The organism is Xanthomonas sp. NCPPB 1638, assembly GCF_041475635.2.
Taxonomy (GTDB): Bacteria; Pseudomonadota; Gammaproteobacteria; order Xanthomonadales; family Xanthomonadaceae; genus Xanthomonas; species Xanthomonas cucurbitae.
In genome coordinates, this window is sequence record NZ_CM192984.1 from 2860611 (window position 1) to 2917563 (window position 56953).

Sequence of the window (56953 nt, forward strand, 5' to 3'; positions counted from 1 at the left end):
GCTGGATCTCGCCCAGACGGCGCAGCGCATCCAGCGGGTCGGAGTCACCCCCGCTCGGCAGCCCCTGCACCGACCACACGCCATCGTTGCTGCGTTGCAGGGTCAGCGCCAGCCCGCGCAGGCGCACTTCGGTCAGCGAATGCCCGGGCAACAGCCCGGCATACATCGCCAGCAGGATTTCCGCCTGCCCCACCTGCACCTCGCCATGCGGGCCGATCCGCAGGCCATCCAGCCGCAGCAGCGGCCCCCGCCGTGTCCACTCGGTCTCCAGCCGATCGAAGCTAATCGCCTGCCCCGCGCGCTGGCTCAACCAGGCGGCGATCTGCTGCGGATGCTCTTCCGCCAGCGGCAACGCCTGGCTGGCCGCACCGACCAGCAACGCGATCGCCACCACCGCCAGTGCGGCGGCAGTGATCGCATAGCGGCGGAACAGCCGCAGACGGCGGCGCAGCGGGGTGGGCATTAACGGCGGGGAATGGGGAATGGGGAATGGGGAATCGTAAGAGCACCAGCGCTGGCGTGTGGACGCTTAGCCGTCTGATGGCGCAACGACGTTGAAGGGCTGACAGACGCGACGTGGAGCGGCTGTTGCTCCACCCCGATTCCCCACTCCCGATTCCCGATTCCCGGCCTCACAGCAGCACCACATCGAACTGTTCCTGCAGATACTGGTCGTCGGACTGGAAACGAATGCTCTTGCCGAGGAACTCTTCCAGCTCGGCCACCGCGGCCGACTCCTCGTCGGTGATGCGCGCCACCACCTTGGACGAGGCGATCACCAGCAGCCGGGCGGCATCGAACTGGCGCACCGCGCGGGTGATCTCGCGGAAGATCTCGTAGGTCACCGTCTCGGCGGTCTTGATGGTGCCGCGCCCGCCGCAGTGCCCGCAGGTTTCCGACAGCTGCCGCTCCAGGCTTTCGACGGTGCGCTTGCGGGTCATCTCCACCAGGCCCAGCGGCGAGAACTCGTACACGGTGGTCTTGGCATGGTCGCGCGCCAGCGCCTTTTCCAATGTGCGCAGCACCTGCCGGCGGTGCTCGGCATCGTCCATGTCGATGAAATCGATGATGATGATGCCGCCCAGGTTGCGCAGCCGCAGTTGCCGCGCCACCGCCTGCGCCGCTTCCAGGTTGGTGCGGAACACGGTCTCTTCCAGATTGCGTTGCCCCACGAACGAGCCAGTGTTGACGTCGATGGTGGTCATCGCCTCGGTCTGGTCGATCACCAGGTAGCCACCGGACTTGAGCGGTACCTGCTTGTTCAACGCCCGGCCGATCTCGTCTTCCACGCCGTACAGGTCGAAGATCGGCCGGTCGCCGGTGTACAGCTCCAGCCGCTCGGCCAGTACCGGCATGTACTTGGCCACGAAGGCCTGCAGCTGCCCGAAGGTTTCGTTGGAATCGACCTTGACCTTCTCCACGTCGCGACGGATCAGGTCGCGCACCGCCCGCAACGGCAGGCTCAGGTCTTCGTAGATGATGCTGCACGGCGGCGCTTCACGGCCGCGCCGCTCGACCACGGCCCAGACCCGCGACAAATAGGCGATGTCTTCGGCCAAGGCTTCTGCCGGCTGGCCTTCGGCATTGGTACGGATGATGTAGCCGAAGCCGCCGTGCTGGGCAGAGACCTCGCTGACGATGGTCTTCAGGCGCAGCCGCTCGGCCTCGTCCTCGATCCGCGCCGACACCCCGACGATCTTGGACTGCGGCAGCAGCACCAGATAGCGCGAGGGGATGCTGATCTGGGTGGTCAGGCGCGCGCCCTTGGTGCCGATCGGGTCCTTGACCACCTGCACCACGATGTCCTGGCCATCGCGCAACAACTCCACGATGGGAACCGAGGTGGCCGGCGGCGGCGGCAGCGGGGTTTCTTCGGTATCGACCACACTGGCCGGTGCCGGCACCGGGCGCACCACGTCGTTGGCGTGCAGGAACGCGGCGCGCTCCAACCCCACTTCGACGAAGGCTGCCTGCATGCCCGGCATCACCCGTTGCACCTTGCCCTTGTAGATATTGCCCACCACGCCCCGGCGCCAGCCGCGCTCGATATGCAGTTCCTGCAGCATGCCGTTCTCGATCACCGCCACACGGGTCTCGCGCGGGGTGACGTTGACCAAAATCTCTTCCGACATCAATGCGCTCCGAAGGCTGTGAGCAACTGCGAGGTATGCAACAACGGCAACCCCATCACGCCGGAATAGCTACCGGACAGATGGGTGATGAAACGCTCCGCGCGCCCCTGGATCGCATACGCGCCGGCCTTGCCCATGGGCTCGCCGCAGGCGGCGTAGGCGGCGATCTGGGCATCGTCCAGCGTCGCAAAGGTCACCTCGGACACCACCAACGCCTGCGCCGGCGCGCGCTGTGCGCAGACTAGGACCACCGCCGTGAGTACCTGGTGGGTGCGCCCGGACAACACGCGCAGCATGGCGATCGCATCGTCCACATCGGCTGGCTTGCCGAACACCCGCTCGCCCAGCACCACTTCGGTATCGGAGCCGAGCACGATCGCATCGGGGTCGCCGGCCTGCACCTGCGCCAGGCCGGTATGCGCCTTGTCCAGCGCCACGCGCTGCACATAGTGGTCGGGCGATTCGCCCGGCGCGCGCCGCTCGGGCACGTCCAGTTCCAGGGTCTGGAACGGCACATCCAGGCGCTGCAGCAGTTCTTGTCGGCGGGGCGAACGGGAGGCGAGATAGAGCATCCGCCCAGCATACCTGTTGCCCGCACTCACCCGCTTGCTTGACGCAGGCGTGTCGCCGCCACGCCACACGCGGCTCACAACATGTTCATCCACATCCCAACACGCTCGCAGGACAGACAAGGAGATCCCATGCGTACCACCCTCAAGCCGCTGCTGCTGGCCCTGTCCCTCGCTGCCGGAACCGCCATGACCGCCCACGCCCAACCCGCGCCGAGCTACGCCCTTCCCACTGACGGCACCCTGCTCAACGTGTCGGCCGAAGCCGAGGCCAAGCGTGTACCGGACATTGCCACGTTGTCGGCTGGCGTGGTCACCCAAGCTACCGACGGCAACGCCGCCATGCGCCAGAACGCCGAGCAGATGAGCAAGGTCATGAGCGCCGTCAAGGCGGCCGGCATCGCCGACAAGGACGTGCAGACCAGCGGCATCAACCTGAGCCCGCAGTACACCTACAAGGACAACGAGGCGCCCAAGATCAACGGCTACCAGGCCAGCAACACCGTCAGCCTGAAGGTGCGCGACATCGCCAGGCTGGGCAAGGTGCTCGACGCCCTGGTCGCCAACGGTGCCAACGATATCAACGGCCCCAGCTTCTCGATCGACCAACCCGAACCGGTCTACGACGAAGCCCGCGTGGCCGCACTGAAAAAGGCCCAGACCCGCGCCGACACCTACGCCAAGTCGCTGGGCCTGAAGGTACGCCGCATCGTCAGCATTTCCGAAGGACGCAGTGGCGGCGGTGTGCGCCCGATGATGATGGCCGCCTCGATGCGTTCGGCCAAGGCCGAGATGGATACACCGGTCGCCCCAGGCGAAAGCACCCTGTCGATCAACCTGGATGTGACCTTCGAGCTGGGGCGCTGATAGCGCATCCGATTCCCCGCGACGGCGTTGGCCATCTGCCGCCCGGCGGGCAGATGGCCGATACCGCGCGATGCCTGGAGATCGGAAAGGCGCTGCGGCATCACCCGCTTGGCTCCAAAAAAGCAGGTTATCTGCAAGTGCCCCACGGCATACTGCGATAGTGAATAGGCGCTGACAGGCATTTGTGCTTAAAAAAACATGAAATTTAGAGAAATCATTCTTTAAGCGAGCTCGACCTCTCTCTAGCATCGGTTGTCAGCGCTTCGTCACATTCGTGATGGCGCACATCTGGAGAGAGACGATGAATGCCTGCAACGCCTCGCCACGCCATTCCCGCCAGCACACGCGCCTGTGCCGCATCAGTGTGCTGGCACTTGCACTCAGCGGAGCCGTGGGGGTGCTGACCACCGGCCCCGCAGCCGCACAGAGCACAACCGCCAGCATCTACGGAAGCGCCCCCGGCAACAGCGGGGCCACCGTGACCGCGCAGAGCGACACCGGCTTCACCCGATCGGCCACCATCGACGCCAATGGCCGTTATGCGATCGGCAACCTCCCGGTAGGCACCTATACCGTCACCCTGCAGCGCGAAGGCCAAGCTGCACAGACGCGCCAGAACATCGCTCTGCGCGTCGGTGCCGGCACCGATGTGTCCTTCGGCAGCGGCGATGGGTCCGGCGATGCCACGACCCTGGGCACCATCACGGTGACCGGCAAGAACATCTCGCCGGTGGATGTCTCGGCGACCGCCTCGCGCACGGTGATTACTGCCGAACAATTGCAGCGCTTGCCGCTGGCGCGTACCGGCGAGGCCATTGCGCTGTTATCGCCCGGTGCCGTGCAAGGCAGCGGCTATTTCGGCAATGCCATTTCCTTCGGTGGCGCCGGTGTCACCGAGAACGCCTACTACCTCAACGGCTACCTCAGCTCCAACCCGCTCTCCAACATCGGCGGCGTGAGCCTGCCCTTCGGCGCCATCGATCAGCAGGAAACCTATACCGGCGGCTACAGCGCGCGCTTTGGTCGTTCTGCGGGCGGCGTGCTCAGCCAGGTCGGCAAACGCGGGACCAACGAATGGCACTTTGGCGCGCAGACGTTGTGGCGTCCAAAGTCGCTCGCCAGCGACAACAAGAATGTCTTCTACCCCGACACTGCGCCCCCAGCCGGTTACAGATACAGCAACAGCAGCCTGCCGGGCACGCTGTATCGCAGCCGCGACGACGATCGCTCATGGAACACCGTCTACAGCGCCTATGCGGGCGGCCCGCTGATCGAGGACCGCCTGTTCGTGTTCGTTGCCGCAGAGCAGGAGCGCACCCAGGGCGTATCGACCGCGAGCCGGGATGACGCGGTCATCGGCCGCAACAACTTCCGGACCGACAGGCCCAAGATCTACACCAAGATCGACTGGAACATCAACGACAGCAATCTCCTCGAACTGACCGGCATCAAGAACGGCTCTCGCGACCGGGGCGCCTACTCCGACTTCACCGGCTATCCGGGTGTTCCCAGCAATGCCGAAGGCGCCTTCGCCGACACGGTGAAGGTCAACGATCGTTACTACATCGGCAAATACACCAGCTACATCACCAGCGATCTGACCCTCAGTGCCACCTACGGCAAGAGCCAGCAGACCGACTTCCGCAACAATCCCAGCACTGCGGCATTCATGTCCGGCACCAGCCAGCAGGACCCCGCGATCAACGGCGGCCAGGAAATTCGCAACAACCAGACCTCCAGCCAGGCGCGTGACGGAGAAAACGCCACGCGCGGCCTGCGCATCGATCTGGAGTACGTGCTGGGCAACCACACCCTGACCGCCGGTGTGGACAACATGTATTTCAACGCACGCAACGAGGGCGTCATCACGACCGGGCCCGGCTTCACCTGGACGTATGGCTTCTCCTCTCGCCCCGCATCGCCGATCAGGGCTGCGCTCGGCGTCGGCCCGGCCGGCGGCAATGGCTACTTCGTCAACCGGACCGTCTTCAACACGGCAACCAGCATGTCGGTCGAACAAAAAGCCTACTTCCTCGAAGACAAGTGGCAGCTCACCGACACGCTGCTGCTGACCTTGGGCATTCGCAACGACAAGTTCACCAACTTCAACGACGTGGGCGTGCCCTACGTGCGCAGCGGCGATCAATGGGCACCGCGCCTGGGCATGAGCTGGGATGTGTTCGGCGATTCCTCGTTGAAGGTGTACGGCAACGCCGGTCGCTACTATCTGGCGCTGCCCAACAGCGTGGCGATCCGCGGTGCATCGCCCTCGACGTTCACCAACGAATACTTCACCTATACCGGCATCGACGCGCAGGGTAATCCGACCGGGCTGACGCCGGTTGCAGTCGATCCATCGGCAGGTTTCACCTGCGCCGGCAACACCGTTTCCGCCGGTCTGGAATGTGGCCAGGCACCGGATGCGGCCGGCATCGCTGCTACCGACCTCAAGTCGATGTACCAGGATGAGTTCATGCTCGGCTTCGACAAGACCTTGGGCACTAACTGGGTCACCGGCGCCAAGGCCACCTACCGCACGCTGGGAGCCACCATCGACGACGTCTGCGATTCGGACCGGATGCGCACCAAGCTCACCGCCTCGGGCATCGATCCGGCCAGCGTGAACGTGCCGGGCTGTGTCATCTTCAATCCCGGCGAAACCAACTCCTTCAGCCTGGCCAACCTCAATGGCCCCGGCCGCACGGCGGTGACGATGTCGCCCTCGGACTGGGGCTTTGACAAGCAGGCCAAACGCACCTATCTGGCGGTCGACCTGTTCCTGCAGCATCCGTTCGACGGCAAGTGGGAAGGCCGCATCGATTACACCTGGTCGCGCAATTTCGGCAATACCGAGGGCCAGATCAAGTCCGACATCGGCCAGACCGATGTGTCCAAGACGCAGGACTGGGATGCGGCCGCATTGATGTGGTATTCCGGCGGCTATCTGGCCAACGACCGGCGCCACCAGATCAAGCTCTACGGCTCCTACCAGATCGCGCCCGAATGGCTGGTCGCAGGCAATATCCGCGTGCTGTCCGGCACGCCGAAGTCCTGCCTGGGCTACGTCAGCATCAACGGCATCAGCGAAGATTCCGATGCTGGCGACCCGGTGGGCTATGGCTCCTCGTACCACACCTGCAACGGCCAGCCGTCGCGCCCAGGCGATGCCGGACGGCTGCCGTGGACCAAGATCGTCGACCTCGCGCTGACCTACCGCCCCGCCTTCGCCGACAACAAGCTTGCCATGACCTTGCAAGCCTTCAACGTCTTCAACGAACGCAAGCCGCTGCAGGTCGATGCCACCTGGGAAGACAACCCGTTCACGCTGTCCAATACCTACGGCATGGGCGCGTTCTTCACCCAACCGCGCTATGCCATGTTCTCGGTGTCCTACGACTACTGACGCCCTCTCCCGTCAGCGTCGTTTCCCCGGCCCTGCAAAGGGCCGGGCTTTTCTGGACCGCTGCAAACCTCGCCAGCGCGACCACCGCAGCTGCGCGCGGACGAACAAAAAACCAGGGGCACCACCGGGGATCCCTTGTACGGCCGCCCCGGCTGCGGTAAACCTACGCGACCGGATGGTGTAGTGCGTCCGGGACGCGCTGGTCCTTTCCGCAGTTCCGTTCTGGAGGTGGATGATGGTTCGCACGCAATCGCAGGTTTCCTCCCGTCCCACAGGCATCGATGCTTCGCGCGTCCTGGCGATGAGCACCGCGGTGGCCTTGCATCTGCTGGCCGGCAGTTTGTTGTTGATTCCGCTGTCGTATCGGGCGATCCCGCAACCGGCGCCGGAACCGCGCTTGGTCATGCCGATCACGATCGCCACCCCGCCACCGCCGCCGGTGTTTCCGATCGAAGTGAAGTTCACTCCGCAGACGCAGGTGCCGCCAAAGCCGGTGCCTGTGCAGGTGCAGACCCCCACGCTCAACCAGGCGCCGGTGGTGGACAGCACACCACTGGCCATCCCTGCGGCGGCCAACCCGGTGGCCGAAACGGCGCCGGTCACAGCGACGCCCGCCAGCGGGCCGGTCGAGGCAGGCCAGTTGCAATACCTGAGTTCGCCGGCACCGGGTTATCCGGTCGCGGCGTTGCGTGCCGGGCAGCAAGGCACGGTGCTGCTGCGCGTACTGGTCGGCACCGATGGGCGTGCTGCCGAGGTCAGCGTGCAGACCAGCAGCGGCCATCGCGTCCTCGACCTGACGGCACGCAGCCAGGTGTTGCGCAACTGGCGCTTCCAGCCGGCAATGCGCAGCGGCCAGGCGGTGCAGGCCTATGGCCTGGTGCCGGTGAGCTTTTCACTCAACTGACGACACCGGCGATGGAAGGGCAGTCAACCGCGGCGGCTAACACGACCGCCGCAGTTGGCTGTGCAAGATCAGGCGCGATGGTAAGGATGATTGGCCAACATGGCCGCCGCACGATACAACTGCTCGGCCACGATCAGGCGCACCAGCATATGCGGCAGGGTCAACGGGCCGATCGACCAGCGTTCGCTGGCGCTTCTCAGTACATCGGCGGCGTGACCTTCCGGGCCGCCGATCAGGAATGCCAGGTCGCGCCCCTGGCCGCGCCAATGCTCCATGCGCTGGGCCAGCTGCTCTGAACTGAGCGGACGGCCCGGCACGTCCAGCGCCACCACATAGGCGTTCTTCGGCAACGCCGCCAGCACGCGGCGGCCTTCGTCGTCGATGGCACGTTGCGCGTCGCGGCCCTTGCCGCGCAGGCCGGGTTCGATCTCGACCAGCTCCAGCGGCATCCAGTGCGAGAGACGTTTCTGATATTCGGCAAACCCCTGCGCCACCCACGACGGGGCACGTTCGCCAGTGGCGATCAATCGGCATTTCATCGCCACATGATATCCGCGTCACAGCCCGGGCATCCCGCGACGATTTGTCGGCGCGTGTCATGGCGTGGTTACAGCCGGCAATTAGTGTCGCCCGACCACCCAGCCCGCAGGAGTCGTTCGATGCCGATTTTCGATCCCGCCCGCCGCCAGGTTCTCAAGGGCAGCGCCGCCGTGATGGCCGCCGGTGCCCTTGGCAGCTTGGGCGCCTTGCAATCGCACCAGGCCCAGGCCGCCACGTCCCCGTCGGTGCGGCTCGCGCCGGTTCCCAGCCGCTACGGCCCGCTGGCACCGGTGGCCGACCAGAGCACCGGGCTACCGCTGCTACAGCTGCCGCGCGGTTTCAGCTACCGCTCGTTCGGCTGGAGTGGCGATCGCATGGACGATGGCCAGCCCTGTCCCGACCGTCACGACGGCATGGCCGTGGTCGGCCTGCGCCGGCCCGACTGGCGCCCCGGCAGCGACCCGTTGCGCGGCCTGGAATACGTGTTGATCCGCAACCACGAACGCGGCGCCGGCAGCCCGTTCCGCGCACCGGCGATGTACGACACCGGCATCGTCAGCGGCACCCAGTCCGCCGGCGGCGGCACCACCACGCTGAGTTACGGCCGCCGTGGCTGGGGCAGCCTGGAGCCCAGCCTGGGCGGCACCCTGGTCAACTGCGCCGGCGGCCCCACCCCGTGGGGCACCTGGCTGAGCTGCGAAGAGATCAAGACCAATGCGGTGTCCAGCACCGGCCGCAAGCACGGCTACGTGTTCGAAGTGGACCCGGACAGCCACCGCACCACCGGCCGGCCGCTGGTGGGCCTGGGCCGTTTCAGCCACGAGGCGGTGGCGATCGACCCGCGCACCGGCATCGTCTATCTCACCGAAGACGACCGCAACAAGGCCGGGCTGTACCGTTTCATTCCCAATGATCGCCACGGACGTAACGGGTCGCTGGAAAACGGTGGCCGGCTGCAGGCCGCACGCGTGCGCGGGCGCCGCAATGCCGATCTGACCGTGGCCAGCATCGGCCAGCAGTTCCAGCTGGAATGGGTGGATATCAGCGAGCCCGATCTGGACAGCATCGCCGCGCCGGCAGGCTTTGCCGATATCGGCGCCAACGACACCTTGAGCGGCCCGTTTGCGCAGGCCTGGGCCGATGGCGCGCTGCGCATGAGCCGCGGCGAAGGCATCTGGTACAGCTACGGCAAGCTGTTCATTGTCGACACCAGCACCGGCGTGGATGCGCAGGGCCGGCGCGGCTACGGCAATGGCGCGGTGTGGGTGCTGGACCTGTTCACCCAGCGCCTGAGCGCGCTGTTCGTCAGCGGCAACCAGCTGGCGGCGCACAACCCGGACAACGTGACGGTGAGCGCGCGCGGCGGCGTGGTGCTGTGCGAGGACGGCGGCGAGAGCCCGGACGAATACGGCCCCGGCGCGCGCCTGCTGGGCCTGACCCGCCAGGGCGAGTCGTTCTATCTGGCCAAGAACAACGTGCAGCTCACCTCGCAGCAGATCGCCAACGCCGGCAAGACGATCGCCGAGGGCGACTACCGCGATACCGAGTTCTGCGGCGCCTGCTGGGACCCGTTGGCGCGCACCCTGTTCGTCAACATCCAGACCCCGGGCATCACCCTGGCCATCACCGGGCCATGGGAGCGCGGGCCGTTGTAAGGCAGTGGCCGCTGTCTGGAGGGCGGGCACCCTTCAGGCAGCCGCCCCTGCGGGCGATCCGCCGGCAACGCTTGCCCACGCCGAGACGCTCAGGCAACGGGCGTCTGCATTGCTGTCACAAGTCGCACAGCATGGCTTGTTCCAGGCCAGCGCCTACCCACTGCGGGTAGGTCACCTGGTTGCCGCAGCAGTCAGTAGAACCCAACGCTGTCGCGCTGCAGCTTGAGCCAGCGCTTGATCGCCTTTGTGTCTGTCAACTCGCGTATCTCGCGCAGCAGCGCTTGCCGGTAAAGCACTTCGTTGGCGACCTGACGCTTGAACTTGGTCATCAGTCTGTCCAGCCCCTCGGGCTTGGGTTGTGCTGGCAGATCCAGATCGTAGGCGTAGCAGAAATCCATTGCATGCTGGGCCAGCTGGTACTTGAGTTCCTTGCACTGGCGATCCAGCTCGCGGTTGTACTCCTTCAACCGCGTCGGGTTGATCGCGTCCACGCCCTGTGCATCGAGCAGGCCGATCTCCGCCTGCAGTTCGAGCAGGCCAAGCAGGTCGTTGCCCTTGTAAGCGGCATTGAGCCGCTGCATCAGCTCGGTGCGCGTAGCGCGATCGTCCGCGTCACTGGCGCGATCCGGATGCAGGTTGCTGGCCAGCTTGCGATACAACTCGCGCAGCGGAGGCGGCTCGGCCTGGGCCTTGGCCTTGGCGGTTTTCTTCTCCGGGCGACGCCGCCGCTCGCCGGCACCTGGTTGCCTGGCGTGCTCGCCAGCAGCGTCGGCCTCTGCCTGCGCCTGGTCCAGGCGCGCATTGACCCGTTCGAAGAGTTCATCGGGCGAATCGACCGAGGCCAGCTCCTCCGGATCCAGCCCATACAACTGGCCGATGACCTGTTTCATCAGCTCATCCGATTCATCGAGCTCATCGTCGTAGCCGACCTCGTTGTGCCGTTCGTAGATGGGCTTGAGCTCGACATGACCGATCTCGATCAGCGGACCGGCCAGATCGCAGATTTCATCGGACACGAAGTCCCGATCGATCCTGCTCAGCTTGACCGTGGCATCGATGCGATCGAGCAGATGGATCTGCTCGATCTCCAGCACGCGTTGTTGCTCGAACAGCGGCAGCACTTCGGCTTGATAGCGTGCGCGCCACTGCTCGACCGCCTCGCGCCAGTCATGCAAGTCGGTGCGATGGCGCTGCAGATCGCGCAGCAGCCGGTCGAAGCGCTTGCGTGCGGGCGACATTTCCTGGCCACCGGCATCGCCGGGTTGCCGGCTCAGTTGCTGCAATGCCGTGGACACGGGTGCGTTGGAAGGAGAGGCAGCGGTAGTTTTGGGCATGGAGGATCAATGACTCAGTGGATCACTTACTCGAAATCGGCGGAAGACGCTTCGTCCGGACGCTGGTCGCCCACCGTCCACAGGCGCTCCAGCGCATAGAACTCGCGCACGCGCGGCAGCATCACATGCACCACCACATCGCCCAGGTCCACCAGCACCCATTCGGCTTCGCGCTCGCCTTCCACGCCCAACGGCATCACGTCCAGCCGCTTGGCGAACTTGACCACTTCGTCGGCGATCGACTTGACGTGGCGGGTCGAGGTGCCGGAGGCGATCACCATGTAATCGCAGACGCTGGACTTGCCACGCACATCGATCTCGACCACGTCCTTGGCTTTCAGCTCTTCCACGGCCTCGCGCACGGTGGCCAACAGGGCCGGCACGGACGGCGGCGGATTCGGAATGGAGGTCTTGATGACTTGGGCTTGGCTGGTCAAAGCGGGCAACTCGATGGAATTAGCGTGAATTATAGGCCCGTCCGGGCCGCGACGTGTTCAGCTAGCCGGGCAGGCGCAACCGTATAGCCCTTGCTGCGCGATGAAGTCCGCCACTGCGGCGGGCACCAGCGCCCGCCAGTCGCCGCCACTGGCAATGCGTGCACGCACCGCGCTGGCCGATTCGCCGCGCAACGACGCCTGCAGGCGCCACAGCCGGCCGGCCGGTGAAGCGGACAGTTCGTCCACGCTGGTCGCCCAACGGCCCTGTACCGCTGCGGCAAGCGCAGGGGAATCGGCCAGATCCAGCGCCGTCCCCGGGCGCGCGGCGATCACGAAATGGGCCAGCCCGAACAGCGCTTCCCATTCATGCCATTGGCTCAGCTCGACAAACGCATCGGCGCCGAGCAACCAGGCAATCGGGGTCTGCGGGCCAAGCGTTGCGCGCAGCTCGCGCAGCGTCTCCACCGTGTAGGACGGCGCACCGCTGGCACAGGCGCGCTGCAACTCGCGGGTATCGAGCACCAGACCGGGCTGGCCGGCAAGCGCAAGCGTAAGCATCTGCGCGCGCTGCGGGGCGGTGGCACCGGGGGCGGAACGATGCGGCGGGTCGGCGGCCGGCACCACATGCACCACCACGCCCAGCGCCCCGCGCGCCGCGCAGGCGATGGCGAGATGGCCCAGGTGGATCGGGTCGAAGGTGCCGCCGTAGTAAAGATGGAGCTGGGAATCGGGAATTGGGAGTCGGGAATCGGAAGAGCCGGGGTCCGCACCGTGGTCGGGATGGGAGTGTTGCTGTTCCTGCGATCCGGAAGAGCTGGTTACAAGGCTGGGCTGCGCACGCTGGTCGGAATGGACCCGCTGCCCTTCACCTTGCCCTTCCCGGGCCCCCGGTCCCGGGTCCCGGGTCCCGGCTCCCCCCACCCTCACGCCAGCAATCTCACCGCGCGCGCTTCGGCCACCGCCACCAGCAGGCGTTCCAGGCCGACCCAGGCGTCGCCGTCCGCGCGGCCCTTGGCCATGCGGTCGACCAGCCCGGCTTCGGCGACGAAGCGCTCCCAGCGCTGCGGTTCGGGGTGGCGCTGCAGTGCGCGCTTGAACGGGGCCTGGCGGGATTCCCAGATGCCTTGCGATTTCATTTCGGCAGCCAGGTTGCCGCCGCTGGCCTGCACCTTGGCCAGCGCGGCGGTGCGCAGCAGTTCCTTGATCAGGATCGGCATCAGCGCGGCCACCGCTTCGCCCTCGGCGCGCAGGCCGGCCAGCATGCGGATCACCGCCGCCGGGTGGCCGGAAAACACCGTCTCGGCCAGCCGGAACACGTCGTAGCGGGCGGCGTCGGCCACCAACGATTCCATCGCTTCCAGGTCCAGCGTCTTGCCGTCGGCCAGCAGGGCGAGCTTGTCGATCTCCTGCGCGGCGGCCAGCAGGTTGCCTTCCACCCGCTCGCTCAGCCGCTGCACCGCGGCCGCGTCGGCGCGCAGGCCCTGGCTGCGCAGACGGCGTTCGATCCAATCGGACAGTTCATGCGGCTTGATCGCCCAGGCCACCGCAATGGTGCCCAAACGGCCCACCGCATCGGCCCACTTGCCCTGGTGCGCCTTGCTCCAGTCGTTGGCGGTAATCAGCAGCACCACGTCCGGTGGTGGGTTGGCGCAGAAGCGGGTGATGACCTCGGCACCGTCCTTGCCCGGCTTGCCGCTGGGCAGGCGCACCTCCACCAGCCGGCGCGGGCTGAACAGGCTGGGCGCGTTGAAGCTGGCGTCGAGCTGGTGCCAGTCGAAGTCGCGGCCATCGGCATCGAAGACCTCACGCTCGCCGATGCCTTCTGCGCGCGCGCGAGCGCGCACGGCGTCGGCCGCTTCCAGCACCCGCAAGGTCTCCGGGCCGGCGATCAGGTAAACCGGCTGCAGGGGCTGGTTGGACTGGCCGGCCAGTTGCTCGGGGCGCAGTTCCATGTCTAACGGCGCACGTTCGGGTCGGTGGTGGTCGGCCAGAGGCGACACGCCAACGCGCGCGCGCACACCCGATGCCAGCGGCGCTGTCGGGGCACTTCGCGCAGCAGCCTCAGGCCGAGGCCGCGCTGGTCCGACGCTGGCGAGGTCGTCTCGATGCCCACGGCCTCAGTTGTTGGACGTAGGTGCTGGCGGCAGCGATGCCGGCACGCTGGACTCGGGTGTGGATGGCTGCAGCGGTGGCGTGGTGGCTGGCGGCAGCGGTGCGCTCGGCGTGCTTTCCAGGCCCTCGCCACGCTGTACGCGTGCGCGGACCACGCTGTCGATGCGACGCAGGATCGAGGCCGACATGTCCTTGCGCAATTCGTCGGCAAGGATCTCGCGCTCGGTGGCGGTACCGGTGGCGTCCACCGGTGGCGACACGTAATCGCGCGACAGCTCGATCACCTGCTGCGGCACCAGCACCGCGCCATTGGCGGTGGTGAGCGTAAAGATGGCGGCGTAGCGCAGGCTGAACTCCTGCGCACGGCCCTGGCTGTCGATGGCGATCGGCAGGTCGCCCCAGCGCTCGGACAACACCTGCAACTGCGCAAAGCCGGTCTTGGCATCTTCATCGGCCACGGTGGCACCAGCGGCCTTGAGGCCACGGCGCAGCAGTTTGGCCAGCTCGCTGTACTGGGTGCTGGACTGCACCTTCACCGCCGGCGTATCGGGGGGCAGCGCAAGCGAGTTACGCAGATGGAAGCCGCAGGCGGTGAGGCTGGAGACCAGCACGAGCGACGCAGCGAACGCAGTAGGAAATCGGATCATGGGCACAGTCTGGAGGAGCGCCCCGGCGGCGGCAACAGGCGGCTAGCCTGACGCAGCCGGCGTGAACGGGGCTTGATAAGGTGCCGCACTACAACTGCGGCGCCCAACATGAAAAACGCGTCGCCACGCGCCGGTGCAGCGCATTGCCGAATACCACTGCGGCATCCCTGCCTGCGCAGCACCACGCGCCAGTGCAACACATTGCCAAAACCGCCGCAGCCACCTTGCACCGGCTCGCCCGGCACGCCGCTCCGGGAAACTACCGGGAGCGGCAATGGCAACCCGAGCGAGCAGTAACGATCAGCCCGCCACGATATTCACGATCTTGCCAGGCACGATGATGATCTTGCGGACCGTCAGCCCGTCGAGGAATTTCGCAGCATTGGGTTCGGCCTGCGCCAATGCTTCGACCTGCTCGCGCGCCGCGTCCGCCGCCACCTCGATGGTGCCGCGCAGCTTGCCGTTGATCTGCACCGCCAGGGTCAGCGCATCGCGCACCAGGGCGCTGGCATCGGCCTGCGGGAACGGCACGTCTTCCAGCAAGGTCTCGCCACGGCCCAGCACCTGCCACAGCGCATGGCTGGCATGCGGGGTGATCGGGTTGAGCAACAGCACCATCGCTTCCAGCGCTTCCTGGCGGACCGCCCTGCCCTGGTCGCTGGCGTCGTCGAACCTGGCCAGCGCGTTGGACAGCTCCATCACTGCGGCAATGGCGGTATTGAAGCTGTGGCGGCGGCCGTAGTCGTCGCTGACCTTGCCGATGGTTTCGTGGGTCTTGCGGCGCACGGCCTTCTGTTCGGCGCTCAGGCTGACGGCATTCAGCGCCGCTGCGCTGCCCTCGCCCACATGCTTGTGCACCTGCACCCACAGCCGGCGCATGAAGCGCGCCATGCCGTCCACGCCGGCCTCGTTCCACTCCAGCGATTGCTCGGGCGGTGCGGCGAACATCGAGAACAGGCGCACCGTATCGGCGCCGTACTTGGCCACCATCGACTGCGGGTCCACGCCGTTGTTCTTGGACTTGGACATCTTCTCGGTGCCGCCGATGTGCACCGGCTGGCCGTCGGCGATCAGCACCGCACCGGTGACGCGGCCGCGCTCGTCGCGCTGAATCTCCACGTCGGCCGGGTTGATCCAATCCTTGCCGCCGTTGTCGGCATCGCGGTAGAAGGTGTCGGCGATGACCATGCCCTGGGTGAGCAGGTTGGTCACCGGCTCGTCGCTGTCCACCAGCCGCGCGTCGCGCATGAGCTTGTGATAGAAGCGGAAGTACATCAGGTGCAGGATCGCGTGCTCGATGCCGCCCACGTACAGGTCGGCCGGCATCCAGTAATTGGCGCGGCGGTCGACCATATCGCGTGCGTTCGGGCTGGTGTAGCGCGCCACGTACCAGCTCGATTCCATGAAGGTATCGAAGGTGTCGGTCTCGCGCTCGGCCGGGCCGCCGCAGTCCGGGCAGGTGGTCTGGCGCCAGGTCGGGTCGGTCTTGATCGGTGAACCGGTGCCGGCAAATTCCACGTTCTCCGGCAACACCACCGGCAACTGGTCTTCCGGCACCGGCACCGCACCGCATTTGGCGCAGTAGATCACCGGAATCGGGCAGCCCCAGTACCGCTGGCGGCTCACGCCCCAGTCGCGCAGGCGGTAATTGACCCGGCGCTGGCCCTGGCCCTTGCGCTCGAAGCGCTCGGCCAGTGCCTCGAAGGCGCCGCCGAAATCCAGCCCGTCGAACTCGGCCGAATTGATCAGTTCCAGCGCGCGGCTCTTGTCGGTGTACCAGTCGCGCCACTGGGTGGCGTCCCAGCTCTGTTCGTCTTCGTTGCGCGGCTCGCGCAGCTTGACCACCTGCACGATCGGCAAGTTGTACTTGTTGGCGAACTCGAAATCGCGCTGGTCGTGGCCGGGCACAGCCATCACCGCGCCAGTGCCGTAGCCCATCAGCACGAAGTTGGCCACCCACACCGGCACCTGCTCGCCGCTGATCGGGTGCACTGCGGTCAGGCCGGTGGCCATGCCGCGTTTTTCCTGGGTTTCCAGCTCGGCTTCGGACACGCCGCCGTGCTTGAGTTCTTCCAGCAGGCGCGCCAGTTCCGGATTGGATCTGGCCGCATGCAGCGCCAGCGGGTGCTCGGCAGCAATCGACACGAAGGTCACGCCCATCAGCGTGTCCGGACGGGTGGTGAACACGCGCAGCGGGTCCAGTGCAGCGCCGTTGGTGTCGCGCACGTCGAACTGGATTTCCAGGCCTTCCGAGCGGCCGATCCAGTTGCGTTGCATGGTCTTGACCGACTCCGGCCAGCCGTCGAGCTGGTCCAGGCCGTCCAGCAGTTCCTGCGCGTAATCGGTGATGCGCAGGAACCACTGCGGAATCTCGCGTTTTTCCACCAGCGCGCCGGAGCGCCAGCCGCGGCCGTCGATCACCTGCTCGTTGGCCAACACGGTCTGGTCGACCGGGTCCCAGTTCACCACCGCGTTGCGGCGATAGGCCAGACCCTTGCGCATCAAGCGGGTGAACATGCGCTGCTCGTGCACGTAATACTCGGGAGTGCAGGTGGCGAACTCGCGCGACCAATCGATAGCGTAGCCCAGCGATTTCAGCTGCCCGCGCATATGCGCGATGTTGGCGTAGGTCCACTTGGCTGGCGCGGTCTTGTTCTTGATCGCGGCGTTTTCGGCCGGCAATCCGAACGCATCCCAGCCCATCGGCTGCATCACGTTGTGGCCGGTCATGCGCTTGTAGCGGCTGACCACATCGGAGATGGTGTAGTTGCGCACATGCCCCATGTGCAACGCACCGGACGGGTACGGCAGCATCGACAGGCAATAGAACTTCGGCTTGTCCGACGTTTCATCGACCTGGAAGGCGCGGGTGGCGTCCCAGAACTGCTGGGCGGAGGATTCGACCTGCTGCGGGTCGTAGGCGTTCGGTTCGACGGTGGACATTGGGAGCGGATGCTCGGGCGGTGCAAAGCGGTACAGGGTACCGCAGTGCAGCAGGTGCTCCAAACCATTACCGCCGTGCGGGCGCCTTCGCCGGCCAGATCCAGCACGCCACCGCCAGCCAGCCCACCCACGCCAGAAACGCCAGGCGCTGAGCGATGGCCTGCCGCAGCAGGCCGGGTGGGCCGAATGCCAGCACCGCCACCAGCAGGCCGGCGGCCAGGCTGAGCCAGGCCAGACCACGGGTGCCGGGGGCGTTGAGCAGCGCGGCGGCGATCAGCAGCATGGCCGGCACGAAGGCCACTGCCCACAGCAGCCAGGCAGTGGCATGCGCCTGGCTGGCGCGGCCATCCAGGTCGGCAGGATCCAGCGGCAACAGGCCCATGCCGACAAAGGCCAGCCCGGCCAGCACGATCAATTGCCCGCCCACCCGCAGACTCCAACTGGCCTTGAGCGGCATCCGCGCCAGCAGACTGACCCCCGTCAGCATGCCCAGCGCGCCCACCAGCACGAAGGCCAGCAGATTGAAGCCCAGCGCATGCGGCACCCCGGCTGCGCCCAGCAAGGCCACCGGGTGGCTGGCTTGCAGGTAGCCCGGCAGCGTGGCGCCGAAACCGGCCACCGCCAGCACGAACACGCTCGCCGCGACCAGGCCCAGGTAGCGCTGCGCGCCGTCGGTACTTGCCATTGTGCTGCTCCGCATCGTGGCACCGTGCGCCACCAGAACGCGGCATTGTCGGGCCGGGCGGGCGTGGCGTGAACCCCTGGCACGTGTCACGCCGGCCTTGTGTCGGCCGGGTTTGCCACCATTACGGTCCATTGTTGCCGTTCTCACTTCAGGAAACCCATGTCCGACAAACCGCATGTATTCGATGTCACCACCGACACCTTCGAGACCGAGGTCCTGCAGAAATCGTTGACGACACCGGTGCTGGTGGACTTCTGGGCCACCTGGTGCGGGCCCTGCAAGACCCTGACGCCGATCCTGGAGAAGCTGGCGGCCGACTACCACGGCGCCTTCGAACTGGCCAAGGTCGATGTGGACAAGGAACAGCAGATCGCGGCCGCGTTCCAGATCCGCTCGGTGCCAACGGTATTCCTGGTCAAGGGCGGCGAGCTGGTGGACGGCTTCCCGGGCGCGATGCCCGAGGGCCAGATCCGCGAATTCCTGACCCAGCACGGCGTGTTGCCGGCCGAGCCGCAGGTCGTCGAAGCACTGCCGCCCGAGGCACCGCTGGACCCGCAAGCCCAGGCCGCCGCGCTGCGCGAGGCGATCGCCGCCGAGCCGGACAAGGACGAGCTCAAGCTGGATCTGGCATTGGCGCTGCTCAAGACCGGCGACACCGCCGAGGCCGAGCAACTGATCGACGCCCTGCCCGCCAACCTGGCCACCGACGACCGCGCGGTGCGCGCCAAGGCGCGTCTGGGTTTTGCCAATGTGCTCAAGGACGCCCCGGACGCGGGCGCACTGCAGGCCAGCGTGGACGCCAACGAGGCCGACCTGCGCGCACGTCATCTGCTGGGCGTGCGCCATCTGCTCGACGGCAACGACGAAGCGGCGCTGGAGCAGTTCCTGGAAATGCTGCGCCAGGACCGCGCCTTCGACGACAACCTGCCGCGCCGCAGCCTGATCGATGCGTTCCGTGTGATCGAAGACGAAGACCTGGTGGGCCGCTACCGCCGCAAGATGTCGGCGCTGGTGTTCTGACAGCCAATGGCGCTGCGGCGCCACATGGACCCGTAGGAGCGGACCTGGCCGCGACGAGGCATTACCGTCGGTCGCCGAAGAGGGCTTCCCCGGTAACACGCCGTCGCGGCCGGGTCCGCTCCTACCAAGGCGGGCGGCAGGACTGGCGTCAGGCCGTACCCACCTGGCAGCACTGCAACAAGCGGCAGCACCGGCCCCAACACCGCCAACCCGAAGCACACGTAGGAGCGGACCTGGCCGCGACGCGACGGCGCCCGGTTGCGATGAGGCATTCCCGGTAACGCGCCGTCGCGGCCGGGTCCGCTCCTACAGTCGCTGCGGCTCATATCCATACGCATGCGAATGTTACGCTATGCACTGCCTCCGCCATCGCATCAGGCCCGCATGCGCGCTTCACTGTTCAAGCTCGGTATCAACCTGTGGCCGCCATATTTGTTCGCCGGCATCCATGTCATTGTGCTGTCGGCCGACTATCGCTTCGCGCGGGTGGAATTGCGGCAACGACCATGGAACCGCAACTACGTTGGCACCCATTTCGGCGGCAGCCTGTTCGCCATGACCGACCCGTTCTGGATGCTGCTGGTGATGCAGAACCTGGGCCGCGACTACTACGTGTGGGACAAGGCCGGCAGCATCGACTTCGTCAAACCCGGGCGCGGCACGGTCAGCGCGGATTTCGTCATCGACACTAGCGTGTTTGAGGAACTGCGCGAGGCCACCGCCAACGGCGAGAAGCATCTGCACTGGTTTGAAAACGAGATCCACAACCGCGATGGCGAGGTGGTGGCACGCGTGCGCAAGCAGCTCTACGTCAAACGCAAGCCGGCGCACTGACCAACAGACCAGCACGCGAGTGCAGCGCCAACCCACGCCGAACGCCAACCACTGCAGGCAGACAGACTTCCACCCACATCCACGATGCGCACGCCGCCGATGGCGCCGCGCAGCGAACCCGCGCTTTGCGTCCTGGCGCGCATTGGTCAAGAATCGGGCATCTTCCCGACTGGCTGCCTTCATGCTGCTGCGCACCGTTGCTTCTGCCTGCCTGCTCGCCCTGGTCCTGCCCGCTGCCGCCAACGCGGCCTATCGCAGCCCGCAACAGATACTGGACAGTTCACCGGCCAGCGCATGGCGCGTGCTCGATCCCGAGCGCACCCTGTACCTGGAGCTGGATAAAGGGCGGGTCGTCATCGAGCTGGCGCCGCAGTTTGCGCCCGAACATGTCGCCAATATCCGCACGCTGGCGCATGAGCGCTTCTGGGACGGGCTGAGCATCTACCGCTCGCAGGACAACTTCGTGGTGCAGTTCGGCGACCCGGATGGCGAGACGCCGGGCAAGGCCAAGTCGCTCGGGTCAGCCAGGACGCATCTGCCGGCCGAATTCGAACGCGCCTCGCAGGGCCTGGCGTTTCAGCGCCTGCCCGACAGCGATGGCTGGGCGCCGCAAGTAGGCTTCGTCGACGGCTTCCCGGTCGGGCGCGATGCCGCCAGCGGCAAGACCTGGCTGGCGCATTGCTACGGCACGCTGGGCGCAGGCCGCAACAACGATGAAGACAGCAGCATTGGCGCCGAACTGTATGTGGTCACCGGGCAGTCGCCGCGCCAGCTGGATCGCAACATCACCGTGGTCGGCCGCGTGGTCAAGGGCATGGAGCTGCTCAGCGTGATTCCGCGCGGGCCAGACCCGATGGGCTTCTATGCTGATGCGGCGCAACGCTCGCCGATCCGCGCGATCCGCCTGGTCAGCGACGTGCCGGCGCCCGAACGCACGCCGCTGCAGCTGTTGCGCACCGACAGCCCGACCTTCCGCGAGGTGGCCGAAGCGCGCCGTAATCGCAAGGACGATTTCTACAAGCGCCCGGCCGGGCATATCGACCTGTGCAATGTGCCGCTGCCGGTGCGGGCGCCGCCTGCTGGGTGAATCGGGAATCGGGAATCGGGAATCGCAAGAGCGGGCCACGCCTGCTCAGCGGGCGCGCTGGCTGAAGGCGACGCTGCCCAGGATCAGCACTGCAGCCAGCAGCATGGTCCAGGTCAGCGGTTCGCCCAGCAGTGACCACGCCAGCAGTGCGCCGAACACCGGCACGAGGTAGGTCACGGTGGATGCACGCGCCGGGCCGATGCGCTGGATCAAACGGTAGTACATCAGGAATGCCAACCCGGTGCAGACCACGCCCAGCGCGGTCGCGCAGGCCCAGGCCACGGCCGGCACCGGCGTTGTCGGCCACTGCCACCAGGCCAGTGGCGCCAGCAGCAACGCACCGCAGCCCAACGTGGAGGCCGCCGATGCCGCCGGTGGCAGGTCGCCCATCTGGCGCTTCACCAGGTTGTAGCCGATGCCGTACAGCAGCGAGGCAGTGGCGCCGGCCAGTGCGGCCGGGCCCACGCTCAATCCGGCCGATTTGCCGGTCGCCAGCACCAGCACGCCGATGAATCCGACCAGCAAGGCCAGCGCGCGGCGCGTGCCGATCTTTTCGCCAAAGAACAGGAACGCGATCAACGCGGTGAATAATACCGTCATCGCATTGCAGATCGCACCGACGGCGGCGGGTGCATGCTGCGCGCCCCAGGCGAACAGCAGAAACGGCAACGCGGAATTCAACACGCCAATGGCCGCCAGCATTGGCCAGCGATGCAGCGGGAAGCGATCGCGCGCCAGCCACAGGAACGGCAGCAGCACCAGCGCGCCCAGCGCCAGGCGAATTTCCACCAGCACCACCGTGCCGAACGTGGGTGCGGCCACGCGCATGAACAGGAACGAGCAGCCCCAAACGATGCCCAGGAAGCCCAGCTCGAGCGGAGTGCGCCACTCGCGCGCTGCAACTGCCGGCTGCATCGACGGCTGCGCGCTCATCGCCGCGCTCCCGTGGCGTGCCGCGATGTGCTGCAAAGGCAAAGGACAACATCCGGCAGGTACACAGGCATGGCACGATCGTCGCGATGGGAGGGTGCAGCATCGGCTGCGACCGCAGACCCCACAAGCGCGTAGTATCGCAGCCAGCCACAAATCTGACTCATGTCTCGATGAACCTGCGCCCCACCCTGTTGCCCGCGCTGGGCGTGTTCGCCGCAGCCGCCCGCCACCAGAACTTCGCGCACGCGGCCGAAGAACTGCACCTGACCGCCAGTGCGGTCAGCCACCATGTACGCAAGCTCGAAGCGCTACTGGGCGTCACCTTGTTCCAGCGGCTGGCGCGCGGGGTCAAGCTCACTGCCGAGGGGCGCCAGCTGGCCGATGCCGCCTCCGCCGCATTGTCCGAGATCGCGGCGGTGGCCGGCAACCTGCATCCGCGCGAAGACGCCATTCCGCTGCGCGTCACCACGCTGCGCTCGCTGTCGTACTGCTGGTTGCTGCCGCGGTTGCCGCGCTTCTGCCGCGCGCATCCGCATATCCGCCTGGACCTGCAATCGGACCCGGCGTTCTCGCGCTTCGAAGAAGGCGGCCCCGAGCTGGGCATTCGCTATGGACAGGGTGCCTGGCCCGGATTGACCTCGCAGCATCTGATGGACGACGAGCTGTTCCCCGTGGCATCGCCATCGCTGCCGGAAGTGGCTGCGCTGCGCACCCCGGCGCAGATCGCGCAGTTGCCGCTATTGAGCGACATGTCACCGCAAGGCTGGCGCGACTGGTTCCGCGCCGCGCAGGTGCGCGGCACCACGCTGCCGCCGATGCACACCTTCAACGACAGCACCGACGCCATGCGCGCGGCCGTCTACGGCCTGGGCGCGGTGCTGGCACGCAAGCACATCGCCCAGCCCTACCTGCAGCGCTACGAGCTGGTGCGCCTGCCCGGGCCCACGCTCAAGGCGCGCTACGCCTATTACATCGTGCACCCCAGCCACCGCGAGCCCAGCCCCGCCGCTGCGGTGTTCATCGACTGGCTCAAGCGCGAAGCCTTGGATGAACGCACGCCGATGCCGGCGCTGCCCGCCGAGCTGTTGGCATTGCCGCCGAGCGAAAGTGTGCAGAAGCTGCGGGGGCGTCGGAACTCGCGTCAGGCATCGGCAGCGAATTGAAGTCGCACTAAAATCCTGGCAGTGCGTGAAAAATCTCGATGTGCCATCTCTCTGCGGGACATTGTTCTCCTCCATGGAGGAGAAGGTGCATCGAAGGGGCGGATGAGGGGGAGAGCGAAGTCTGGTGGAGTCTGGGTACAGGTGTGGCTTCGCCCCGCCCCCTCACCCCCTGCTCCGTGCCCCGGCCCGCGCTTGCGGCGCGGGCGCTCCACGGCACGCGCGCCAGTGGCGCGCAAGCGGTGCCTTCCCGCCCCGTAAGGAGGGGGGGGGCTTGCAAACGTCACCTGGCAGGCCGATAAGAAATCGCTTGACAAGCATTCCATCAAGATCATTAATTAGCTAATTCGTTAATTATCTAAACCAAATCATGTCTGCTGACCGCATTTTCGAAGCCCTGGCCTCGCGCCCGCGCCGGGAAATCCTGGCCTACCTGTCCGCGCAGGAACTGACTGCCGGGCAGATCGGCGAACGCTTTGCGATGAGCGCGCCAGCCATCTCGCGTCACCTGTCGGTGCTGTCGGCGGCCGGCCTGGTCAGCAGCGAGCGGCGCGGGCAGTTCGTGGTGTATCGGCTGACACCGGACAATATGGTCAACACGCTCAGCGGATTCGCTTTCGAAATCTGCCCGGTCGCCGGTCCGTTGCAACGCGAATCGCGCAAATTGGCCAAAAAATCTCGCTGATTGCGGTCTTCCCACCGCAAGGAGTTGCCATGGACCACCCACGGATTGTTTCCGACCGCAGTTTTCCGCGCGTGACGCTGCCCTCGCACAGCGGCGGCCGGCCGGTGGAAGTGATACTGATCGCCCAGCTCGATCCCGGCGCAGGCGACAGCCTGATCGCGCAGACAGTGGAGCGGCAGCGGCAGCACCCGGCCCATCACGACGCGCTGGACGAACCCTCCGCGCAGTTGTCGGCACCGGACCTTAGTCATGGGGACCCCACCTCGCTGTTCTCGTTTTCGGTGGGCCCGCAGGGACACCCGTTCCATTGCCACGCCGGCCATCGCGTGTTCACTGCCATCACCGGCAGCGGCGGTGCACAGTTGCGCTTTTCCACCGCTTCCCTGCAACAGCTCGACGCCGACCCCAACGCGTTCGTGCGCGCGCTGCGTTATGTGAACCTGCCCGGCGACAGCCTGTTCACCGTGCGCTTCGGCGGCGGCACCTGGCATCAGTTCGCACCGGCGCAGAGCAATGCTGCGCATTCGGCGTTCTTTGCGTTGTCCTGCCACCCGGACGAAGCCGGCGGCGTGCTGAGCGACGCGCAGCAGACACTGGTCCACCAGGGCCAGGCCACCATCGCCAGCCTGACCGAATTGCTGCCCGCTGCGGTCACTGCCCTGTTGCAGGCCGCGCCGCCGGCCGCCGCCGATGTCCCCACCGTGTCGCTGTCGCTGCACGCCAGCCCTGAGAGCTGGCAGCAACGCGCCTGCAGCCGCGCGCGGCGCTGGAGCGGCCGGCTGCGCCAGGCGCTGACGCGCGCGCGCCGGCCGGGATTCGTCGCCACCCATCTGCCCCTGCCGCAGGTCAGCCCGCTACCGGCACTGCCGCCGGAGGCGTTGTTGCATGGGCAGCTCGGTAGCGCCGTGCATTTCCAGGATGGCCATCAACTGGAGCTGGATGCGCGCCAGCTGCACAGCGACACCCTGCAAGGCGTGCTCTGTGATCTGCTGCAAGCGTTCGTGGACCAGCCACCCAGGGGTGTCAGCGGGTTGATGCAGCTGCGCAATCTGCTGGTTGCGCCATTGGGGTGGCGCACCTCGCGTCGGGGTTGTCCCGTGTCGCCGTTGCTGGATCCGTCCGCAACACACCTGTTCGCCGGGCGCTTCCCGGTGCTGGCACAACGCAGCGATGCCGATGGACAGCAGATTCAGGTCGTCCTCGGCGCCGACGACAAGCATCTGCGTTTTCGTTCCTTGATCGCATTGCGCCGCATCGGCGACCAGCGCATCGCGCTGACCATGGCCACGCAAGTCAGCTGCCGCAATTGGCTGGGACGTGTGTACATAGCCTCCATCCTCCATGTGCACCACCACTACATCGTGCCGGCCATGCTGCGTGCCGCAGCGCAGCGCCTGCTACATGCCGAACACGCGGAAAGCGCTGCCTGGCTGGCGCATTCGCCGTGAACGGATGCGCCGGCACCATCACCTCGTTTTGTCCTGGCGCTGCCTAGGCTTGGGGTCCCCAATCCCCAGGACACGCCCATGCCCACTGTTCGCCTGCGTATCACCGGCACCGACGACGACGCGCGCGCCATCGCCAACCTGCTGCAAAGCATCGAAGGCATCGAGCACGTGGAAGAAGTCGACGACCTGATGCCACACCTGGACGACGACGATTCCAGCTCGGCGGGCCTTTCGGACGACGAAGGTCCGGGCAGCCACGAATTCGAAGTGGAAGCTGGCAACGAAGCCACCGCACAGAAGGTGCGCAACGCGGTGCAGGAACTGGCGTTGCAGCTGGACGTGTTTGTCGAATACGAATACGACGAAGGCTGAGCATCGGTTCAGGGCTGAGCGCCGCCTGCGTGCGTAGCAATGCTGCGCCGGCCCGCCACCCGACCCGGTTTGCTGTGCGCCGCCTGCAAGGAGCAGACGGCGCATTCCCTTGCAGAACACGGTTTCTTCGCCGCAGGACCGCGCGGTACGGCATGCGCGCGCCACCTCGGCGACGCGGCACAGCGCCACACCTTGGTTCAGGGCATCCTGCGACGCCGTTGGCGCCAGCGCCAGACCAGCAGCACCAGCCAGCCGATCACGGCGGCAACCGCGCCCACCGGCAGCAGCGCCGCCACCGCACGGATCACGAAGGCCATGCTGACCGCAAAGACCTGACCGAATTCGGCAGCCGCCTCCGCAATTTCGCCCCTGCCCTGCTCGCTCCAGGTGCCGCTGAAATGCAGCGTCAGCAACTGGGTGCGTACACGACGCTGTTGCTGCGCAGCGTCCTGCTGGGTCTGCTGTGACTCGGCCTCGATCTCGGCCAGGCGCTTGGACACCGCCAGCAGGTCACCTACCGCCAGATCACGGCGTTGCTGCAACTCCTGCAGTCGCGCGTGTTCTTTCTGCAATCGTGCCTGCGCCAGGCCAGTATCGGCCATCTGCTGGGCCAGGTCCTGCGCACGCGTGCTGCGCGCCGCCACATCGCCATGCTCGCCGGCCAGTTGCACCATTGGCTCGACACCCTCGGGCACCAGCCGCACGCTGACACTGCCGCTGGCGTCGCGCCCGCCGCTCTGCTCCACCGTCAACACGGCGCAGTTGCCGTACTGCGCGCCCTGGCAGGCGCTACGCACCGCAGCGACGCGCTCGCCGATCTGATCGGCAGGCAATTCGATGCGGACATCGTGTTCGTAGGCCAGTGACGCGCCGGATGTGACCGGCGCAGACGCCGGCGCCGCCGCAGCGCCGGCGTCTGCGGCCATCTCCTCCTGCGGCCGTGCGCACCCGCCCAACGCCCACCCGATCAGCAACACCATCGGGTAACGCGGCATGGCGGGCCTCACAGGCTGGCCCCATCGATCCGCTGCACGCTGCGCGTGGTCAGATCCAGACCGGTAATGCAACGCACATTGACGGCGATAGTGGCTTGCCCGGTCTTGGGATTGGCGCCCTCGGTGATCGGCGCATCGGTCTCGAGCTCGAAAGCGATGCGTCCGCAGTGACAGCTGCCGGCGTGCTGCATGGGTTTGCTCCTTGGAAAACAGTGCGTTGTGGATGTGCCTCAAGGAAATGGAACGCTACCGGCGCACCGCCGGCCCTGCGCCTGGGCGAATGCAGCGGTGCCTTGCCGATCATGGCAGGTGACGGTTGCGTCCGCCCGTCCGGTCCCGCCTGGTGGCCACTCTAAACCAATGGTGGATGCGAACGGGCGCACAGATGCCTATGCTGTGGGTTTGCTCCCATCAGGATCCACGATGCGTCAACGCCTGCTTGTCCTTGCCCTGTTGGCCGGCCTGGCTGGCTGCCAGCAGCAGCCCGAATCCCCGCGCGCCGATGCCACTCCCGCTGCCGGCGCGCAGGATGCGCAGACCCCGGATGCGCGGTTTGCCGCGCTGTCCAAGCGTGCGCTCGACACCTGGATGCAGCTGTCGCCGGTCACTGCCACGCAGACTGGCGACCACCGCTTCGATGCGCAGATCGACGACCTCAGCGACGGCGGCCGCCAGCGCAGCCTGGAAGCCAACAAGACCTTGCTAACCGAACTGGACGCGGTCGATGTCGCCAAGCTCTCGCGCGAGAACCAGGTGGACGCCGCCATCCTGCGCAATCAGCTGCAATCGGAGATCTGGAATACCGAGGTGCTGCAGAGCTGGGCCTGGGATCCGCAGGTCTATAACAGCCTGGCCGGCAGCGCCCTGTATGGCCTGATGGCGCGCGAATTCGCACCGCTGCCCGAGCGCCTGAGCGCCGCTACCCAACGCATGGAAAAGATTCCCAGCATCCTTGCGCAGGCGCGTGCCAACCTGGACCCGGCACGCGTACCGAAGATCCATGCGGAAACGGTGGCCAAGCAGAACAAGGGCATCCTCAGCATCGTCGATACCTTCATCGCGCCTAATATCAGCCAGCTGGGCCCGATCGAAGCGGCGCGTGCCCAAGCGGCCATCGACAACCTGAAGAAAGCTGTCGCCGAACAGCAAACCTGGCTGGACACCGTGCTGGTGCCCAACGCCAAGGGCGACTTCCGGGTCGGAGCAGACAAGTACGACCAGAAGCTGAAGTTCGCGCTGCTGTCGTCACTCTCGCGTGCCGACATCAAGCAACGTGCCGAGTCCGAGCTCAAGCGCGTGCGCGGCGAAATGTACGGCATTGCGCGCACCGTGCTCAAGGACAAGCCCGGCGCTCCCACGCTGCCCGAATCGCCCAACGACGAGCAGCAGCAGGCCGCGATCGAAGCCGCGCTGGAATTGGCCTATGCCGACAAGCCCGCACGCGACAAGGTGGTGGACGAAGCCAAGACCGCGTTGGCGCAGTCCACCGAATTCGTGCGCCAGAAGGACTTGATGACGCTGCCCGATTCGCCCGTGGACATCATCCTGATGCCGGAATTCCAGCGTGGCGTGGCAGTGGCCTATTGCGATTCTCCCGGCCCGCTCGACAAGAACCTGAAGACCTTCTACGCGGTGTCGCCGATTCCCGACGACTGGAACGACCAGCAGGTCGACTCGTTCCTGCGCGAATACAACACCCGCATGATCCACCTGCTGAGCATCCATGAAGGCACGCCGGGCCATTACCTGGAAGGCTGGCATTCGGCCAAGTTCCCGTCCACGCTGCGCGCGGTGCTGCGCTCGGGCATGTTCGCCGAGGGCTGGGCGGTGTACACCGAGCGCATGATGCAGGAACAGGGCTATCTGGATAACGACCCGCTGTTCCACCTGGTGCAGCTGAAGTTCTACCTGCGCACCATTGCCAATGCCATCCTCGACCAGGGCGTGCATGTGGATGGCTGGGATCGCGACAAGGCGATGCACCTGATGACCCACGACACCTTCCAGCAGGAAAGCGAGGCCTCCGGCAAATGGGTGCGCGCGCAGCTGTCGTCGGCGCAGTTGCCGACCTACTTCGTTGGCGTGCAGGAACATCTGGATACGCGCAAGGCGGCGCAGGAGAAGCTGGGCAAGGACTTCAACCTGAAGGCCTACCACGACAAGATGCTGTCCTACGGTGCCCCGCCAGTGCGCTTTGCGCGCGAATTGATGCTGGATCAGCCGATCGAGTGATCGGTCCTTCTCCCGCGCGCGGGAGAACGGCTACTGCGGCTTTTGCTACATGTCCCTTCTCCCGCGCGCGGGAGAAGGTGCCCCGCAGGGGCGGATGAGGTGCTTGCGCTCTTGCCATTTCCTTGGCAAGCGACGAACCCGCATCTACCTGTCCCGCAGTGCCCGCACACAGCGCTGCCTCACCCATCCGCCGCAACAAACCCACCGGTCTGCCGCGCCCACAGCCGCGCATACAGCCCGCCGTGCGCGATCAGTTGCGCATGCGTGCCGGTCTCGACGATGCGGCCGCCGTCCATCACCACCAACCGGTCCATGCGCGCGATGGTCGAAAGCCGGTGCGCGATGGCAATCACCGTCTTGTTGCCCATCAGTGCGTCCAGGCTGTCCTGGATCGCCGCCTCCACTTCCGAATCCAGCGCCGAGGTCGCCTCGTCCAGGATCAGGATCGGTGCGTCCTTGAGCAGCACGCGTGCGATGGCGATGCGCTGGCGTTGACCGCCAGAGAGCTTGACCCCACGCTCGCCGACGTGCGCATCGAAGCCGCGCCGGCCCTCGCCGTCCACCAGCGTCTCGATGAACCCCTCCGCGCGCGCCTTGCGCACCGCCTCCAGGATCTGCGCGTCGCTGGCCTGCGGCCGCCCGTACAGCAGGTTGTCGCGGATCGAGCGATGCAACAGCGAGGTGTCCTGCGTCACCAGCCCGATCTGCCCGCGCAGGCTTTCCTGGGTGACCCGCGCGATGTCCTGCCCGTCGATCAGGATACTCCCCTGTTCCAGGTCGTAGAGCCGCAGCAGCACGTTGACCAGGGTGGATTTGCCGGCGCCGGAGGGCCCGACCAGGCCGATCTTCTCGCCGGCGCGCACCTGCAGGTCCAGCCCGGCGATCACGCCGCCGCGCTTGCCGTAGTGGAAATGGATCTGCTCGAACTGTACCTGCCCCTGGGTGACGCGCAGCGGCACTGCAGTGGGCGCATCCTGCACCTGCACCGGCTGGGAGATGGTCTGCATGCCATCCTGCACGGTACCGATGTCTTCGAAGATGCCGTTGACCGTCCACATGATCCAGCCGGACATGTTGTGGATGCGGATCACCAGGCCGGTGGCCAGGGTGATCGCACCCACGCTGATCTGGTCACGGCTCCACAGCCACAGCGCCAGCGCGCAGGTGCCTACGATCAGCAAGCCGTTGGCCATGGCGATGGCGGTATCCATCGCGGTGGTCACCCGCGTCTGCCGGCGATGCTTGACCGCCAGCTCGTCGATGGCATCGCGGACGTAGGCTTCTTCGCGGCCGGAATGCGCGAACAGCTTGAGCGTGGAGATATTGGTGTAGCCATCGACGATGCGCCCGGTTGCCTTGGAACGCGCGTCCGAGGCCACCCAGGCGCGTGCCTTCATGCGCGGCACGAAGAACGCCATCAGCGCGACATACACCACCAGCCAGATCAGCAGCGGCGCCATCAGCCAGGGGTCGGCCTGTGCGAACAACCACAGCGCACTGCCCGTGTAGACCACGATGTACCACAGCGCATCGACCATCTGCACCGCCGATTCACGCAACGAGGTACCGGTCTGCATCACCCGGTTGGCGATGCGGCCGGCAAAGTCGTTGTTGAAGAAGCCCAGGCTCTGCCGCACCACGTAGTTGTGCATCAACCAGCGCGAGCGGTTGCTCAAGCCGGGCACGATGGCCTGGTTGACCAGCAGGTTGTGCAGCCCGGTAAACAAGGGCCGCGCGATCAGCGTGATTCCGGCCATCCACGCCAGCTCGCCGGCATGCTGGCGGAAGAACTCCGGCCCCGGACGCTCGGTGAGCATATCGACGATGCGGCCCAGGAAGTCGAACATCGCCACTTCCACCAACGCCAGCAACAGCCCGGCGATCAGCGTGGCCAGCAGGATCGGCCACAACGGCCGCAGGTAATGCAGATAGAACCGCCACACGTTACGTGGCGGCATCTCCCGCTCGATGGGCGGGAAGATATCGATCAGGGATTCGAACCAGCGGAACATTGCAGCCACATCGCGAGACACCGGGCACCCAGGCTAGCCGATCGGGCGTCGGCACGGCGTGGCGCCATGTCGCGATCGGCTGGCACCGTAGCGTGCGCACGCCGCCTCCGGGCACCGCCGCGCCCGTGCGACACCGCATTGCGCCCGGCGCCGGCTTGCGCGGCCGCCCCGATCCGGCGGCGACGCGCGGATCAGCGTCCCTGCAGGCTGGGTACCGCGTTGGTCACGTTGGCGTGGCGACGCATGATCCAGTTGAACAACGGGGTGGCCATCAACGTGGACAGGATCGCCATCAGCACCAGCACCGAGAACAGGCCTTGCTCGATCACCCCGGCCTGCAGGCCAATATTGATGATGATGAGCTCCATCAGGCCGCGCGCATTCATCAGCGACCCGATCGCCATGGCATCGCGATTGTTCTCGCCGGTGGCGCGCGCCGCCGCCCAGCACGCCACGCCCTTGCCGACGAACGAGGCGACCAGGATCGCCACGCCGGCCAGCATGATCTGCGGCTGCAGCAACACGCTGAGCTGGGTCTTGAGCCCCGAATAGGTGAAGAACAACGGCAGCAGCAGCACCACCACGAACGGCTGCAGCATCTCGCGCAGCTTCTCGGTCAACGGCCCCTTGGGCAGGCAGACGCCAAGCAGGAAACCGCCGAACACCGCATGGATGCCGATCGCATCCATCGCCCAGGCACTGAGGCAGAACAGCATCAGCACGACCGCCAGCACACCATTGCCGAGCGGTTGCCCGGGCACCACGTAATCGGCCAGCCGGCGCAGCAGATGGCGGCCGACGAAGATCATGAACAATGCATAGCCGATCCCCCCGCCGATGGCCAGGTACGCACTGCCCCAACTGCCGCCGAAGCTCGCCAGCACCACCGCCAGGATGCACCAGGCGGCCGCGTCGTCGAAGGCACCCGCGGTCAACGCCAGCGTGCCCAACGGGCTGTTGGTCAGGCCACGCTCGTGGATGATGCGCGCCAGCATCGGGAAGGCGGTGATCGCAATGGCCGCGCCCAGGAACAACGACGCTTCCAGCAGCTTGGCCTTCTCCGAGAACAGCCCGCCCACCGTCAGCAGCCACGGGCACAACGCAAACGCCAGTGCGAACGGCACCGCGATGCCGGCCAGCGAAACGCTCATCGCGCTGCGGTAGCGCGCGCGGAAATGGTCACCGCGAAAGTCGGTCCCCACGAGGAACATGTACAGGCCCACGCCGAACTGCGCGAACACATACAGCACATCCATGGTCTGCTTGGGAAACAAGGCCGCCTGCCATTGCGGCGCCAGCAGGCCGAACAACGACGGCCCCAGCATCACGCCAGCGATCATCTCGCCCACCACCTGCGGCTGCCCCAGCCGTTTGGCCAACAGACCCACGAGCCGACAGACCAGCAGGATCGCCGCGGCCTGCAGAAAGAAATACACCGACATCTGCGCAGTGGTCATGCGTTGGGCAACATCCCTGAGAAGTGGGCGGATCATACCCACCCATGCCGATTCACGGTAGCGCGACCGTGCCGGGTTCACGCCTGGCTTGCGCCCCCAATCCTTCGGACTCACGCCGATGCGCCACCCATGCAGTTGCCTGCGTCGGCAACGACGCCCGGGCAAGCGGACGCCAGCGGTCGCATGACGCATCCGAGCGCCATGCGCGATCAACGCAAGCCCGCGTCACTCCTGCGGCGCGGATTTCGCCGCCACCGGCGTCAACACCAGATCCTGGAAATCGAAACTGAAATCGGTCAACGGCGAGAGGGCCTGCATGCGCAGCTCGCGCACCGCACCGTCCGGTGTCAGCGCGAAGTTGACGAAAGCGTCGGCATTCAAGGACCGGTCGTCCCAGCGCACGATGAAACTATCGTGCTGCCAGTGCTCCAGCGTGCCGACCAGTTGCGCGGTCTTGGCGAACTGCATGCGCAGCCGCGCGCCGTCCTGGCGGATCACCACCTCGCCGTACCATGGGTCGCGATAGGTCGCCGCATAGGCCGCCAACGGCAGCGACGGCGTCGAGCGGGCGACGCGTGCCTGCTGGTGCCGCTTCCAGCTGGTATCGGCGTCGCTGCCGGCTTTTTCAACCGCCTTGGCATAGGCCGCCGTCCAGTCGGTCGGCGGCACCTGCAGGAATGCATCCAGCACCTGCAGCGTTACTGCATTGAATGCGGCGCCGACCTCCTGGTTGGTCAGCACCACCACACCGAGCTTCTGGTCGGGCATCAACGTCAGCCGCGACACCATGCCCGGCCAGCCACCGGTGTGCCACACCAGGCGATGGCCGCGATAATCGCTCAGGCTCCAGCCCTCGCCATACCCGGAAAAGTTCGGCAACGCACCGGCCAGTTCCGGAACCGCTGCATCGCCAATGGCGATCGGGGTAATCATCGACCACATCTCCCGCTGCCGCCTGGCACTGAACAGTGGCCTGCCATCGGGCAACAGGCCGCCGGCCAGTTGCAGCCGCATCCACAACGCCATGTCGTGCGCGCTGGAATAGATGCCGCCGGCACCGGCGTTATTGGACCAGGTCAATGGCGCCACCGTGCGCAACTGGGTGAAGTCGTACTTTGCGTGCCCTACCGCTGCCTGGTCGCCGGGCTGCAGATGGTCGGCATTGAAGCGCGTGCCGCGCATGCCGACCGGCGCGAAAATGCGCTGCTGCAGGAACTGCGCATAGGATTGCCCGGACACCTGCTCGATCACCTGCTGCGCCACGGCGTACAGGATGTTGTCGTAGGCGTAGCGGTCGCGGAAGCCGCCCTTCAACGGCACCTTGGCCAGCCGCTGCACCACCTCTTCGTTGGTGTAGCTGGTGGCCGGCCAGAACAGCAGGTCGCCCGCCCCCAGGCTCAGGCCACTGCGATGCGACAGCAGGTCGCGCAGGCGCATCTCGTTGCCGACGTACGCGTCGGACATGCGGAACCAGGGCAGGTGTTCGACGACCTTGTCGTCGAGCGACAGCTTGCCCTCGTCGGCCAGGATCGACAGCGAGGCCGCCGTGAACGCCTTGGTGTTGGAGGCGATCGCGAACAACGTGTCGGCCTGCACCGGTTCCGGCTTGCCGATCTCACGCACGCCATAGCCGCGCTCCAGCACGATCTCGCCGTCCTTGACGATGGCCACCGCGATCCCGGGCACGTCGAACTGCTTGCGCACCCGCTCGACCTGCGCATCGAACTGCTGCATCCCGGCCGGCAGTTGCGCCGCCTGCGTGGTGGTCAGGCTCGCCAGCATCAGCACTCCCCCCGTCAACCATCGATTCAAAGTCACCCTCATGTCCTCTATGTCGTCGATGAACCAGACCGCCGCCGTCCAGCAACCGCTGTGGCACAGGGCAAGCGTGGTCCAGCGCATCCGGGCACGCGCGCGTAGCCGGGCCAGCATGGTAGCAACCGGCGGCCACAGGCGTTGCCCCAAGGTGCCGCTGGCCCGGCCGCACACCGTTGCTGGTTCGCCACCGGACCACGCGCTGCGTGCTGCGCGCGCTCACACGGCAACGCCGTCTTCTGCGCCACCCTGGGCGGCGAACGGGCACGCTGTAGGCGGCGCCGACCATGCGATACCCATCCCGACTGCGAGCCCCTGCAATGAACGACCTGTTCGCGGCGTCACCGCCCACGCTGGAGGGCATCCATATCGGGATCGGCGGCTGGGTGTATGTGCCCTGGCGCGCCGGCATGTTCTACCCGCAAGGGCTGCTGCAGCGCCGCGAGCTGGAATATGCCAGCCGTCATGTCAGCGCCATCGAGATCAACAGCACGTACTACGCCGCGCAGAAACCGGCCACCTACGCGACGTGGCGTAGCCAGGTGCCGGCAGGCTTCGTGTTTTCGGCCAAGGCACCACGCCGCATCACCCAGTCGCGCCGGCTGGCCGGCACCGGCACCCAGATCGAAGATTTCGTCGGTGGCATCGCTGAGCTCGGCCAGACCCTGGGGCCGCTGGTCTGGCAGTTCGAGCAGGGATATCGCCTGGAACACGAGGAACTGACCGGTTTTCTGGCCCTGCTGCCCAGGCAGGCGCGCGGGCGTCGATTGCGGCATGTACTGGAAATTCGCGATGCGGCGGCCGTGGACGCGGCAATGCTGGCGCTGGTGCGCCGGCACGAGGTCGCCACCGTGTTCACCGATTCGCCCACGTACCCGTCGTTTGCGGACCTGTCCACGGATCTGGTCTATGCACGCCTGATGCGCAGCCAGCCACGCCTGCAGGCCGGCTATCCGGCGCCGGCCCTGCGCCGCTGGGCCGCGCACATCCAGGCCTGGCGGCGCGGCGAAGACCCGGCGGCACTGCCGCATCTGGCAGCGCCGTCGCCTGTGGCCGACACGCCGCGCGAGGTCTACGCGTTCTTCATCGGCGCAGCCAAACAGCGCAACCCGGCTGCCGCAATGGCGTTGTTGCAGGCTATCGCCGCCGGTTGACTGGAACGGCGTTACGGCACGCGTTGCAGCGATGTGCCGACGCAGTCGCTGCGCCAGGTTTGGGCGACAATGGCGCATGCCCACCACCGACCTGCGCAAGGCGCAACTGCAAATCCACTTCTGCGTCCTGCTCTGGGGCATCACCGCGATCCTGGGCAAGCTCATCACCCTGCAGGCGCTGCCGCTGGTGTGGTGGCGCATGTTGATCGTGGTGGTGGCGCTGGCGGCGTGGCCGCGCGTCTGGCGTGGATTGCGCGGCCTGTCCGGGCGTGTGGTGCTGGGCTATTGCGGCATCGGCGCCCTGGTAGCCCTGCACTGGCTGACCTTCTACGGGGCGATCAAGCTGGCCAACGCCTCCGTCGCGGCCACCTGCATCGCGTTGGCACCGGTGTTCACTGCGGTGATCGAGCCTTGGGTGACGCAGCGACCATTCCGCCCACGCGAATTGCTGTTCGGGCTGGCGGTACTGCCCGGCGTGGCGCTGGTGGTTGGCGGCGTGCCGGCCGGCATGCGTGCCGGCGTGGTGGTCGGCGCCATTTCCGCCGTCTTCGTGGCGCTGTTCGGCTCGCTCAACAAACGCATGGTGGCGCATGCCGACCCACTCACCGTCACCGCCCTGGAATTGGGCGCCGGTACGCTGACCCTGACCGTGCTGGCCCCGGTCCTGCCGCTGTTGCTGCCATCGCTGCATGGCGATCTGCTGGTCGTTCCCGGCCTACACGATGGCCTGCTGCTGGCCTTGTCGCTGGCCTGCACCTTGCTGCCGTTCGCGCTGGCGCTGGTGGCGCTGCGCCATCTGAGCGCCTATTCGGTGCAACTGGTGACCAACCTCGAACCGGTCTACGCCATCGTGCTGGCCATCGCCCTGCTGGGCGAGCAGCGCGAACTCACGCTGCAGTTCTATCTGGGGGTGGCGATCATTCTTGGCGCGGTGTTCCTGCACCCGGTGCTGGAACGCCAGCGCAAAGTGGCACATCCGGAAGTGCTGGGCACCGCCGAAGCCAAGAACATCATCGACTGAGCGCGGCGGAGACCGCGCCGCTACGGCAGCGCCACCACCCGATCGCGCCCGCCCCGCTTGGCCGCATACAAGGCCTGGTCGGCGCGCTTGAGTACCGCTTCGGCACTGTCGTGCGGGGTCAGCATCGCCACGCCGATGCTGACCGTCACCGGCAGCGCGCCGGTCATCGTCGCCACGCCCTGCCGCAGATATTCGCATTGCAGCCTTGCCTGCTGCAGATCCACATCCGGCAACAACATCACGAACTCTTCGCCACCGTAGCGCGCAATGCTGCCGGTTCCGGCCACATGCGCCCGCAATAGCGTGGACAGCTCGCGCAGCACCGCATCGCCCTGGTCGTGCCCATGCACGTCGTTGACCACCTTGAAATGATCCACGTCCAGCAGCGCCACCGACAACGGCCGGTTCGCTGCACGCGTCTGTTGCATCGCTGCGGCAAGCGCGGCAGCGAACGCACGGCGATTGGGCAGGCCGGTCAGCGGATCGGTGCGGGTCTGCTCGACCAGGTCGGCATTGAGCGCTTCCATCGCCGCGTAATGCTGCGCCATCTGCTGCTCGTACCAGTGGCGCTCGCGCAATTGCTGGCGCAGCTGCAGGCCCACCAGGCGCAGCTCCAGCAACTGCGAGGCCTGCCGCGACAAGGCCTGCAGCGCGGCACGCTGGTCATCGCGCAACTGCGCCGGCACCTGGTCGAACACGCACAACGAACCCAGCGGCATGCCATCGCTGCTGACCAGCGGCGCGCCGGCGTAGAACCGCACCGCCGCTTCGCCGGTGACCATTGGGTTGTCGAAGAAACGCGGGTCCAGCAAGGTGTCTTCGACGGTCATCACCTCGTCCGGACGCAAAATGGCGTGCGCACAAAACGAGATGTCACGCGGTGCCTCGCTGCGCGCCGCACCATGCGCGGCCTTGAGCCACTGCCGGTGTTCGTCCACCAACACCACCGCAGCCATCTGCGTCTGGCACACGGTGGAGGCCACCAGCACGAGATCGTCGAAGGCGGGCTCGGGCGGCGAATCCAGCAGCGCGTAGCGCCGCAAGGCGGTCAGCCGCTCGGCTTCGTTAGCGGGCAATTGCCGTTTGATCACGCGGCCAGCCCCCCCTGCTGCACCGTTGTCGTTGGCAGTATGCAACAGGCCGCGCGGGCGAGCCATCCGCAGCCCGGCAGGCCGCGCGGCGCGCGCCCGCACTTCACCCAGGCAGCCGGCTCACCAGTCGGTGCGCTGCGGCAGCAGCCCGCGCAGCTCGGCGTCATTGAGGTTGCGCCATTGCCCCGGCTTGAGCGCGGCCAGCTTGATGTTGTCGATGCGCACGCGGCGTAGTTGCGTCACCCGGTAGCCGAACTCGGCGGCCATCAGGCGAATCTGCCGGTTCAGGCCCTGCTCCAGCACGATGCGGAAACCGAACTTGGCAATGCGCGTGGTGCGGCACGGCAAGGTGGTCTCGTTGTGGATGCGCACGCCGCGCGCCATGCCGCGCAGGAATTCGTCGGTGACGGCTTTGTTGACCGCCACCAGGTATTCCTTCTGGTGGCGGTTCTCTGCGCGCAGGATCTCGTTGACGATGTTGCCGTTGCTGGTCATCAGGATCAGGCCTTCGGAATCCTTGTCCAGCCGGCCGATCGGGAAGATGCGCTGCTCGTGGCCGACGAAGTCGACGATGTTGCCCTTGACCGAACTCTCGGTGGTGCAGGTCACGCCCACCGGTTTGTTGAGCGCGATGTAGACATGCTTGCGGCCGCCGGGCTTCCTGGCCTCACGCGCGCGCAACGGCTGGCCGTCCACCAGCACGGTGTCGTCTTCCCCCACCACCGCGCCGGTGCCGGCCACCACGCCATTGACGGTGACGCGGCGTTCGCCGATCAGGCGATCGGCCTCGCGACGCGAGCAGAAGCCGGTGTCGGCGATGTGTTTGTTGAGTCGGTTCGTCATCGGCCGATTATCGGCGATTTGCCTGGTCCCGTGCGCCGTTGCATGTCCGCCCCCGACAGCGCAGCTGCGACAGGCGGCGAGCAGCGCTGCGCCATCGCCCTCAGCGCAACCGGCACCGATACGCCACCTCAGGCAGGCACTGCCAAGCGCGGCTGCGGCAGGAACAGCTCCTCCAGCGGGCACGGGCGATGCAGGCTGAAACCCTGCACCTGGCCCACGCCGGCCTCGCGCAGACCGGGAATATCGGCCTCCGACTCCACGCCTTCGGCCACCACTTCAATCCCCAGCGCCAGCCCGACCTGGGCGATCGAATGCACCGCCGCGCGGTCCACCGCATCGTGTGCATAGTTGCGCACGAAGCCGCAGTCGATCTTCAGCACATCCACGGTGAACTGCTTGAGGTAGCCGAACGAGGCCAGGCCGCTCCCGAAGTCGTCCAGCGCCACATGGCAGCCGCGCGCCCGCACGCTCTGCACGAAGCGCTGCGCATGCTCCAGGTCGCCGATCACCGCGGTTTCGGTGATTTCCATGCACAACTTGGGCACCAGTGCGGGGTAGCGTTCGAACAGGGCACAGACGAAATCCAGGAACTCCGGCTGCGCGATCGACTGCGCCGACAGGTTGACGTGGCACAGGTCCAGGCAGGCCACATGCAGCGGGTTGGCCGACAGCTGTTCGCACAAGGTTTCCAGCACATGCGCATCGACCATGCGACCCAGCCCGTAGCGCTCCACCGCAGGCAGGAATTCACCCGGGTTCAGTACCCGCCCGTCGCGCGCGCGCATGCGCACCAGCACTTCGTACTGCACTCGCGCGGGGTCGTTCAGTACCTGGATGCGCTGCGCATAGAGCAGCAGCCGCTCTTCGGCAATGGCTTGCTGCACCGCGTTGATCCAGCCGCCATCGTGACGGCGCCGCGCCAGCGCCAGATCGTGTTCGCCGAAGCAGCGGATGCGGTTGCGCCCTTCCTCCTTGGCCGCGAAACAGGCCAGGTCGGCCGCCGTCATCAGGGCGTTGACGTCGTTGGTGCAGCCACGGATCTCCACCACGCCGAAGCTGCAGCTCGGCGTCAACGGCCGCCCATCCTGGTGGCTCCATGGCTGCCCGAGCACGCCGTGCATGCGCTCCAGCAGCGCCTGCGCCTGCACCAGATCGGTGTTGGCCAGCAGGATCGCGAATTCGTCCCCACCGAGCCGTCCCAGCCAATCGCCTGGCCGCAGCTGCATGGTGATGACATCGGCGAAGTGGCACAGGAACTTGTCGCCGATCGCATGGCCGAAGGTGTCGTTGACCAGCTTGAAATGGTCCAGGTCGACGAAGCACAGCGCATGGCAGGTCTGCGGCGGTTGCGGGACCTCGATCAGGCGCAGCAGCCGCTGTTCGATCTCGCGGCGGTTGATGAGGCCGGTCAAGGCGTCGTGCCGGGCGTGGAAGGCCACCTCGTCGGCCAGCTCGTGCGCGTGAGAGACATCCTCGATCACCGCCAGCACCAGCGTGGGTTCCTCCGGGCCCGGCTCCACCAGCGAGGCACTCCAGCGCCCCCACAGCAGTCCGCCATCGGCACGCAGGAAACGCAGTTCGCCCGGTTGCAGCAGCCGCGCCCAATCGATCATGCCGCGGCTGTCCAGCACCACATGATCCGGATGCATCAGCTGGGCCAGCGTGCAGGCCTGCAGTTCTTCCGGGCGGTAGCGCAGGATGTTGGCCATCGACGCATTGGCATCCAGCACGCGGCCATGCAGGTCGAACTTCACCATCCCCAGCGCGGCCTGCTGGAAGGCGGTACGGAAGCGCCCTTCGTGCGAGAGCAGATAGTCGCGGATGCGGCGCGTGGCCAGTACGCAGGTGGTGACCACCAGCAACAGGGTGACCAGGCTGCAGATCACCATCAGCTCGCGTAGCAGCCGCACGCAGCGGGTCAGCAGGGTCAGGAACTGGGCGGCATCGCCGCGCATACGGGCATCGAGCAGTTGCAACTCGTCGCGCAAGGCCTGCAGGGTGCGCGGGTCGGGCTGGCCGACGGCTTGCGACGAGGCCGCGCGATCGGCCAGCGAACTCAGTTGCATCAAGTCGGCGTCAGCCTGCTTCCACAGCGCGATCGCATCGCCCAGGTAGGGAACGCCCTGCCCGTAACGGTACAGACGCACCATCTGCGGCATGTCCTCTGGGGCATTACGGCCGGCCCCCAGACCGGCGGACACCAACGCCCAGTCGATCACCGGTTGCTCCACCGCCAGGCGCGCGGCGCGGTCGCCCAGCGGCACCTCCAACGCACGGCAGGCCGCCTGCAGGTCGGCTGGATCGCCGCTGCGCAGATACCGTTCCAGCCAATAGACCGACTCCTGCTGCGCCTTGGACCAATGGCTCTCGGCGACGATCCAGGCGGTGGCGCCGGACTGGATTTCGATCGCCAGCGCCGACACCATGGCCATGACCACGGCCGCGCCGATCAAGAGCGCCAAGGGCAACGTGAGCCAGCCGCGCACCAGGTGCATGGTCTGCCCACCGCCATTTCCGCGTGCTGTCTGCGCCATTGCCATGTCCTTCACTGCCCTGGTGCGATCCAGGCGCCCAGCGGGCACCTGAAGGCAGTAGCGGCCGCGACGGTCCAAGCTGTATGCCGGCGTTAGCCGTCAGCGCCCCCGGCGGAAGGTGGGGCGGGTGTGCTCGTGGGCGTCCGGAAACGCCTGCGCGAAGCAGGCGTGGCGACAGTAACGCCATGCATCTACATGCATAGCGAATGACAGACGGTGAAGCCGCCGGACCACAACGCCGATACGTGGCGGCCCTTGGGGGGGGAACGCGCCCTCGTGGCAGTGCCGAGACCTGGGGCGCCCAGCGTCCGGGCCGGCATGCCTGGCCGCGTGGGGCCGGGGCGACGCGCGCCCCCCTGGCCCGCCTGCCCGCGCTCAGTCTCCGCGCGGCTTGGGCGGACCCTTGCGGTGCGGCGCGCCGGCGCGGTCCATCGGACGCCCCGGGCCATTCGGACGGCCGGATGGCTTGCCACCGCGCGGGAAACGCGGCTTGGACGGCGACGTGGCCGCCTCGCCGTCTTCCAGCCTGCGCATGTTGAGCTGCTGGCCGGACACCCAGACCTTCTTCAGGTGCTGCAGCAGTTCGCGCGGCATGTCGGCCGGCAGGTCCAGGACGGAGTAATCGTCCTGAATGTCGATACGGCCGATGTAACGGCTTTCCAGGCCGGCCTCGTTGGCGATTGCGCCAACGATATTGGCCGGCTTCACGCCGTGGCTGTGGCCCACTTCGATGCGGTAGCTCTCCATGCCGAATTCCGGTTCGCCACGCGGCGCCGGTTCGCGGCGCACACGCTCGCCGGCCTCTTCGCCGCGCGGCGGACGCGGAGCGCGCTCGCCATCGTTGGCACGCGGGCCACGCTCGAACTTCGGCTCGAAGCGCGGGCGCTCGCCACGATCCGCACGTTCATGGCGCTCGCGCGGTGCGGCGTCCTCGCGTGCGCCACGTACCGGCGGAGTCAGCAGGAATGGCGCATCGCCCTGCAGCAACTTGGCCAGCGCGGCAGCGATGTCGATCGCCGGTACGTTGTTTTCACCTTCAAAGCGCTGCAGCAGATCGCGATACAGCTCGATCTGGCCACCGGCCAGAGTCTCGCTGATGCGGCTCATGAAGCGCGCCACGCGGGTGTCGTTGACCGCATCCACGCTGGGCAGCTGCATTTCTTCGATCGGCTGGCGGGTGGCGCGCTCGATCGAACGCAGCATGCCCTTTTCGCGCGGGGTGACGAACAGGATCGCCTCGCCGCTGCGCCCGGCACGGCCGGTACGGCCGATGCGGTGCACATAGCTTTCGGTGTCGTACGGAATGTCGTAGTTCAGCACATGGCTGATGCGCTCCACGTCCAGGCCACGCGCGGCCACGTCGGTGGCGACCAGGATGTCCAGCTTGCCGTCCTTGAGCTGGGCGATGGTCTTCTCACGCGCCGCCTGCTGCATGTCGCCGTTGATGGCGGCCGCAGCCAGGCCGCGTGCCTGCAGCTTCTGCGCCAGCTCTTCGGTGCCGGCCTTGGTGCGCGCGAAAATAATCATGCCGTCGAACGGCTCCACTTCCAGGATGCGGGTCAGCGCGTCCAGCTTGTGCAGCCCGCTCACCCACCAGTAACGCTGGCGGATATTGGCCGAGGTAGTGGTCTTGGCCGCGATGGTGACTTCGGCCGGGTCTTTCAGATAGGTCTGCGCGATCCGGCGGATGGCCGGCGGCATGGTGGCCGAGAACAGCGCCACCTGGCGCTGCTCGGGCAGCTTCTTGAGCACGGCTTCGACATCGTCGATGAAGCCCATGCGCAGCATTTCGTCGGCTTCGTCCAGCACCAGCGTCTTCAGCTGCGACAGGTCCAGGGTGCCGCGGTCCAGGTGATCGATCACCCGCCCCGGGGTGCCCACCACCACATGCACGCCGCGCTTGAGCGCACTGAGCTGCTGGGCGTACGGCTGGCCGCCGTACACCGGCAGTACGCGGAAACCGGGAATGGCTTCGGCATATTTCTGAAACGCCTCGGCGACCTGGATAGCCAGCTCGCGGGTGGGAGCCAGCACCAGGGCCTGCGGCTTGACCTGGCTCAGGTCGGCATTGGACAGCACCGGCAGCGCGAACGCGGCGGTCTTGCCGGTACCGGTCTGCGCCTGGCCGAGCACGTCGCGGCCGGCCAGCAGCGCGGGGATGGTGGCGGCCTGGATCGGCGAAGGGGACTCGTAGCCGACGGCGGCAACCGCCTTCATCACAGCGTCCGAGAGGCCGAGGTCTGCAAACAGCAGCGGCGCGGAAGATTCTTGGGTCATGGGTAACTCCGGAGGCGCCGCACGGAGCCGGCAGGCGCAAAGCAGCGTAGTGTGCGCCCTTACCCCCCCTGCTGTCGAAGGGCCGTGACAGTCCGTTCAGGTTGCGAGGGTTTTGCCGAGGCTCGGACGATCGCCTCTTCGAGCCTTCCGGTTCCCATCCGCCGCCATTGGATCCAGGTCGCTGGATACACCCGCTCACCAGCATCACTGGCCTGCGACTGCATCACCACGATGGTATTGCCGACCGTAGCCGGCCGATAATCGCCCTCTTTGGTCAACGAGCGCAGCATGCAAATCCTGGAATTCGACATCGACGGCGAGTACATCGAGCTCCACCAGTTGCTCAAGCTGGCCGGCCTTGCCGACAGCGGCGGCCAGGGCAAGGCGCTGGTCGCCAGCGGCGTGGTGCGCGTGGATGGCGCGCAAGAACTGCGCAAGACCGCCAAGATCCGGCCCGGCCAGGTGGTGCAGCTGGACGATGTGGAGATCCGCGTGATGGCGATGGACCTGGACGCCGAACCCGGCCAATGAACACGCCCCGGACCTGCAAATGCCCCCCCCGCGGCGGCAGCGGCAGAGCGGGCTACATCGCTCAGGCGCCGCGCCGGATGAGATGCGCAGCAATTTAGCCGCGCAGCCAGCCTTGGCAAGGCAGCGCCGTCATCGCAGCCGGCGCCGTCTCAGAGACCCAACAGCGCACGCACCAGCTTGACGATGCCCCAGAACGACACCACCCAGATCGCACTGCGCAGATACCGCATAGGCCGGCACGTAGGCCACGCGCGCCCACAGGTACAGCTGCACGGCCAGGGCGGTGTCTGCACTGGTGCGCCCCGCCATGCTCACCGCCAGCACTGCGGCCGCGAAGATCGGAAAGGTTTCCAGATAGTTGCGCAATGCGCGGTCCAGGCGGGCCGCCACACCGGTCAGTGGCTTGGCATCGCCATCGCGTGCGCTCGCATTCCATTTGGTGCCGCGCTGGGCGGTCATGCTGGCCGAGGCGGCCAGCAGCTGCACCAGGCCGAGCACCATGGCCCAGCCCAGCATCTGCAATTCGATCGTCAGTTGCATACGGGTCTCCTGGTCGGCTGCCGCATCACTTCACCGCCGTACGCAAACTGTAGCCGGCAACACGCCAGGTCTTGTCCTCGTCCAGACGGAAGGACACCAGTTCGCGTACCGGCTGCTGCGCATTGGCGAATCGGGTCGGGAAACTGACGTTGACGTACAGCCCTTCGGGCACCTGTGCACCAGGGCCGTATTTCACCCGCGTCACCGAGCTCTGGCCGCGACCGACGACCGCACCCAGGCGCGCGCGCTCGCCGCCCAACTGGGCCACGAAGGCATCGCGCTTGACTGCGGTCTTGGCCACGCGGGAGGCGCCGTCCCAGATCGCGGCAGCCTTGTCGGTGTCGACCATTTGCGCCACGCGCAAGGCGGCCTGGGTCATTTCGATGTCCTGCTTGGCCACCTGTGCCTGTTGCGCGGGGCTCAGCGCCGGTGCCACAGCCGCTGGTTGCGCCGCCGCAGTCGCAGTGCGCGCAGCAGGTGCCGGTTGCGCTGCGGCTGCGGTGGCGGCGCGATTGGAAGGCTGCGGCTGTTGCGCGAACAGCAGCGCTGGAACGAACACCAGCGCAACAAGCAAACAAGAACGACGCATTGACAAGCACCTTGTACTGGATCGGATGGAAGAGGTGAGCCGCACTGCATGCGGCCAGTGGCGCAGTCTATGCCGCGACCTGTGCAAAACAAGCAGCGAGTGCGATTCACCTGCAATCAGCGATACACCACGAAGATCGCTGATCGAAGGAAGAATGCGTCCGCAGCACTATAAAGCGGAGATGCCGGTGGAGGTATCCAAGCGTGGCCGGTAAAACCTCGCCATCAGTCGTCAGGTGGATAAACAGCGCACAAGAACCGGCATGTATGGGTGACAAGTGGCGGTACCAAGCACCCGCCGCACCGTGGCCTGCGTCGTCGTTGTGGCAGCCGCCCTAAACCTCGCCACCAGGAGCCGGCGGTACCGCCGTCGCCCCGCGCGGCCGCCACAGCCGCCAGCTCACCCAGAACGCACGCGCAATGGCCGCAACCAACGCCGCCAGGCTCAGCCACATCCCCAGCGTCGCTGGCCATTGCGCATGCATGGCCTCGGCAGCCAGGCGCAGCAGTTCGGCAACGCCAAAACCCACCAGCACCAGCAACGCCGATGGCAGGTACGCCAGTAAAACGCCTTTGGTCTTGCCTCGCATACGCCCCCCTAACCCGGTTGTATGCGGCGACCATAGGCAGCGCGCAGTGCGATACGCGTGAAAGCTGCAGCGGCCTCAACCGTCGGCAGGCGCAGGCGCTGACGCATCGGCCTGCGCAGCATCCCCGGCCGGGTCGGCGGCCGGCGCGAGCGGCGGCGTGGCGTCGGTCGGCGTGCCGTCCTGCGCATCGAGCACCGGTGCCACCGGCAGGGCCGCCGCATCGGTTTCGGCCAGCGGGCTTTCTTCCGGGCAGGCCGCATCCGGAAAACCGAAGCGCTGCTTCAAAGCCAGACCGCAGGCGTTGACCGCATCCAGATCCGCGCCCTCGCCTTTGCACTGCTGGTCGAACGCCACCAGAAACGCGTCCTTGCGGCGCACGAACGCATCGCCGCACTTGCGCATCTGGCGGATGCGTTCCAGATCGTCCTGCACGGCATTGGTTCCGTCCAGGCCGTATTCGCGCAGCTCTTCCATGGTGAGCAGGCGCAGGCTGCGATTGGGCACCGTCATCATGAGGTCGGCCACTGCTACCGCCACGCCGTTACGCTCCAGATACTCCTTGACGTTGCCATAGACCTCGCGCAGCTCGCGATTGAGTTCTGCCCGTGACGTCGCCTTCGAGCTGATCCGCATCATCCGGTGGATGCCCACCTTGCCGGCCACCAGGCGGTTGTCGCCGGCCGCCAGCACGAACACGCAGGCGCTATGGCAGATCGAGCCTTCGCGTACCCAGATGGTCCAGTTGGATTCGCCGATGGTGTCGCCGGCGCGGATCGCTGCCTCCACCTGGCCGCCACTGGAATCCAGATCCAGGATGCGATGCGGCAACGTCCACTGCTCTGCCACGGCGGCCAGCCGCCACACCAGCGCCGCGAAACCAGCGTTGATCTTGCCCGTATAGCGCACCCGCACCAGGCCGGTCTCGCGGCACGGCGACAATGCCGCCTCCACGCTGGCCCGGTCCAGCGCCGGTAGCAAGGTGCCATCGCCGGCTTCCTTGCCGTAATTGGTGACACAGCTGATCCAGGCCTGGCCCGCTTCCAGTTCCGCCTGTGGCCATCCCGCCTCGCCGGCCTGCGCACGCGGGCGCGGCGGCGGAACCGGTTCGGGCGTATCCACCGACACCATGTGGTCGCCGTCGCCGACCTGCGCCGCTGCGGTCTGTTGCGCCCCGGCAGCATCGGCCCACGTACCGCCGCGGTCGCAGGCAACCAGCAGGAACACGCAGGCAAGTGACAGACAAAACGATTTGAGCATGGACGAGTGTGGGAGCGCGACGGAGATCACCTTCAGTCTATGGCTGAAGCGATCAAGGATTTGACCGCGCCATGAACATGCACCCGCTTGCGCAACCCCGTCCGAAAACGGCCAGCCGGTGCGGTGGCCAGGGCATAGACTGGCGCCATGCAGACGCTCACGCCCGACCGGACCCAATGCGACCGCGCCCGCCTGGCGCGCGATGCGCGCTTTGACGGGCTGTTCTTCACCGCCGTGCGCAGCACCGGGATCTATTGCCGTCCGGTGTGCCCGGCGCCGGCGCCGAAGCCGGCCAACGTCAGTTATTACCCCACGGCTGCGGCGGCCAGCGCGGCCGGCTATCGGCCGTGCCTGCGCTGCCGGCCGGAGCTGTCGCCGCAGGCGCAGCAGCACCTGGGCGAAGAGAGCGTGCAACGCGCCCTGGCGATGATCGCCGAAGGCGTGCTGCAGGAGCAGCCGGTGCAGCGCCTGGCCGATGCGGTGGGCGTTAGCGCGCGGCAGTTGCAACGGCAGTTCGTGCAACACCTTGGCGCCACGCCGATCCAGGTGCACGGCACGCGTCGGCTGCTGCTGGCCAAGCAATTGCTCACCGAAACCGCCTTGCCGGTGACCGAAGTTGCGCTGGCGGCCGGCTTCAACAGCCTGCGTCGGTTCAATGCGGCGTTCCTGGAAGGCTGCGGGATGCCGCCGTCGGCGTTGCGCAAGCAGCGCGCCGAGGTGCCGGGCGGCGAACTCACGCTGCGCCTGAGCTATCGCCCCCCCCTGGACTGGCCGGCGATGCTGGCATTTCTGCAGCGCCGGGCGATCCTGGGGATCGAGCAGGTCGATGGCGGCCGCTATCGGCGGGTGATCGGCCCGCCCGGCCACGCCAGCTTGATCGAGGTCGCGCCGGCGCCGCAGCGCGCAGAACTGCTGCTGCGCATCGGCGCCACCGACCCGCGCCGGATTCCGCAGATCGTGCGCCGGGTGCGCCGCGTGTTCGATCTGGATGCGGACCTGCATGCGGTGCACGCCACGCTTGCGGCCGAGCCGCTGCTGGCCGAGGCGATCGAACGCCGGCCCGGCCTGCGCGTGCCCGGCGGCTGGGATGGCTTCGAGACCGCGGTACGTGCGGTGCTGGGTCAGCAGATCAGCGTAGCCGGCGCGGCCACGCTGGCGGCGCGGCTGGTGGAGCGGCATGGCGGCCGGCATGCCGAGATGCCGCCAGGGCTGGATCGCAGTTTTCCCACACCTGAGCAACTGGCCGAGGCGCCGCTGGAACAGCTCGGGCTGCCGGGCGCACGCGCCGCCACGCTGCGCGCACTGGCCGTGGCCTGCGCGCAGGGCCGGCTGCACTTCGGCGCCGGCCAGCGTCTGTCCGAGTTCGTCGCCGCCTGCGTCGCCCTGCCCGGTATCGGGCCGTGGACGGCGCACTACATCGCCATGCGTGCGCTCTCGCATCCGGACGCGTTTCCGGCCGGCGACCTGATCCTGCAACAGGTGCTCGGCGCGCCGCTGCGGCTGAGCGAGCGCGCCACCGAGGCGCGCTCGCAGGCCTGGCGCCCGTGGCGCGCCTACGCCGTGCTGCACCTGTGGCATCTCGCCGCCGACCGCAAGGAATCCCGTCCATGAGCACCGTCCATTACGACTTTTTTCCGTCGCCGATCGGCACGCTGACCGTGGCCGCCGACCAGGCCGGCGTGCGCCATATCCTGTTCGCACAGAACCGTTACGACGCCACCGGACGCGCCCGCTGGGTGCACAACCCGGGCGCTGCGCTGGTGCGCCAGGCGCGTGAGCAATTGCTCGATTACCTGCATGGCGGGCGACGCCATTTCGACCTGCCGCTGGCACCGGTGGGCACACCCTTCCAGCGCGAGGTCTGGCACACGCTGGCGCAGATTCCGTTCGGCCAGACCTGGAGCTATGCGCAGCTGGCGCAGGCGGTGGGCCGCCCCGCTGCCAGCCGCGCAGTGGGCGCGGCCAACGGACGCAATCCACTGCCGATCGTGTTGCCCTGCCATCGCGTGATCGGCGCCAATGGGGCGTTGACCGGTTTCGGCGGTGGCCTGCCGACCAAGCAGGCCTTGTTGCAGCTGGAAGGCTGGTCGCCACGGTAGGCTGCACGCGCCGACGATCTGTTCGCCGATGTCCCCGCAGCAGGTTCGCAATGACGTCGCGACGTTCTCGCCGCACCGTACACTCGGCCGCATGATCGACCGACGTCTTGTGGTGACCGCAGCGGCCACGGCCCTGCTCGCGGCCTGTACCAGCCAGCCCCTCCAACACAGCGCCCCGGCACTCCCGGTCAGCGCACCGCCTCCGCCAGCCGCCACCGCGGCAGCGAACGATCCCCCGCACACCCTGCTGCTGATCTCCATCGATGGCCTGCGCGCGGACATGCTCGATCGCGGCATCACGCCCACGTTGTCGCAGCTGGCGCGCGATGGCGTGCGTGCGCGCTGGATGACGCCGGCGTACCCGGCGCTGACGTTTCCCAATCACTACACGCTCATCACCGGCCTGCGGCCCGACCACCACGGCATCGTGCATAACAGCATGCGCGACCCGGTATTGGGTGGCTTCTGGCTGAGCAAGCAGGAAGCAGTGGGCGATGCGCGCTGGTGGGGCGGCGAACCGCTGTGGGTGGGCGCCGAGCGCGCCGGCCTGCGTGCGGCCACCTGGTCATGGCCGGGCAGCGAAGCGGCGATCCAGGGCGTGCGCCCCTCGCAGTGGCGCCATTACGAAGAAGGCGTGAGCCTGGAGGCGCGCGTGGAGATGGTGCGCGGCTGGCTCAACACCGATCGGCCCCAGCGCAATCGCCTGGTCACGCTGTACTTCGAACAGGTGGACGAGGCCGGCCACGACCACGGCCCGGAATCGCGCGACTATGCCGACACCGTGCGCGCGGTGGATGCAGCCATCGGCAGGCTGCTGGACGGCATGCAGCGCGACGGCACCCGCGCGCGCACCAATATCATCGTGGTCTCCGACCACGGCATGGCCGAGGTGCCGCCGGGCCATGCCATCAGCGTGGAAGCCATGGCGCCGCCCGAGCTTGCCACGGCCACTACCGACGGCCAGGTGATCGGCTTCGTGCCACTGCCCGGGCAGCAGGCCAAGGCCGAAGCGCACCTGCTCGGCGCGCATGCGCACTACGACTGCTGGCGCAAGATGCAGCTGCCGGCGCGCTGGCATTACGGCACGCACCCGCGCATTGCGCCCATCGTGTGCCAGATGCACGAAGGCTGGGATGCTTTGTTCCCGGACAAGCTGGCCAAGCGCCCGCCACAGGGCATGCGCGGCTCGCACGGCTTCGACCCGGCGCTGCCATCGATGCGGGCGGTGTTCCTGGCGCAAGGCCCGGATCTGGCGAAAGGCAAGACCTTGCCGGGCTTCGACAACGTGGATGTGTATCCGCTGATGACGCGGCTGCTCGGCATCCCCGCCGCGCCTAACGACGGCAACCCGGCCACGCTGCTGCCGGCATTGCGCGTGCCACCACCAGCCGCGCGTTGACCCCGCTACCGCGTGTGGGTGCGACAATGAGGTGATGTCTGCTCCTGCCCCATTGCCGCACCGCCTGCGGCCATTGTTGTCCAGCGAAGGCTGGCGTCGCCGCGCTGCACTGTGGGGCGGCGCGATCGCGGTAGCGCTGGTGGCGATCGTGTTCGCCAAGGCCAGCGATGCCGCCTTCCATCTGTTCCAGCGCATCACCGCGCACTCGATCTGGTGGGCGATGCTGCTGACCCCGGGCATCTTCGCCCTGCTCGCCTGGCTCACCTCCGGCGCCTTGCGGCCTACCCGCGGCAGCGGCATCCCGCAGGTCATCGCCGCGCTGGAGCATCCGGACCCGGCATTTCGCGACACCAACCTGTCGCTGCGCGTATCGGTCGGCAAGCTCGCCTTGACCAGCCTATCGCTGCTGGGCGGCGCCTCGGTGGGTCGCGAAGGCCCCACCGTGCATGTCGGCGCCAGCCTGATGCATCTGTTCGGGCGCTGGTTTGGCTTCCACGATCCGCGCGAGCTTTCGCACTTTTTGCTCGCTGGCGGCGCAGCAGGCATCGCGGCGGCCTTCAACACGCCGCTGGCCGGTGTGGTGTTTGCGATCGAGGAATTGAGCGGGCGTTTCGAGCACCGCTTCTCTGGCACCTTGCTCACTGCGGTGATCGTCGGTGGCGTGGTGTCGTTGGGCCTGCTGGGCAGCTACACGTATTTCGGCAAGGTGGCGGTGGCGCTGCCGTTGGGCCATGCATGGCTGGCGATTGCGTTATGCGGCAGCGTGGCCGGCCTGCTCGGCGGCATCTTCGCCCGGCTGGTGCTGGCCAGCGTCAGCGGCAAACCGCGCTGGTTGGGCGCACTGCGTCAACGGCACCCGGTGCTGCTTGCCGCCCTGTGCGGCGTGGTGCTGGTCGGGCTGGCGCTGGTAGTCGGGCAAGGCGCCTTCGGCACCGGCTACGAACAGGCGCGCAGCCTGGTGCAGGGGCATGCGGTGGTCGGTCACGAATTCGGCCTGATGAAGCTCCTCGCCAATCTGGTCTCGTACCTGGCGGGCATCCCGGGCGGTCTGTTCTCACCCGCCCTGGCGGTGGGTGCCGGCATCGGCCACAACCTGTCGGTGCTGATGCCGGGCGTGGACCCGCGCACCTTCGTGCTGCTGGGCATGTGCGCCTACCTGGCCGGGGTGACCCAGGCGCCGCTGACCTCGGCGGTGATTTCGCTGGAACTCACCGATACCGGACAGATGCTGCTGCCGATCCTGGCCACGGTGCTGATCGCCCGCGCGGTGTCCGGCCTGGTGTGCAAGACGCCGATCTATCGCGGGCTAGCCGAGCAGTTGCTGGCGCCTGCACCGGGCTCCGCCTCGCCTGCCCACGGCGAGCGCTGACCAAGCCCGCATCGGCGGGCCTGATTCCAGCGTACGCCTCCGAGGGCAAGCGCGGGCGCCCGCCTCTACCGTAAAAACGATGCTCTGCATCTACCTCATGCATGTTGTTCTCTCACCCCTCGCTCCACGGCCCCAATGCAAGCTCAGCGCGAAGGACTAAAACAGAGCGAGGTTCGGAAGCGTGAAGAATCGAAGCCAGATGGATTCGCTCGTGAAGGGCGCAGCCAGTACGGAGTAAAGCCCGAGAGCCTGACAACGTAACGCCGGAACGTCATAATGTTTCTGAATGTTTCGTCATGCCTGCTGCAGCATGCAGTTCGGTGGCCGTGTTCGTAAGTGCAGCCGAAGAACAAAATCAATGACAAGGACTGTAGGAGACTCATGTCGATAATGCAGGAAATACTGGGCTGGACCCAGGGACTCGCCACATGGCAAAGCGATGCAGTCGCTCGTCTGCTGGCGAAGCAGACGCTGACGGCCGAGGATCAGGACGATTTATTCGCACTGCTGAAAGCGACACACGGCATCCCTGATCTCAAGGGCAGGAAGCCCAAGCCGTTAACGGCCGATCAGGTTCCCGCGCCCTTGAAGGTAACGACGCACGTCGAACTGCTCGCGATGAAGAACATGCGCCATGTCAATGCGATTGCAGAGAATCAGCATCTGCCGTTCAGCCCCACCGGAATGACGGTGATATACGGCGACAATGGTTCAGGTAAGTCGGGATACTCACGCGTGCTCAAGCGCGCCTGCCGAGCCCGCGATCAGATGGAAGCCATCCATCCAAACGCCAATCTTCCGGCCGGCAAGGCGGGCGCTCCGGAGGCCGCTTTTGAGATTACCGTGAACGGTGTCGCAAAAGATACGTATTGGACATATGGGAAGGCCTCGCCACCTGAGCTGTCGTCTTTCGCAATCTTCGATTCGCGCTGCGCACGCGCCTACCTCGACAGCGAAGATGATTTTTCCTACGTCCCCTATGGGCTCGACGTGTTTGAAGGACTAGCCAAGGTTTGCAAGCAATTGAAGGCTTCGCTCGAAAACGAGCATGCTCAGTCCGCCGCTGACCTCACAGCGTTCGCGCCGCTTCAGGGCGACACACCCGTAGGCAAGTTGATCTCATCACTGTCTGCCAAGACAACGACAGCCCAGATAGACGCGCTGGCTACGTTGACACCTGAAGAGCTGGCACACCACGTCGCGCTCGACAAAAGTCTGGATCTTCGCGGATCACTGTGGGTGCAATCGAGCATTTTCGGGTAGCGCGGGCAGGAAGCTGGCGATGATCTTGAGCCTCAGGAACTCCTCGTCGCGATAGCCGTAGGCGCTGCGCTGGATGACCCGGATCTTGTTGTTGAGCCCTTCCACCAAGCCGAGGCTGACCTTGTTCTCCGGCCTGCAGTACGCCGCGATGCCGTCCCAGTGCCGCTCGATCATCCCCACGAACGTCTGGTAGGGCGCCAGCCGCTGCCAGCGCAGACTCTGCTTCCAGCGCTCGAAGAACTCCCGTGCACCTCGCTCGGTGCGGTAGCTCCACAGCTGCCCGAAGGACTCTTTCAGCAGGTACGCCGTGTTCAGACGTTTGTTGGCCGCCAGCAGCTTGGCGAGCGCCTTCCGACCGTCCAGGGTAAGGTTTTCGCGATTGCTCAGCAGGGTGTAACGCTGGCCCTTGATGTAACTGCGATCCTGGCCTTGAAGGCGCTTGTACTCGTCGCGCCGCACCTGATCGAGCGCGTCGGACAGGTGGCGCATGATGTGGAATTTGTCGAACACGATGCTGGCGTTGGGCGCGTTCTTGCCCACCGAGTTGCGAAACGGCCGCCACATGTCCATCACCGCCACGTCGATGCCGGCGCTACGTTTTGGGCCCAATTCGGCGAAGAACTGGTCGATGTCCGCCTCGGTGCGCCCACTGCCGCCGAACCAGATCGGTCGGCCGCGCTCCAGATCGCTGACCACAACGCGGTAGTCATGGCCCTTGTGGATCGCGATCTCGTCGATGCCGATGGCGCGCGGCGCCGGCGTCCCCGCCCGGCGCACCTGCTCGGCCATGTACAGCTTGGACAGCTCCTTGACCGTGCTGTCGTGCAGGCGCTCCAGCTCAGCCACGGCCTTGTGCGTCATGCTCCGGCACAGATTGCCCACATGCAGGGCGAATCGCTCGGTGTAGCGCGGATTCTTGGCCAGCCAGTCCAGCCGCTCTACGTGCACGCCGCCGCACCCCGGGCAATCGACCCGCCAGCGCTCAAACTCCACGAACAGCATCCAGCCGGCCGCCCGCAAGTCGCGGGCGCGGCACAGGCGCTTGTCGTAGCGGCTGCGACACCGATGGCCACAGTTGGAACACACGGCCGTTTTTTTCGGCGCCGCAAGGTCACGATCCGCGCCTTCGGGGCGCCGAACACGCCCTTGAGCGTGGACTCCGCCGCGAAGCCAGGGAAGGAAAACAACTCACTCAGCCGACGGCCCGTTTTCATGCAGAACACCGCGTCAAGAAGTCAGCACAGGATGTACCACCTTCTGGGACGGTGGAAAGGGCCTGTTTCCAAGGCTCAACGCAGATTCAGGGGCCTCAAGGCACCCACACGAATCCGCGATGAGCCATTTTCTATGCCTGCTTGCGGAGGAAGCAAAGCTGGCCGGCGCTGCGATTGCCACACAAAGTCTGACTCGGCGTACCGAGGGATTCGGTATCGCCGATCCGGAACTGCCATTTGAGGGCAAGAATGCGAGCAAGCGGATCGGCGTTCTGAAAGCCCAGCACCAATCCATCGCCAAACTACACAAGGATGGTGAAGAACGGGAGCACAGGAGGCAAACCGTCGATGCGTATTTCCGGCTGCGTATGGCATGGGAGCGTGCGGTCGAGGAGGTGCTGCTGCGCGAGGTCATTCTGCGCTTCCGCAAAGGTGTGGAAACGCAGCGCTTGGCAGGTGTCGTTGTCGAAGACGGTGACTATGCGCAAGTACACGCGGGCATGACGAAGTGTTCGAACTATGCACATGACAAGGCGCTATTGGGTGGCGTCGCCATTCCCGAGCCCGATGAACTACTTACCGACATCATGGCGTTGGAGACGTGGCGAGCACAGATCGACAAGCGTAGCGGGGAGACAGCAAGAAAGCGTAAGGCCGGCGCAGTTTCCGTTACGGCACCCGCAGCGGTGAAGCCGCCTTGAAGCATTCGTTCAACGTAAGATCAAACCGCCGCGCCGCGCCGGTCTCCAGGGGTCGATCCAGCTTGCGATGAATGAGTGACACCAGCGTCAGAATATCCAGCGCATCCCGCTGGAACATAGGCCAGTTGGTTTTGGGCGCGTGCGCTAGCGGGTTGCGCACAGCGCCGAAGAGGCCCACCAATAGATTGGCGAAACCTTTCTGCTCGCTCTTGTCGGATTCGATGGCGAGCGAGCCGAGAACCAAGATCGGATTTTGCGTGGAGCGCGCGCGATTCACCAATTCCACTCCGTCCGTCGCGAGGCCGGACATCAAACGCAATCGCTCGGCAACGCCCTTGTCCGACTCAAAGACGGCATGAAAGTAGTTCTCGTTCAGCAGCTTCCATATGTTGGGGACTGAAGCGTTCAATACGAACCATGTGTACAGGGTCCGCACGCAATCCAGGGCTTCAGGCGTGTGACACGATGGGCTCGGCAGGCGCAACGGACAGGCGCATACCGACCGCATGCAGCACGGCCAGCAAGGTCTTGAGCGTCGGGTTCCCCGTCGGCGACAGCGCTCGATAGAGCGCTTCACGCGTGATGCCCGCCTCCTGGGCGACGGTCGCCAGTCCGCCGTAGGCTTCTGCCACGTCGCGCAGCGCGAGCAGTCCGGCGGCGCGATGCTCCGGATTGTCCAGCTCTTCGAGCGCGGATTTCAGATACTCCAGCGCGAAGCCTCGATCAGCACGCAGTTCGGCAATCGTGGCCTCGCTATGAGAGACCGAGGCGGCATGTTTGCGATTGCTCATGTATTTCTCCGTTTCCAGTCCAGCCAATATTCCTTGGCTCGTTGGATGTCCGCACCCTGTGAGCGCTTGTCGCCACCGCACAGCAGGATGACCAGCGCCGATCCGTGTCGGCCGATGTACACCCGATAGCCAGGGCCGATGTCTTCACGCAGTTCCAGGACACCTTCGCCGACCGGCTTGATGTCGCCCAAAATGCCCAGGGACACCCGCCGAAAACGGATCTCCAGCTTGGCCCGAGCCCGCGCGTCCCGAAGATCAGCCAGCCAGTCGGTCAGCGGAACCGCAGCATCGGCCCGTTGGTATCGCCGGACCTCAAACATGACCCGGCCTCCATTGTGACTTATAAATCACAAACATCAAGATGGACTTTTCATGATGCAAGCCCGGTCGGTGTCGCTGGGTTGGTGACATGCGCCAATTCATACGGTGACATCCTTATCACGCTGCGACGCTACATCACGCTGCGACGCTACGTTCTTGCGTCGGTTCGCCACTGCTGGGCCTGTTGCGCTGCTCGGCGTGATCCTCTGTGAATTTCACGCAAGGTTCTTCTCTAGAGTCGTGCTGACATAAAAAAACGCGGCGCAAGCGCCGCGTTTCTCAAGTCGCAAGTGGGCTGGACTCAGCTGGCCTTGGCAACGGTCTTCTTGGCCACAGCCTTCTTGGCCGGAGCCTTAACCACGCCCTTCTTGGCAACCGGGGCAGCCGCACCCACGACAACCTTGCTCACCGCGTGCGAACGCGAATTGCCGTAGCTGGCGTTGTAGCGCTTGCCCTTGGCGGTCTTACGGTCACCCTTACCCATTTCGTCGACTCCTGAATGTGAAAACAAAGCCCCGTGCTGGCACGGGTCTGGCGAGGCTGCGCCGGCGGCGCCCTCGCGCAAGGCCGGCAAGCCTATCACGTCGGCCTGCGCGCGCGCAGCCCGCACCCGCACGGCGTCGCCAAGGTGGACGCGATCAATGCGCGCAGCGCGCGTCGTGCACGTGGGAATGGCTGTGGTTCAAGCGCAGGTTGACCAGATGGGCAATGCCCACCAGCGCGCCGCCCAGGGTCATCACCACCGCATGCGGTACCACCGAATGGTGCAACGGGTCATACAGCAGGCCCAGCCACAGCATCGCCAGGCCAGGCAGCAGCAGGGCCAGCGCGTGCAGGGCGCGATGGCGGCGATACCCCAGCACCAGGCTGAACAGCCCAAGCAGGGTCACGAACACCACGATGGCCAGTTCGACGCTTTCGCCCAGCCAGAACGACAGGCCAAGTGACGGCGCCAACGCGAGCACCAGCGGCAACAGCGCGCAATGCACCGCGCACAGCAGCGAACCGGTGGCACCGAAGCGATCAAGCAGATGGCGGAGCGTTGGCAGGGACATGACTTTCAGCAGGGGATCACGACGATTTAGAATAATA

General features: G+C 66.4%; 51 protein-coding genes and 1 pseudogene (1 of these 52 running past the window's edge). 21 read left to right on the forward strand and 31 right to left on the reverse strand.

Annotation, left to right across the window (positions count from 1 at the left end):
* From ACCQ13_RS12255 to ACCQ13_RS12265, 3 genes are all read right to left on the reverse strand, one after another.
* Window positions 1-463 carry the 5' portion of a YhdP family protein gene (locus tag ACCQ13_RS12255; RefSeq protein ID WP_159407259.1) on the reverse strand. Its footprint begins 3431 nt before the window's first position, so only the first 463 of its 3894 coding nucleotides appear in the window; it begins with the start codon at window positions 461-463; the stop codon falls past the left edge of the window.
* A 169-nt stretch (window positions 464-632) separates the two neighbouring features.
* The gene (gene rng, locus ACCQ13_RS12260; protein WP_159407260.1) at window positions 633-2132 is read right to left on the reverse strand and encodes a ribonuclease G; all 1500 of its coding nucleotides are present in this window, start codon (window positions 2130-2132) and stop codon (window positions 633-635) included.
* Window positions 2132-2704, reverse strand: coding sequence for a Maf-like protein (locus ACCQ13_RS12265; protein ID WP_104603901.1), 573 nt, complete (start codon window positions 2702-2704; stop codon window positions 2132-2134). The genes rng and ACCQ13_RS12265 overlap by 1 nt, the downstream gene beginning before the upstream one ends.
* Window positions 2705-2833: 129 nt before the next feature.
* Between ACCQ13_RS12265 and ACCQ13_RS12270 the strand changes: the two genes are divergently transcribed.
* From ACCQ13_RS12270 to ACCQ13_RS12280, 3 genes are all read left to right on the forward strand, one after another.
* Window positions 2834-3568 carry an SIMPL domain-containing protein gene (locus ACCQ13_RS12270; protein ID WP_104603902.1) on the forward strand — a complete coding sequence of 245 codons (735 nt, stop codon included), beginning with the start codon at window positions 2834-2836 and terminating at the stop codon, window positions 3566-3568.
* A 301-nt stretch (window positions 3569-3869) separates the two neighbouring features.
* Window positions 3870-6971, forward strand: a complete 3102-nt coding sequence (locus tag ACCQ13_RS12275) for a TonB-dependent receptor (RefSeq protein WP_159407261.1) — start codon at window positions 3870-3872, stop codon at window positions 6969-6971.
* A gap of 232 nt (window positions 6972-7203) precedes the next feature.
* Window positions 7204-7875 carry an energy transducer TonB gene (locus ACCQ13_RS12280; RefSeq protein ID WP_159407262.1) on the forward strand — a complete coding sequence of 224 codons (672 nt, stop codon included), beginning with the start codon at window positions 7204-7206 and terminating at the stop codon, window positions 7873-7875.
* Between the two features lie 68 nt (window positions 7876-7943).
* Here the strand turns inward: ACCQ13_RS12280 and rlmH are convergent, their stop codons facing one another.
* Entirely contained in the window at window positions 7944-8414 is a 471-nt protein-coding gene (rlmH, locus tag ACCQ13_RS12285; protein WP_104603905.1) for a 23S rRNA (pseudouridine(1915)-N(3))-methyltransferase RlmH, read from the reverse strand.
* 120 nt (window positions 8415-8534) lie between these two features.
* Between rlmH and ACCQ13_RS12290 the strand changes: the two genes are divergently transcribed.
* On the forward strand, window positions 8535-10070 hold the full coding sequence (locus tag ACCQ13_RS12290) for an alkaline phosphatase PhoX (protein WP_159407263.1): 1536 nt from the start codon (window positions 8535-8537) through the stop codon (window positions 10068-10070).
* Window positions 10071-10261: 191 nt separating this feature from the next.
* On the opposite strand, the gene ACCQ13_RS12295 is transcribed toward ACCQ13_RS12290, so the two are convergent.
* The 7 genes from ACCQ13_RS12295 to ACCQ13_RS12325 form a co-directional block, all read right to left on the reverse strand.
* On the reverse strand, window positions 10262-11365 hold the full coding sequence (locus tag ACCQ13_RS12295; RefSeq protein ID WP_223214322.1) for a J domain-containing protein: 1104 nt from the start codon (window positions 11363-11365) through the stop codon (window positions 10262-10264).
* A 65-nt stretch (window positions 11366-11430) separates the two neighbouring features.
* A complete protein-coding gene (rsfS, locus tag ACCQ13_RS12300; protein WP_104603908.1) occupies window positions 11431-11841 on the reverse strand; it encodes a ribosome silencing factor in 411 nt (136 codons plus the stop codon).
* A gap of 57 nt (window positions 11842-11898) precedes the next feature.
* On the reverse strand, window positions 11899-12768 hold the full coding sequence (gene nadD / locus ACCQ13_RS12305; protein ID WP_159407264.1) for a nicotinate-nucleotide adenylyltransferase: 870 nt from the start codon (window positions 12766-12768) through the stop codon (window positions 11899-11901).
* Entirely contained in the window at window positions 12765-13793 is a 1029-nt protein-coding gene (gene holA, locus ACCQ13_RS12310; protein ID WP_159407265.1) for a DNA polymerase III subunit delta, read from the reverse strand. The genes nadD and holA overlap by 4 nt, the downstream gene beginning before the upstream one ends.
* A gap of 165 nt (window positions 13794-13958) precedes the next feature.
* The gene (locus tag ACCQ13_RS12315; RefSeq protein ID WP_104603911.1) at window positions 13959-14600 is read right to left on the reverse strand and encodes an LPS-assembly lipoprotein LptE; all 642 of its coding nucleotides are present in this window, start codon (window positions 14598-14600) and stop codon (window positions 13959-13961) included.
* Between the two features lie 300 nt (window positions 14601-14900).
* Window positions 14901-17543: a leucine--tRNA ligase gene (gene leuS / locus ACCQ13_RS12320; protein ID WP_159407266.1), complete on the reverse strand. Its 2643-nt coding sequence runs from the start codon at window positions 17541-17543 to the stop codon at window positions 14901-14903.
* Between the two features lie 67 nt (window positions 17544-17610).
* Window positions 17611-18228 (reverse strand): DUF998 domain-containing protein, encoded by a 618-nt coding sequence (locus ACCQ13_RS12325; RefSeq protein ID WP_104603913.1) that lies wholly within the window; start codon window positions 18226-18228, stop codon window positions 17611-17613.
* Window positions 18229-18387: 159 nt separating this feature from the next.
* Between ACCQ13_RS12325 and trxA the strand changes: the two genes are divergently transcribed.
* From trxA to ACCQ13_RS12340, 3 genes are all read left to right on the forward strand, one after another.
* Window positions 18388-19248 carry a thioredoxin gene (gene trxA / locus ACCQ13_RS12330; protein WP_104603914.1) on the forward strand — a complete coding sequence of 287 codons (861 nt, stop codon included), beginning with the start codon at window positions 18388-18390 and terminating at the stop codon, window positions 19246-19248.
* Window positions 19249-19632: 384 nt separating this feature from the next.
* The gene (locus ACCQ13_RS12335) at window positions 19633-20082 is read left to right on the forward strand and encodes a DUF4442 domain-containing protein (RefSeq protein WP_159407267.1); all 450 of its coding nucleotides are present in this window, start codon (window positions 19633-19635) and stop codon (window positions 20080-20082) included.
* Window positions 20083-20263: 181 nt separating this feature from the next.
* Complete coding sequence (locus ACCQ13_RS12340) at window positions 20264-21169, forward strand: peptidylprolyl isomerase (protein WP_104603915.1); 906 nt, start codon at window positions 20264-20266, stop codon at window positions 21167-21169.
* Between the two features lie 45 nt (window positions 21170-21214).
* Here the strand turns inward: ACCQ13_RS12340 and ACCQ13_RS12345 are convergent, their stop codons facing one another.
* Window positions 21215-22102, reverse strand: coding sequence for a DMT family transporter (locus ACCQ13_RS12345; protein ID WP_159407268.1), 888 nt, complete (start codon window positions 22100-22102; stop codon window positions 21215-21217).
* 170 nt (window positions 22103-22272) lie between these two features.
* On the opposite strand from ACCQ13_RS12345, the gene ACCQ13_RS12350 reads away from it, so the two are divergent.
* The 4 genes from ACCQ13_RS12350 (at window position 22273) to ACCQ13_RS12365 (ending at window position 25767) form a co-directional block, all read left to right on the forward strand.
* Complete coding sequence (locus tag ACCQ13_RS12350; RefSeq protein WP_159407269.1) at window positions 22273-23265, forward strand: LysR substrate-binding domain-containing protein; 993 nt, start codon at window positions 22273-22275, stop codon at window positions 23263-23265.
* 367 nt (window positions 23266-23632) lie between these two features.
* Window positions 23633-23947 carry a metalloregulator ArsR/SmtB family transcription factor gene (locus ACCQ13_RS12355; protein WP_104603917.1) on the forward strand — a complete coding sequence of 105 codons (315 nt, stop codon included), beginning with the start codon at window positions 23633-23635 and terminating at the stop codon, window positions 23945-23947.
* A gap of 113 nt (window positions 23948-24060) precedes the next feature.
* Window positions 24061-25395 carry a DUF2867 domain-containing protein gene (locus ACCQ13_RS12360; RefSeq protein WP_104603942.1) on the forward strand — a complete coding sequence of 445 codons (1335 nt, stop codon included), beginning with the start codon at window positions 24061-24063 and terminating at the stop codon, window positions 25393-25395.
* Between the two features lie 78 nt (window positions 25396-25473).
* Complete coding sequence (locus tag ACCQ13_RS12365; protein WP_104603918.1) at window positions 25474-25767, forward strand: hypothetical protein; 294 nt, start codon at window positions 25474-25476, stop codon at window positions 25765-25767.
* A 197-nt stretch (window positions 25768-25964) separates the two neighbouring features.
* On the opposite strand, the gene ACCQ13_RS12370 is transcribed toward ACCQ13_RS12365, so the two are convergent.
* On the reverse strand, window positions 25965-26774 hold the full coding sequence (locus ACCQ13_RS12370; protein WP_104603919.1) for a DUF4349 domain-containing protein: 810 nt from the start codon (window positions 26772-26774) through the stop codon (window positions 25965-25967).
* Complete coding sequence (locus ACCQ13_RS12375) at window positions 26771-26953, reverse strand: hypothetical protein (protein WP_104603920.1); 183 nt, start codon at window positions 26951-26953, stop codon at window positions 26771-26773. The genes ACCQ13_RS12370 and ACCQ13_RS12375 overlap by 4 nt, the downstream gene beginning before the upstream one ends.
* Window positions 26954-27185: 232 nt before the next feature.
* On the opposite strand from ACCQ13_RS12375, the gene ACCQ13_RS12380 reads away from it, so the two are divergent.
* Window positions 27186-28994, forward strand: coding sequence for a DUF885 domain-containing protein (locus ACCQ13_RS12380; RefSeq protein ID WP_104603921.1), 1809 nt, complete (start codon window positions 27186-27188; stop codon window positions 28992-28994).
* Window positions 28995-29173: 179 nt separating this feature from the next.
* Here the strand turns inward: ACCQ13_RS12380 and ACCQ13_RS12385 are convergent, their stop codons facing one another.
* The 3 genes from ACCQ13_RS12385 to ACCQ13_RS12395 form a co-directional block, all read right to left on the reverse strand.
* On the reverse strand, window positions 29174-31006 hold the full coding sequence (locus ACCQ13_RS12385) for an ABC transporter ATP-binding protein (RefSeq protein ID WP_159407270.1): 1833 nt from the start codon (window positions 31004-31006) through the stop codon (window positions 29174-29176).
* 191 nt (window positions 31007-31197) lie between these two features.
* On the reverse strand, window positions 31198-32463 hold the full coding sequence (locus ACCQ13_RS12390; RefSeq protein WP_104603923.1) for a cation:proton antiporter: 1266 nt from the start codon (window positions 32461-32463) through the stop codon (window positions 31198-31200).
* Window positions 32464-32688: 225 nt separating this feature from the next.
* Complete coding sequence (locus ACCQ13_RS12395) at window positions 32689-34281, reverse strand: serine hydrolase (protein WP_338000513.1); 1593 nt, start codon at window positions 34279-34281, stop codon at window positions 32689-32691.
* A 317-nt stretch (window positions 34282-34598) separates the two neighbouring features.
* Between ACCQ13_RS12395 and ACCQ13_RS12400 the strand changes: the two genes are divergently transcribed.
* Window positions 34599-35432: a DUF72 domain-containing protein gene (locus ACCQ13_RS12400; RefSeq protein ID WP_159407272.1), complete on the forward strand. Its 834-nt coding sequence runs from the start codon at window positions 34599-34601 to the stop codon at window positions 35430-35432.
* A gap of 76 nt (window positions 35433-35508) precedes the next feature.
* On the forward strand, window positions 35509-36453 hold the full coding sequence (locus ACCQ13_RS12405; RefSeq protein ID WP_159407273.1) for a DMT family transporter: 945 nt from the start codon (window positions 35509-35511) through the stop codon (window positions 36451-36453).
* A gap of 20 nt (window positions 36454-36473) precedes the next feature.
* On the opposite strand, the gene ACCQ13_RS12410 is transcribed toward ACCQ13_RS12405, so the two are convergent.
* The 4 genes from ACCQ13_RS12410 to ACCQ13_RS12425 all read right to left on the reverse strand — a co-directional run bounded on the left by ACCQ13_RS12410 (window position 36474) and on the right by ACCQ13_RS12425 (window position 43198).
* On the reverse strand, window positions 36474-37610 hold the full coding sequence (locus ACCQ13_RS12410) for a GGDEF domain-containing protein (protein ID WP_104603927.1): 1137 nt from the start codon (window positions 37608-37610) through the stop codon (window positions 36474-36476).
* Between the two features lie 54 nt (window positions 37611-37664).
* Window positions 37665-38387, reverse strand: coding sequence for a pseudouridine synthase (locus ACCQ13_RS12415; protein WP_104603928.1), 723 nt, complete (start codon window positions 38385-38387; stop codon window positions 37665-37667).
* A gap of 128 nt (window positions 38388-38515) precedes the next feature.
* A complete protein-coding gene (locus tag ACCQ13_RS12420) occupies window positions 38516-40921 on the reverse strand; it encodes a putative bifunctional diguanylate cyclase/phosphodiesterase (RefSeq protein ID WP_104603929.1) in 2406 nt (801 codons plus the stop codon).
* A 375-nt stretch (window positions 40922-41296) separates the two neighbouring features.
* Entirely contained in the window at window positions 41297-43198 is a 1902-nt protein-coding gene (locus tag ACCQ13_RS12425) for a DEAD/DEAH box helicase (protein ID WP_104603930.1), read from the reverse strand.
* A gap of 288 nt (window positions 43199-43486) precedes the next feature.
* Here ACCQ13_RS12425 and ACCQ13_RS12430 point away from each other — a divergent pair, with 288 nt between their 5' ends.
* On the forward strand, window positions 43487-43729 hold the full coding sequence (locus ACCQ13_RS12430; RefSeq protein WP_104603932.1) for an RNA-binding S4 domain-containing protein: 243 nt from the start codon (window positions 43487-43489) through the stop codon (window positions 43727-43729).
* 149 nt (window positions 43730-43878) lie between these two features.
* Here the strand turns inward: ACCQ13_RS12430 and ACCQ13_RS12435 are convergent.
* The 4 genes and pseudogenes from ACCQ13_RS12435 to ACCQ13_RS12450 form a co-directional block, all read right to left on the reverse strand.
* Window positions 43879-44269 (reverse strand): annotated as a pseudogene (locus tag ACCQ13_RS12435) (MAPEG family protein).
* 25 nt (window positions 44270-44294) lie between these two features.
* Window positions 44295-44858 carry a DUF4019 domain-containing protein gene (locus tag ACCQ13_RS12440; protein WP_104603934.1) on the reverse strand — a complete coding sequence of 188 codons (564 nt, stop codon included), beginning with the start codon at window positions 44856-44858 and terminating at the stop codon, window positions 44295-44297.
* Between the two features lie 334 nt (window positions 44859-45192).
* Window positions 45193-45447, reverse strand: coding sequence for a hypothetical protein (locus ACCQ13_RS12445; RefSeq protein ID WP_104603935.1), 255 nt, complete (start codon window positions 45445-45447; stop codon window positions 45193-45195).
* A gap of 75 nt (window positions 45448-45522) precedes the next feature.
* Window positions 45523-46704: a COG3904 family protein gene (locus ACCQ13_RS12450; RefSeq protein ID WP_159407274.1), complete on the reverse strand. Its 1182-nt coding sequence runs from the start codon at window positions 46702-46704 to the stop codon at window positions 45523-45525.
* Between the two features lie 147 nt (window positions 46705-46851).
* On the opposite strand from ACCQ13_RS12450, the gene ACCQ13_RS12455 reads away from it, so the two are divergent.
* From ACCQ13_RS12455 to ACCQ13_RS12475, 5 genes are all read left to right on the forward strand, one after another.
* The gene (locus ACCQ13_RS12455) at window positions 46852-48315 is read left to right on the forward strand and encodes an AlkA N-terminal domain-containing protein (protein ID WP_159407275.1); all 1464 of its coding nucleotides are present in this window, start codon (window positions 46852-46854) and stop codon (window positions 48313-48315) included.
* Window positions 48312-48803, forward strand: coding sequence for a methylated-DNA--[protein]-cysteine S-methyltransferase (locus tag ACCQ13_RS12460; protein ID WP_159407276.1), 492 nt, complete (start codon window positions 48312-48314; stop codon window positions 48801-48803). The genes ACCQ13_RS12455 and ACCQ13_RS12460 overlap by 4 nt, the downstream gene beginning before the upstream one ends.
* A 91-nt stretch (window positions 48804-48894) precedes the next feature.
* Window positions 48895-50202 (forward strand): alkaline phosphatase family protein, encoded by a 1308-nt coding sequence (locus tag ACCQ13_RS12465; RefSeq protein WP_159407277.1) that lies wholly within the window; start codon window positions 48895-48897, stop codon window positions 50200-50202.
* A gap of 34 nt (window positions 50203-50236) precedes the next feature.
* Complete coding sequence (locus ACCQ13_RS12470; RefSeq protein WP_159407278.1) at window positions 50237-51571, forward strand: chloride channel protein; 1335 nt, start codon at window positions 50237-50239, stop codon at window positions 51569-51571.
* Window positions 51572-51952: 381 nt separating this feature from the next.
* Window positions 51953-52834: an AAA family ATPase gene (locus tag ACCQ13_RS12475; protein WP_274391960.1), complete on the forward strand. Its 882-nt coding sequence runs from the start codon at window positions 51953-51955 to the stop codon at window positions 52832-52834.
* On the opposite strand, the gene ACCQ13_RS12480 is transcribed toward ACCQ13_RS12475, so the two are convergent.
* A complete protein-coding gene (locus ACCQ13_RS12480; protein WP_159406429.1) occupies window positions 52802-53920 on the reverse strand; it encodes an ISL3 family transposase in 1119 nt (372 codons plus the stop codon). The genes ACCQ13_RS12475 and ACCQ13_RS12480 overlap by 33 nt on opposite strands.
* Window positions 53921-54167: 247 nt before the next feature.
* On the opposite strand from ACCQ13_RS12480, the gene ACCQ13_RS12485 reads away from it, so the two are divergent.
* The gene (locus ACCQ13_RS12485; RefSeq protein WP_208800368.1) at window positions 54168-54749 is read left to right on the forward strand and encodes a hypothetical protein; all 582 of its coding nucleotides are present in this window, start codon (window positions 54168-54170) and stop codon (window positions 54747-54749) included.
* Here the strand turns inward: ACCQ13_RS12485 and ACCQ13_RS12490 are convergent.
* The 5 genes from ACCQ13_RS12490 to ACCQ13_RS12510 form a co-directional block, all read right to left on the reverse strand.
* Window positions 54718-55158 (reverse strand): TIGR02391 family protein, encoded by a 441-nt coding sequence (locus ACCQ13_RS12490; RefSeq protein ID WP_223214323.1) that lies wholly within the window; start codon window positions 55156-55158, stop codon window positions 54718-54720. The genes ACCQ13_RS12485 and ACCQ13_RS12490 overlap by 32 nt on opposite strands.
* A 40-nt stretch (window positions 55159-55198) precedes the next feature.
* A complete protein-coding gene (locus ACCQ13_RS12495; protein ID WP_104605247.1) occupies window positions 55199-55540 on the reverse strand; it encodes an addiction module antidote protein in 342 nt (113 codons plus the stop codon).
* Window positions 55537-55860 (reverse strand): type II toxin-antitoxin system RelE/ParE family toxin, encoded by a 324-nt coding sequence (locus tag ACCQ13_RS12500; RefSeq protein WP_104605245.1) that lies wholly within the window; start codon window positions 55858-55860, stop codon window positions 55537-55539. The genes ACCQ13_RS12495 and ACCQ13_RS12500 overlap by 4 nt, the downstream gene beginning before the upstream one ends.
* 302 nt (window positions 55861-56162) lie before the next feature.
* Complete coding sequence (locus ACCQ13_RS12505) at window positions 56163-56345, reverse strand: 30S ribosomal protein THX (RefSeq protein WP_003487537.1); 183 nt, start codon at window positions 56343-56345, stop codon at window positions 56163-56165.
* Between the two features lie 154 nt (window positions 56346-56499).
* Entirely contained in the window at window positions 56500-56916 is a 417-nt protein-coding gene (locus tag ACCQ13_RS12510) for a MerC domain-containing protein (RefSeq protein ID WP_104605243.1), read from the reverse strand.
* Between the last annotated feature and the right edge of the window lie 37 nt (window positions 56917-56953).

What these genes read in the sequence shown, in the direction of transcription:
- ACCQ13_RS12420 (WP_104603929.1), bottom strand. Translation starts at nt 40,921, where the DNA reads ATGGCGCAGACAGCACGCGGAAATGGCGGTGGGCAGACCATGCACCTG.
- ACCQ13_RS12505 (WP_003487537.1), bottom strand. Translation starts at nt 56,345, where the DNA reads ATGGGTAAGGGTGACCGTAAGACCGCCAAGGGCAAGCGCTACAACGCC.
- ACCQ13_RS12470 (WP_159407278.1), top strand. Translation starts at nt 50,237, where the DNA reads ATGTCTGCTCCTGCCCCATTGCCGCACCGCCTGCGGCCATTGTTGTCC.
- ACCQ13_RS12265 (WP_104603901.1), bottom strand. Translation starts at nt 2,704, where the DNA reads ATGCTCTATCTCGCCTCCCGTTCGCCCCGCCGACAAGAACTGCTGCAG.
- ACCQ13_RS12430 (WP_104603932.1), top strand. Translation starts at nt 43,487, where the DNA reads ATGCAAATCCTGGAATTCGACATCGACGGCGAGTACATCGAGCTCCAC.
- ACCQ13_RS12450 (WP_159407274.1), bottom strand. Translation starts at nt 46,704, where the DNA reads ATGCTCAAATCGTTTTGTCTGTCACTTGCCTGCGTGTTCCTGCTGGTT.
- ACCQ13_RS12380 (WP_104603921.1), top strand. Translation starts at nt 27,186, where the DNA reads ATGCGTCAACGCCTGCTTGTCCTTGCCCTGTTGGCCGGCCTGGCTGGC.
- leuS (WP_159407266.1), bottom strand. Translation starts at nt 17,543, where the DNA reads ATGTCCACCGTCGAACCGAACGCCTACGACCCGCAGCAGGTCGAATCC.
- ACCQ13_RS12410 (WP_104603927.1), bottom strand. Translation starts at nt 37,610, where the DNA reads ATGGCTCGCCCGCGCGGCCTGTTGCATACTGCCAACGACAACGGTGCA.
- ACCQ13_RS12500 (WP_104605245.1), bottom strand. Translation starts at nt 55,860, where the DNA reads ATGTTTGAGGTCCGGCGATACCAACGGGCCGATGCTGCGGTTCCGCTG.
- ACCQ13_RS12325 (WP_104603913.1), bottom strand. Translation starts at nt 18,228, where the DNA reads ATGGCAAGTACCGACGGCGCGCAGCGCTACCTGGGCCTGGTCGCGGCG.
- rng (WP_159407260.1), bottom strand. Translation starts at nt 2,132, where the DNA reads ATGTCGGAAGAGATTTTGGTCAACGTCACCCCGCGCGAGACCCGTGTG.
- holA (WP_159407265.1), bottom strand. Translation starts at nt 13,793, where the DNA reads ATGGAACTGCGCCCCGAGCAACTGGCCGGCCAGTCCAACCAGCCCCTG.
- ACCQ13_RS12495 (WP_104605247.1), bottom strand. Translation starts at nt 55,540, where the DNA reads ATGAGCAATCGCAAACATGCCGCCTCGGTCTCTCATAGCGAGGCCACG.
- rlmH (WP_104603905.1), bottom strand. Translation starts at nt 8,414, where the DNA reads ATGAAATGCCGATTGATCGCCACTGGCGAACGTGCCCCGTCGTGGGTG.
- ACCQ13_RS12510 (WP_104605243.1), bottom strand. Translation starts at nt 56,916, where the DNA reads ATGTCCCTGCCAACGCTCCGCCATCTGCTTGATCGCTTCGGTGCCACC.
- ACCQ13_RS12475 (WP_274391960.1), top strand. Translation starts at nt 51,953, where the DNA reads ATGTCGATAATGCAGGAAATACTGGGCTGGACCCAGGGACTCGCCACA.
- ACCQ13_RS12270 (WP_104603902.1), top strand. Translation starts at nt 2,834, where the DNA reads ATGCGTACCACCCTCAAGCCGCTGCTGCTGGCCCTGTCCCTCGCTGCC.
- ACCQ13_RS12465 (WP_159407277.1), top strand. Translation starts at nt 48,895, where the DNA reads ATGATCGACCGACGTCTTGTGGTGACCGCAGCGGCCACGGCCCTGCTC.
- ACCQ13_RS12345 (WP_159407268.1), bottom strand. Translation starts at nt 22,102, where the DNA reads ATGAGCGCGCAGCCGTCGATGCAGCCGGCAGTTGCAGCGCGCGAGTGG.
- ACCQ13_RS12290 (WP_159407263.1), top strand. Translation starts at nt 8,535, where the DNA reads ATGCCGATTTTCGATCCCGCCCGCCGCCAGGTTCTCAAGGGCAGCGCC.
- ACCQ13_RS12375 (WP_104603920.1), bottom strand. Translation starts at nt 26,953, where the DNA reads ATGCAGCACGCCGGCAGCTGTCACTGCGGACGCATCGCTTTCGAGCTC.
- ACCQ13_RS12365 (WP_104603918.1), top strand. Translation starts at nt 25,474, where the DNA reads ATGCCCACTGTTCGCCTGCGTATCACCGGCACCGACGACGACGCGCGC.
- ACCQ13_RS12385 (WP_159407270.1), bottom strand. Translation starts at nt 31,006, where the DNA reads ATGTTCCGCTGGTTCGAATCCCTGATCGATATCTTCCCGCCCATCGAG.
- ACCQ13_RS12400 (WP_159407272.1), top strand. Translation starts at nt 34,599, where the DNA reads ATGAACGACCTGTTCGCGGCGTCACCGCCCACGCTGGAGGGCATCCAT.
- ACCQ13_RS12315 (WP_104603911.1), bottom strand. Translation starts at nt 14,600, where the DNA reads ATGATCCGATTTCCTACTGCGTTCGCTGCGTCGCTCGTGCTGGTCTCC.
- ACCQ13_RS12460 (WP_159407276.1), top strand. Translation starts at nt 48,312, where the DNA reads ATGAGCACCGTCCATTACGACTTTTTTCCGTCGCCGATCGGCACGCTG.
- ACCQ13_RS12390 (WP_104603923.1), bottom strand. Translation starts at nt 32,463, where the DNA reads ATGACCACTGCGCAGATGTCGGTGTATTTCTTTCTGCAGGCCGCGGCG.
- ACCQ13_RS12445 (WP_104603935.1), bottom strand. Translation starts at nt 45,447, where the DNA reads ATGCGAGGCAAGACCAAAGGCGTTTTACTGGCGTACCTGCCATCGGCG.
- ACCQ13_RS12280 (WP_159407262.1), top strand. Translation starts at nt 7,204, where the DNA reads ATGATGGTTCGCACGCAATCGCAGGTTTCCTCCCGTCCCACAGGCATC.
- ACCQ13_RS12335 (WP_159407267.1), top strand. Translation starts at nt 19,633, where the DNA reads ATGCGCGCTTCACTGTTCAAGCTCGGTATCAACCTGTGGCCGCCATAT.
- trxA (WP_104603914.1), top strand. Translation starts at nt 18,388, where the DNA reads ATGTCCGACAAACCGCATGTATTCGATGTCACCACCGACACCTTCGAG.
- ACCQ13_RS12415 (WP_104603928.1), bottom strand. Translation starts at nt 38,387, where the DNA reads ATGACGAACCGACTCAACAAACACATCGCCGACACCGGCTTCTGCTCG.
- ACCQ13_RS12405 (WP_159407273.1), top strand. Translation starts at nt 35,509, where the DNA reads ATGCCCACCACCGACCTGCGCAAGGCGCAACTGCAAATCCACTTCTGC.
- ACCQ13_RS12355 (WP_104603917.1), top strand. Translation starts at nt 23,633, where the DNA reads ATGTCTGCTGACCGCATTTTCGAAGCCCTGGCCTCGCGCCCGCGCCGG.
- ACCQ13_RS12340 (WP_104603915.1), top strand. Translation starts at nt 20,264, where the DNA reads ATGCTGCTGCGCACCGTTGCTTCTGCCTGCCTGCTCGCCCTGGTCCTG.
- ACCQ13_RS12350 (WP_159407269.1), top strand. Translation starts at nt 22,273, where the DNA reads ATGAACCTGCGCCCCACCCTGTTGCCCGCGCTGGGCGTGTTCGCCGCA.
- ACCQ13_RS12455 (WP_159407275.1), top strand. Translation starts at nt 46,852, where the DNA reads ATGCAGACGCTCACGCCCGACCGGACCCAATGCGACCGCGCCCGCCTG.
- ACCQ13_RS12275 (WP_159407261.1), top strand. Translation starts at nt 3,870, where the DNA reads ATGAATGCCTGCAACGCCTCGCCACGCCATTCCCGCCAGCACACGCGC.
- ACCQ13_RS12440 (WP_104603934.1), bottom strand. Translation starts at nt 44,858, where the DNA reads ATGCGTCGTTCTTGTTTGCTTGTTGCGCTGGTGTTCGTTCCAGCGCTG.
- ACCQ13_RS12425 (WP_104603930.1), bottom strand. Translation starts at nt 43,198, where the DNA reads ATGACCCAAGAATCTTCCGCGCCGCTGCTGTTTGCAGACCTCGGCCTC.
- ACCQ13_RS12485 (WP_208800368.1), top strand. Translation starts at nt 54,168, where the DNA reads ATGAGCCATTTTCTATGCCTGCTTGCGGAGGAAGCAAAGCTGGCCGGC.